The organism is Streptomyces sp. CNT372 (assembly GCF_000377145.1).
Genome location: NZ_KB897778.1, coordinates 1 through 57,671 on the forward strand (window position 1 = coordinate 1; position 57,671 = coordinate 57,671).

42 protein-coding genes, 1 rRNA gene and 1 other RNA gene (1 of these 44 running past the window's edge) are annotated in these 57,671 nt (G+C 73.2%); 26 read left to right on the plus strand and 18 right to left on the minus strand.

Annotation, left to right across the window (positions count from 1 at the left end):
- Positions 1-2 precede the first annotated feature (2 nt).
- Positions 3-119, plus strand: a 5S ribosomal RNA gene (gene rrf, locus C593_RS0105380).
- A gap of 99 nt (positions 120-218) precedes the next feature.
- Here rrf and C593_RS0105385 read toward each other — a convergent pair.
- The 5 genes from C593_RS0105385 to C593_RS0105405 are packed head-to-tail and all read right to left on the minus strand — an operon-like array spanning position 219 to position 5,660.
- On the minus strand, positions 219-1,529 hold the full coding sequence (locus tag C593_RS0105385) for a DUF58 domain-containing protein (RefSeq protein WP_018846274.1): 1,311 nt from the start codon (positions 1,527-1,529) through the stop codon (positions 219-221).
- Positions 1,530-1,536: 7 nt separating this feature from the next.
- Complete coding sequence (locus C593_RS0105390) at positions 1,537-2,520, minus strand: AAA family ATPase (RefSeq protein ID WP_018846275.1); 984 nt, start codon at positions 2,518-2,520, stop codon at positions 1,537-1,539.
- Complete coding sequence (locus tag C593_RS0105395; protein WP_018846276.1) at positions 2,517-3,749, minus strand: DUF4350 domain-containing protein; 1,233 nt, start codon at positions 3,747-3,749, stop codon at positions 2,517-2,519. The genes C593_RS0105390 and C593_RS0105395 overlap by 4 nt, the downstream gene beginning before the upstream one ends.
- Complete coding sequence (locus C593_RS0105400; protein ID WP_018846277.1) at positions 3,746-4,429, minus strand: DUF4129 domain-containing protein; 684 nt, start codon at positions 4,427-4,429, stop codon at positions 3,746-3,748. The genes C593_RS0105395 and C593_RS0105400 overlap by 4 nt, the downstream gene beginning before the upstream one ends.
- Before the next feature lie 4 nt (positions 4,430-4,433).
- Positions 4,434-5,660: a DUF7847 domain-containing protein gene (locus C593_RS0105405; RefSeq protein WP_018846278.1), complete on the minus strand. Its 1,227-nt coding sequence runs from the start codon at positions 5,658-5,660 to the stop codon at positions 4,434-4,436.
- A 182-nt stretch (positions 5,661-5,842) separates the two neighbouring features.
- Between C593_RS0105405 and mtnA the strand changes: the two genes are divergently transcribed.
- The 7 genes from mtnA to C593_RS0105440 all read left to right on the plus strand — a co-directional run bounded on the left by mtnA (position 5,843) and on the right by C593_RS0105440 (position 14,467).
- Positions 5,843-6,988, plus strand: a complete 1,146-nt coding sequence (gene mtnA, locus C593_RS0105410) for an S-methyl-5-thioribose-1-phosphate isomerase (protein WP_026277379.1) — start codon at positions 5,843-5,845, stop codon at positions 6,986-6,988.
- Between the two features lie 4 nt (positions 6,989-6,992).
- Positions 6,993-7,682, plus strand: coding sequence for a two-component system response regulator MtrA (gene mtrA, locus C593_RS0105415; RefSeq protein WP_199790000.1), 690 nt, complete (start codon positions 6,993-6,995; stop codon positions 7,680-7,682).
- A gap of 1 nt (position 7,683) precedes the next feature.
- Positions 7,684-9,672 (plus strand): MtrAB system histidine kinase MtrB, encoded by a 1,989-nt coding sequence (mtrB, locus tag C593_RS0105420; RefSeq protein ID WP_078521207.1) that lies wholly within the window; start codon positions 7,684-7,686, stop codon positions 9,670-9,672.
- Positions 9,673-9,694: 22 nt separating this feature from the next.
- Positions 9,695-11,503, plus strand: coding sequence for an LpqB family beta-propeller domain-containing protein (locus C593_RS0105425; protein WP_018846282.1), 1,809 nt, complete (start codon positions 9,695-9,697; stop codon positions 11,501-11,503).
- A 289-nt stretch (positions 11,504-11,792) separates the two neighbouring features.
- Complete coding sequence (locus tag C593_RS28905) at positions 11,793-12,368, plus strand: type I phosphoribosyltransferase (protein WP_158686799.1); 576 nt, start codon at positions 11,793-11,795, stop codon at positions 12,366-12,368.
- 359 nt (positions 12,369-12,727) lie between these two features.
- On the plus strand, positions 12,728-13,417 hold the full coding sequence (hpf, locus tag C593_RS0105435) for a ribosome hibernation-promoting factor, HPF/YfiA family (protein ID WP_018846284.1): 690 nt from the start codon (positions 12,728-12,730) through the stop codon (positions 13,415-13,417).
- A gap of 279 nt (positions 13,418-13,696) precedes the next feature.
- Positions 13,697-14,467 (plus strand): response regulator transcription factor, encoded by a 771-nt coding sequence (locus C593_RS0105440; RefSeq protein ID WP_018846285.1) that lies wholly within the window; start codon positions 13,697-13,699, stop codon positions 14,465-14,467.
- 36 nt (positions 14,468-14,503) lie between these two features.
- Here C593_RS0105440 and C593_RS0105445 read toward each other — a convergent pair whose 3' ends face one another.
- Together C593_RS0105445 and C593_RS0105450 are read right to left on the minus strand one after the other, a co-directional pair.
- Positions 14,504-15,667, minus strand: a complete 1,164-nt coding sequence (locus tag C593_RS0105445) for a DNA glycosylase AlkZ-like family protein (RefSeq protein ID WP_018846286.1) — start codon at positions 15,665-15,667, stop codon at positions 14,504-14,506.
- 100 nt (positions 15,668-15,767) lie between these two features.
- Positions 15,768-16,343, minus strand: coding sequence for a GNAT family N-acetyltransferase (locus tag C593_RS0105450; protein ID WP_018846287.1), 576 nt, complete (start codon positions 16,341-16,343; stop codon positions 15,768-15,770).
- A 239-nt stretch (positions 16,344-16,582) separates the two neighbouring features.
- On the opposite strand from C593_RS0105450, the gene secA reads away from it, so the two are divergent.
- Complete coding sequence (secA, locus tag C593_RS0105455) at positions 16,583-19,396, plus strand: preprotein translocase subunit SecA (protein ID WP_018846288.1); 2,814 nt, start codon at positions 16,583-16,585, stop codon at positions 19,394-19,396.
- A 1,910-nt stretch (positions 19,397-21,306) separates the two neighbouring features.
- Here the strand turns inward: secA and C593_RS0105460 are convergent.
- A complete protein-coding gene (locus C593_RS0105460) occupies positions 21,307-21,747 on the minus strand; it encodes an Rv3235 family protein (protein WP_018846289.1) in 441 nt (146 codons plus the stop codon).
- Positions 21,748-22,027: 280 nt separating this feature from the next.
- On the opposite strand from C593_RS0105460, the gene C593_RS0105465 reads away from it, so the two are divergent.
- The gene (locus C593_RS0105465; RefSeq protein WP_018846290.1) at positions 22,028-22,534 is read left to right on the plus strand and encodes a DUF6912 family protein; all 507 of its coding nucleotides are present in this window, start codon (positions 22,028-22,030) and stop codon (positions 22,532-22,534) included.
- Positions 22,535-22,617: 83 nt separating this feature from the next.
- Positions 22,618-23,289, plus strand: a complete 672-nt coding sequence (locus C593_RS0105470) for an HAD hydrolase-like protein (protein WP_018846291.1) — start codon at positions 22,618-22,620, stop codon at positions 23,287-23,289.
- 98 nt (positions 23,290-23,387) lie between these two features.
- Here C593_RS0105470 and C593_RS0105475 read toward each other — a convergent pair whose 3' ends face one another.
- Positions 23,388-23,954: a DJ-1/PfpI family protein gene (locus C593_RS0105475; RefSeq protein ID WP_018846292.1), complete on the minus strand. Its 567-nt coding sequence runs from the start codon at positions 23,952-23,954 to the stop codon at positions 23,388-23,390.
- A 397-nt stretch (positions 23,955-24,351) separates the two neighbouring features.
- Here C593_RS0105475 and C593_RS0105480 point away from each other — a divergent pair, with 397 nt between their 5' ends.
- Positions 24,352-29,298, plus strand: coding sequence for an NAD-glutamate dehydrogenase (locus tag C593_RS0105480; protein ID WP_018846293.1), 4,947 nt, complete (start codon positions 24,352-24,354; stop codon positions 29,296-29,298).
- Between the two features lie 338 nt (positions 29,299-29,636).
- Here the strand turns inward: C593_RS0105480 and C593_RS28910 are convergent, their stop codons facing one another.
- From C593_RS28910 to C593_RS0105495, 3 genes are read right to left on the minus strand one after another with little or no spacing between them, the layout of a single operon-like run.
- Positions 29,637-30,470, minus strand: coding sequence for a serine/threonine-protein kinase (locus C593_RS28910; protein WP_018846294.1), 834 nt, complete (start codon positions 30,468-30,470; stop codon positions 29,637-29,639).
- A 34-nt stretch (positions 30,471-30,504) separates the two neighbouring features.
- Entirely contained in the window at positions 30,505-31,269 is a 765-nt protein-coding gene (locus C593_RS0105490) for an ABC transporter ATP-binding protein (protein ID WP_051093632.1), read from the minus strand.
- A 46-nt stretch (positions 31,270-31,315) separates the two neighbouring features.
- A complete protein-coding gene (locus tag C593_RS0105495; protein WP_018846296.1) occupies positions 31,316-32,293 on the minus strand; it encodes an ABC transporter permease in 978 nt (325 codons plus the stop codon).
- A gap of 134 nt (positions 32,294-32,427) precedes the next feature.
- Between C593_RS0105495 and C593_RS0105500 the strand changes: the two genes are divergently transcribed.
- The 3 genes from C593_RS0105500 (at position 32,428) to C593_RS0105510 (ending at position 36,458) form a co-directional block, all read left to right on the plus strand.
- Entirely contained in the window at positions 32,428-33,072 is a 645-nt protein-coding gene (locus C593_RS0105500) for a TetR/AcrR family transcriptional regulator (protein ID WP_018846297.1), read from the plus strand.
- 321 nt (positions 33,073-33,393) lie between these two features.
- Complete coding sequence (locus C593_RS0105505; RefSeq protein WP_078521211.1) at positions 33,394-34,638, plus strand: glycosyltransferase family 39 protein; 1,245 nt, start codon at positions 33,394-33,396, stop codon at positions 34,636-34,638.
- 98 nt (positions 34,639-34,736) lie between these two features.
- Entirely contained in the window at positions 34,737-36,458 is a 1,722-nt protein-coding gene (locus C593_RS0105510; protein ID WP_018846299.1) for a methyltransferase domain-containing protein, read from the plus strand.
- Between the two features lie 110 nt (positions 36,459-36,568).
- On the opposite strand, the gene C593_RS0105515 is transcribed toward C593_RS0105510, so the two are convergent.
- The 4 genes from C593_RS0105515 to C593_RS0105530 all read right to left on the minus strand — a co-directional run bounded on the left by C593_RS0105515 (position 36,569) and on the right by C593_RS0105530 (position 43,885).
- Positions 36,569-37,507: a carbohydrate ABC transporter permease gene (locus C593_RS0105515; RefSeq protein ID WP_018846300.1), complete on the minus strand. Its 939-nt coding sequence runs from the start codon at positions 37,505-37,507 to the stop codon at positions 36,569-36,571.
- Positions 37,504-38,853 (minus strand): carbohydrate ABC transporter permease, encoded by a 1,350-nt coding sequence (locus C593_RS0105520; protein ID WP_018846301.1) that lies wholly within the window; start codon positions 38,851-38,853, stop codon positions 37,504-37,506. Before C593_RS0105520 ends, C593_RS0105515 begins: the two co-directional genes overlap by 4 nt.
- 4 nt (positions 38,854-38,857) lie before the next feature.
- Positions 38,858-40,219, minus strand: coding sequence for an ABC transporter substrate-binding protein (locus C593_RS0105525; protein WP_026277382.1), 1,362 nt, complete (start codon positions 40,217-40,219; stop codon positions 38,858-38,860).
- 189 nt (positions 40,220-40,408) lie between these two features.
- A complete protein-coding gene (locus tag C593_RS0105530; protein ID WP_018846303.1) occupies positions 40,409-43,885 on the minus strand; it encodes an FHA domain-containing protein in 3,477 nt (1,158 codons plus the stop codon).
- A gap of 523 nt (positions 43,886-44,408) precedes the next feature.
- On the opposite strand from C593_RS0105530, the gene C593_RS0105535 reads away from it, so the two are divergent.
- The 4 genes from C593_RS0105535 to C593_RS0105555 all read left to right on the plus strand — a co-directional run bounded on the left by C593_RS0105535 (position 44,409) and on the right by C593_RS0105555 (position 50,058).
- Positions 44,409-46,091, plus strand: a complete 1,683-nt coding sequence (locus C593_RS0105535) for a serine/threonine-protein kinase (protein WP_018846304.1) — start codon at positions 44,409-44,411, stop codon at positions 46,089-46,091.
- A gap of 317 nt (positions 46,092-46,408) precedes the next feature.
- Positions 46,409-47,677 (plus strand): serine/threonine-protein kinase, encoded by a 1,269-nt coding sequence (locus C593_RS0105545; RefSeq protein WP_026277383.1) that lies wholly within the window; start codon positions 46,409-46,411, stop codon positions 47,675-47,677.
- A 113-nt stretch (positions 47,678-47,790) separates the two neighbouring features.
- Positions 47,791-48,897, plus strand: a complete 1,107-nt coding sequence (gene prfB / locus C593_RS0105550; protein ID WP_018846306.1) for a peptide chain release factor 2 — start codon at positions 47,791-47,793, stop codon at positions 48,895-48,897.
- A gap of 267 nt (positions 48,898-49,164) precedes the next feature.
- Positions 49,165-50,058, plus strand: coding sequence for a hypothetical protein (locus tag C593_RS0105555; RefSeq protein WP_018846307.1), 894 nt, complete (start codon positions 49,165-49,167; stop codon positions 50,056-50,058).
- A 113-nt stretch (positions 50,059-50,171) separates the two neighbouring features.
- On the opposite strand, the gene C593_RS0105560 is transcribed toward C593_RS0105555, so the two are convergent.
- On the minus strand, positions 50,172-50,354 hold the full coding sequence (locus C593_RS0105560) for a hypothetical protein (RefSeq protein ID WP_018846308.1): 183 nt from the start codon (positions 50,352-50,354) through the stop codon (positions 50,172-50,174).
- A 283-nt stretch (positions 50,355-50,637) separates the two neighbouring features.
- Here C593_RS0105560 and ftsE point away from each other — a divergent pair, with 283 nt between their 5' ends.
- The 6 genes from ftsE (at position 50,638) to C593_RS0105585 (ending at position 55,889) form a co-directional block, all read left to right on the plus strand.
- Entirely contained in the window at positions 50,638-51,327 is a 690-nt protein-coding gene (gene ftsE, locus C593_RS0105565) for a cell division ATP-binding protein FtsE (protein WP_018846309.1), read from the plus strand.
- A gap of 32 nt (positions 51,328-51,359) precedes the next feature.
- Positions 51,360-52,277, plus strand: coding sequence for a permease-like cell division protein FtsX (gene ftsX, locus C593_RS0105570; protein WP_018846310.1), 918 nt, complete (start codon positions 51,360-51,362; stop codon positions 52,275-52,277).
- A 67-nt stretch (positions 52,278-52,344) separates the two neighbouring features.
- Positions 52,345-53,514: a S41 family peptidase gene (locus C593_RS0105575; RefSeq protein ID WP_026277384.1), complete on the plus strand. Its 1,170-nt coding sequence runs from the start codon at positions 52,345-52,347 to the stop codon at positions 53,512-53,514.
- A gap of 18 nt (positions 53,515-53,532) precedes the next feature.
- Complete coding sequence (gene smpB, locus C593_RS0105580; protein WP_018846312.1) at positions 53,533-54,012, plus strand: SsrA-binding protein SmpB; 480 nt, start codon at positions 53,533-53,535, stop codon at positions 54,010-54,012.
- Between the two features lie 129 nt (positions 54,013-54,141).
- Positions 54,142-54,536: a transfer-messenger RNA gene (gene ssrA / locus C593_RS31325) on the plus strand.
- Between the two features lie 267 nt (positions 54,537-54,803).
- Positions 54,804-55,889, plus strand: a complete 1,086-nt coding sequence (locus C593_RS0105585) for a class I SAM-dependent methyltransferase (protein WP_018846313.1) — start codon at positions 54,804-54,806, stop codon at positions 55,887-55,889.
- Between the two features lie 144 nt (positions 55,890-56,033).
- Here the strand turns inward: C593_RS0105585 and C593_RS0105590 are convergent, their stop codons facing one another.
- A complete protein-coding gene (locus C593_RS0105590) occupies positions 56,034-57,431 on the minus strand; it encodes an MFS transporter (protein ID WP_106434568.1) in 1,398 nt (465 codons plus the stop codon).
- 83 nt (positions 57,432-57,514) lie between these two features.
- Between C593_RS0105590 and C593_RS0105595 the strand changes: the two genes are divergently transcribed.
- On the plus strand, positions 57,515-57,671 hold the 5' end (the start) of the coding sequence (locus tag C593_RS0105595; protein ID WP_018846314.1) for a LysR family transcriptional regulator. Its footprint extends 806 nt past the window's final position; the window shows 157 of its 963 coding nt (coding positions 1-157); its start codon is at positions 57,515-57,517; its stop codon lies beyond the right edge, outside the window.

A 57,671-nucleotide genomic window follows, 5' to 3' on the forward strand; every position in this document is an offset into this window, starting at 1 on the left:
GTTTCGGTGGTCATAGCGTTAGGGAAACGCCCGGTTACATTCCGAACCCGGAAGCTAAGCCTTTCAGCGCCGATGGTACTGCAGGGGGGACCCTGTGGGAGAGTAGGACACCGCCGAACAATCATTGAAAAGGGCCCCGCCCCCCGGAGAAGGAATTCTCCGGAGGGCGGGGCCCTTTTGCGTTTCCAGGCACCCGACCGGGGGCCGCCAGGGGAATGTCAGAGCCGACCCGTCGCCTTGAGCGTCAGATACGCGTCGGCCAGGTCGGGCGCGAGCCGGTCCGGGACCGAGTCGACGACGACCACGCCGTGGCGCTGCAACTGCTCCGCGGTACGGCGGCGTTCCGCCTGGGCCCGGGTGCCGGCGGCCGCGTCGTATACGTTCTCGATACTGCCCCGCGCCTGTGCCATCTCGGATACGCGAGGATCCGCCACCGATGCCACGACGACCGTATGCCGGCGGGTGAGCTGCGGAAGAACCGGAAGCAGGCCCTCTTCGATCGGTGCCGTGTCCAGGCTTGTGAAGAGGACGATCAGGGACCCCTTCGGGGCGTTCTTGAGCGCCGAGGCGCTGAGCCCACGGGTGTCCGTCTCCACGAGCGCGGCCTCGAGGGGCGCCATCGCGTCGACCATGGCCGGGAGGGTCTCGCGGGCCGAGCGGGCCGGGACGTGAGCCCTGACCCGTCGGTCGTAGGCCAGCAGTCCCGAGCGGTCGCCCGCGCGGGCGGACAGCGATGCCAGGAGCAGCGCGGCGTCCATCGCCGCGTCCAGCCGGGGGACGTCGCCGACCCGTCCCGCCGCGGTGCGACCGGTGTCAAGGACCATGAGGATGTGCCGGTCCCGCTCCGGTCGCCAGGTGCGGACTGCGACCGTCGTCCGGCGCGCGGTGGCCCGCCAGTCGATGGATCGGGTGTCGTCCCCGGGGACGTAGTCGCGGAGACTGTCGAACTCGGTTCCCCGGCCCCGGGTCAGAACGCTGGTGCGGCCGTCCAGTTCACGCAGCCTGGCCAGCCGGGACGGCAGATGCTTGCGGCTGGTGAAGGGCGGCAGGACCCGGACGGTCCAGGGGACCCGGTGACGTCCCTGGCGGGCGGCGAGCCCGAGCGGACCGTAGGAGCGGACGGTGACCTGCTCGGCGTGCCGGTCCCCACGGCGGGTGGGCGTCAGCACGGTCGTCATCACGCGGCGCTCGCCCGAGGGGACGCGTACGCGCTGCCTCGACGCCGCGAGTTCGGTGCCGGTCGTCCAGCTGCTCGGCGGCCAGGCGTCCCGTACATCGGCGCGCAACGGGCGGGGGCAGGCGTTCGTGACGGTCAGCTGGACGGCGGCAACGTCACCGAGTCGAACTGATGTGTCACCGGATCGGGTGAAACGGAGCGCTCGCACTGGCGCGGCGAGGGCGTAGTCGCACAGGATGGCGATGGTGAGGGGCGCGTTGACCGCGAGCATCCCCGTCCAGCTGGGGGCGAGGAAGCCGACGGGCAGGGTGCCGATCGCGGCGAGGAGTGCGGTGCGTCCGGTGAGGGCCATCAAAGCCTCACCGGGGTACGGGGACGTGGGCGAGGATCGCGGTGATGACGGAGTCGGTCGTGACTCCTTCCATCTCCGCCTCGGGCCGGAGTTGGAGCCGGTGGCGCAGTGTGGGGAGGGCGAGGGCCTTCACATCGTCGGGGATGACGTAGTCCCTGCCGGTGAGCCAGGCCCAGGCCCGGGCGGTGGAGAGCAGAGCGGTGGCGCCGCGGGGAGACGCGCCCAGGGCGAGGGACGGGGATTCGCGGGTGGCGCGGCAGATGTCGACGACGTAGCCGGCGATCTCGGGTGACACCGAGGTCGCCGAGACGGCGGTGCGGGCGGCCTCCAGGTCGGACGGGCCGGCCACCGGGCGTATGCCCGCGGCGTCGAGGTCACGGGGGTTGAAGCCCTGCGCGTGACGGGTCAGGACGCTGATCTCGTCCTCGCGCGAGGGCAACGGGACGGTGAGCTTGAGAAGGAAGCGGTCGAGCTGCGCCTCGGGCAGAGGGTAGGTGCCCTCGTACTCCACGGGGTTCTGTGTCGCGGCGACGAGGAAGGGCTCGGGAAGCGGGCGGGCTGAGCCGTCGACGGTGACCTGTCGTTCCTCCATCGCCTCCAGCAGCGCCGACTGCGTCTTGGGAGGGGTGCGGTTGATCTCGTCGGCGAGCAGGAGGTTGGTGAAGACGGGTCCCTGCTGGAAGGAGAACTCGGAGGTGTGCGTGTCGTAGACAAGAGACCCGGTGACATCACTGGGCATCAGATCGGGGGTGAACTGGACGCGCTTGGTGTCGAGTTCCAGGGAGGCGGCGAGGGCGCGGACGAGGAGGGTCTTGGCGACACCCGGGACGCCTTCGAGCAGGACGTGGCCGCGGCAGAGCAGTGCGACGACGAGACCGGTGACGGCGGGGTCCTGGCCGACCACTGCCTTGGCGATCTCCGCGCGCAGGGCCTCCAGCGAGTCCCTGGCGCGGTCCGCCTGCTCGGTGGTCTCGGGGGTCGGGGCGCTCATGGCGTGCGTACCTCTCTTTCGAGGGCGTCGAGTCGGTCTGCCAGGTTGATCAGGGAGAGGTCGTCGTCCGGGGCGGGGCCGAAGAGCAGGGTGGAGAAGTCCCGTCCGGCATCGGGGATGCGGGCGGAGAGTGCGGGGAGCAGCTTCTCGGCGGAGTGGACGTCGGAGGGGGCGACGCCGAGCAGCGGGCCCAGCCGGGTCCGTGAGGCGGTGCGCAGCGAGGAGGCGGCCCGGTCCCGGGCATTGGCCTTCCGGTAGAGCCGGGAGCGCCCCTCGGTGGCCTCGGAGGCGCGGACGGCCACCGGCAGACGTTCCGTCACGAGGGGGCCGAGGCGACGGCCGCGCCAGACGGCGGCCAGCACGGCGGCGACGGTGAGTTGGAGGGTCCCCCAGACCCAGCCCTCGGGGACGAGGTCGAGGAAGGTGCTCTCACCGCTCGCGTCGTTGTCGTCGGCCGGGTCGCCGTCCCCGCCGTCGCCGCGGGGTTCCTCGCTCACGGAGGTGTCGCCGAGCGAGGGGATATACCAGATGAGTTCGTTTCGTGAACCGAGAAGTTGGAGAGCCAGGGAGGCGTTTCCGTGTTCGTCCAGTCTGTCGTTGTAGAGAATATTCGGCGCACCGAGCAGGACGGTGTCGCCACCGCCCGTGGTGTTGTCCAGCCGCAGGAGCGTCGGCAGTCCGCCGCTCGGGTAGCAGGCGTCGGCACCGGTCAGCCCGGTGCGGTAGCGCTCGCCGCCGAGATCGGCGTCGCCGGCCCGCCGGGCGACCGGGTAGGAGCACTGCGGATCCCTGGGCGCGACCCGTGCCGGGGCGTCGGTGTCCACGTCCGGGGCCAGGACGTCCAAGGCGATGGCGTCGGGGGACAGCAGGACGGTGCGTCCCGCGGTTGCCGACATCGTGGCGCGGAGCGCGCGGAGTTGGGGCTCGCTGAGGAGGTTCGGGTCGGTGACCAGAAGAGTCGCACCGGGTCCGGCGGCCGCCGCGGCCTGCGGCAGCGAGGTGACCGGGCGGACGGTGACGCCCTCCCGCTCCAGCAGCTCGGCCACCGCGCGGCTCCCGGTCGGGTCCACGGACCGGGGGTCGAGCCGGCCGTGCCGGCCGCCGGACTGCAGTGCGGCGATGGTGATGCCGGCGACGACCAGCAGGGCGAGGACGGCCAGCAGGCCGCGGGTCCGGGCCCACACCTGGCGTCCGGTGGGGGCCAGGGAAGTGGGGGAGGTGGTCGTCATACGGGCTCTCCCGGTGTCGTGGTCTCCAGGGAGGGCTTGGTCCGTTCGATCGCGAGGTCCACGTCGCGCAGGCGCTCGTACATCCCGCGGTCGGCACTGCGGCCGCCGTATGTGACGTCGTCGAAGGCCCGGGCAGCGGTGCGGAGCCCGTCGGCGTGCTGGGGCAGCGCGCGTCCCGCCTCGGCAGCGGCTTCGTCGGCGGTGCGACCGGGGCGGGGAGTGAGCAGGGCGCGCTCCTCAAGCGCGCGGACGACGGCGCGCAGGCGCTCCTGGACGGCCTGGCTCCACTGGCCGGCCGCCGCGTGGTCCTCGGCCGCTGCCCGGTGCTCGGCGGCGCTGCGGGGTCCGTCGGCGAACAGGGAGTCCGGGGCCGGCAGTGTCCGCTGGGGTCTGCCCAGGCGCCACCACAGTGCGGCGCCCAGGGCGACGACGACCAGCACGATGACGACGAGGCCGGCCGGGCCCCCGGGCCCGCCCGAGAAGCCGTCGAACAGGCCGGCCACCCAGTCCCAGAACGCGTCGATGGCACGCTGGAGCACATTGGGCTCGTGCTCCCGGTACATCGGGTCGGAGAGTTCCCGCTCCGCCGCCTCCCGTGCCGGGACACGCGGAGTGTCCACCGGCACATCACCCCGGGCGATCAGCTCGGCCGTCGCCCTCGGTCCCCCCGCGCGCAGCACCGCATCAGCCTCCGGTGGCGCGGTCGCCGCGGGAGTCGGTGCCGTACCCCGGGACGCCGGCGGCGCGGGCGAGTTCGAGGTCGAGTGCCTCGCGGCGGATGCGCTGGTCGACGTAGAGCAGCGCGGCGACCCCCGCCGAGATCGGGTAGGTCACCGAGGAGGCGATGACGGAGCCGATGCCGGTGATGATCTGGAAGCTCCAGCCGAACTCCGGGGACGAGTCGCCGAGGAAGTCGCTGAGGCTGATGCCGTCCACCGCGAAGGCGGTGATCGTGAACGGAATCGCGATGACCATGCTGACCAGCAGGGTCAGCAGCAGGGTCAGCGCCGTGATGCCGAAGACGCGCCACCAGGAGCCCTGCACCAGCTTGGCCGACCGGCGAAGGGAGGCGAAGACGCCCTGCCGCTCCAGCACCAGGGCGGGCGCGGCGAGTGCGAAGCGCACCAGCAGCCACAGCACGACGACGAAGGCCGCGACGGCGCCGAGCACGACGAGAAGCGCTCCGCCGACTCCGCCCAGGAGCAGGCCCGGCAGCATGCCGATCGTCATGATCGCAGCGGAACCGACGGGGAGGAGGAAGATCACGCCGAGGAGCAGCGGCAACCGGGGCCGGGCCTCGCGCCACGCCTCGGGCAGGGTGACCGGGCGGCCCAGCACCGAGCGGCTGATCACCACGGTGAGCAGCGCCGTGGTGAAGAGCGTGCCGATCATCGTGATCAGCATGGCCGGCCCCATGCCGATCAGGGTGGCCTGCAGGGAGTCGAAGGACTGGCGCAGCGCCTCCTCCGGGGCGGCGTCGGGGTCGATCTCCGGCGGGGCTGGCACCAGGTAGCGCTCGGCGAGGATCGCGGCGATCTGGGTGATCACCGAGACGGTGACGGTGACGGCCAGGATCGTGCGCCAGTGCAGCCGCAGTGTCGACACGGCGCCGTCGAGGATCTCGCCGACACCGAGGGGCCGCAGGGGGATCACTCCCGGCTTGGCGGCCGGCGGCGGGCCTCCCCAGCCGCCGCCCGGCGCCCCGCCCCACCCGTGCGCGGGGCGGCCGGGGGCCTGCCGGTGACCGGGCGCGGACCACTGCCCCGGGGGCGGCTGCTCCTGGGACCACTTCGGGGAGGGGCCGTCGACGGGGGCGGCGGGGTGCGGGACGCCAGGGTTCTGTCCGTCGGAGGGGTTCTGCCCGTCGGAGGGAGCCGACCCGGGCGAGGCCCAGCCCGGAGTGTCGTTCACGGTGGTCCACCTCATGGATCGGCCGCGGTACCGGTGCTCGCGCCCGGCACGTTCACGGTGTGCGTCCACCCGGAAGGGCGGCTGGTTGGCGCCCATCGTGCCACGAGGCCGGTGGAGGCGGGCGGGGGCCGGTCTCCCCACGGTCCCTTCATTGTCGGAGCCTCACCGGGCAGACTGGTCGAATGGCTGATCACGGCGTACAGATCACTACGGGGAAGGTGCCGCCGCGGCTCTCGGTCCTGCGCTGGGACGAGCCGCCGGAGGGCCCGGTCCTGGTGCTCCTCGACCAGACGCGGCTCCCGGCCGAGGAGGTGGAGCTGGTCTGCACGGATGTGCCGGCGCTGGTCGGGGCGATCCAGAGCCTTGCCGTCCGCGGGGCGCCGCTGCTGGGGATCGTGGGCGCCTACGGCGTCGCTCTCGCGGCGGCCCGGGGCTTCGACGTCGACGAGGCGGCCGCACTGCTGGGGCACGCGCGGCCCACCGCCGTGAACCTGGGGCACGGAGTCCGGCTGGCGGCCGGCGTCTACCGGCAGTCCCTGGCCGCGGGCGCGGGCCACGACCGGGCCGCCGAGGCAGCGCTGACCGCCGCGCGGGAACTGCACCGGGCGGACGCGGAGGCGAGCCGGCGGATGGCGGAGCACGGTCTGGCCCTGCTGGACGAGCTCCTTCCGGGCGGCGGGCACCGGATCCTGACCCACTGCAACAGCGGGGCACTGGTCTCCGGCGGCGACGGCACCGCCTTCGCCGTCGCGCTGGCCGCCCACCGGGCCGGTGAGCTGCGCCGCCTCTGGGTGGACGAGACACGGCCGCTGCTCCAGGGAGCCCGGCTCACCGCGTACGAGGCGGCCCGGCACGGGATGGCGTACAGCCTGCTGACCGACAACGCCGCCGGGTCCCTGTTCGCCGCGGGGGAGGTCGACGCGGTCCTCATCGGGGCCGACCGGATCGCCGCCGACGGTTCCGTGGCCAACAAGGTGGGCAGCTACCCGCTCGCGGTGCTCGCCCGCTACCACCATGTGCCGTTCGTCGTCGTGGCCCCGACGACGACCCTGGACGCGTCGACTCCGGACGGGGCCGCGATCGAGGTGGAGCAGCGCCCCGGCAGCGAAGTGACCGAGCTCACACCCCCTCGGGCGGGCACGGATGGCCAGGTCGGTGGTGGGGTGTCCGTGGCACCCCTGGGGACGCAGGCGTACAACCCCGCGTTCGACGTGACCCCTCCCGAACTCGTGACCGCGATCGTCACCGAGGAGGGGGTCCTCTCGCCGGTCACCGGAGACGGAATCGCGCAGCTGTGTGCCAGGTCACGACAGGTAACGATTAGCTAATGGGATGATGTCGAATATGAAGGGACGAGTCCTTGTCGTCGACGACGACACCGCACTGGCCGAGATGCTCGGCATTGTGCTGCGTGGTGAGGGTTTCGAGCCGTCGTTCGTGGCGGACGGCGACAAGGCGCTGGCCGCCTTCCGGGACACCAAGCCGGACCTGGTGCTCCTCGATCTGATGCTCCCCGGCCGGGACGGCATCGAGGTGTGCCGTCTGATCAGGGCCGAGTCCGGTGTGCCGATCGTGATGCTCACTGCCAAGAGCGACACCGTGGACGTGGTGGTCGGGCTCGAGTCCGGGGCCGACGACTACATCGTGAAGCCGTTCAAGCCGAAGGAGCTGGTCGCCCGGATCCGGGCCCGGCTGCGGAGGTCGGAGGAGCCCGCGCCCGAACAGCTGACCATCGGTGACCTGATCATCGACGTGGCCGGTCACTCGGTGAAGCGCGACGGCCAGTCCATCGCGCTGACGCCGCTGGAGTTCGACCTGCTGGTCGCGCTGGCGCGCAAGCCGTGGCAGGTCTTCACCCGTGAGGTTCTCCTGGAACAGGTGTGGGGCTACCGGCACGCGGCGGACACCCGGCTGGTCAACGTCCATGTGCAGCGGCTGCGCTCCAAGGTCGAGAAGGACCCCGAGCGCCCGGAGATCGTGGTGACCGTGCGGGGCGTCGGTTACAAGGCGGGACCGAGCTGATATGTCCGGTGGCAGCGTTGCTCCGAAGCCCGGCGAGCCGGGAGTCCGTACGGGGCGGGCTGCCGGACCGGGGCGGAAGCCCGCGCGATTCGGCCGTCTGCTCCAGGACGGTGCGCCCAGCGGGCCGATACCCAGGCTCTTCATGCGCTGGCTGCGGCGGCCCCTGCTGGCCGCGGTCCGTCTGTGGCGGCGCAACATCCAGCTCAGGGTGGTCGCGACCACCCTGCTGATGTCCCTCGGCGTGGTGCTGCTGCTGGGCTTCGTGGTGATCGGACAGGTCCGCAACGGCCTCCTCGACGCCAAGAGCAGGGCGGCGCAGAGCCAGGCGGCGGGCGGCTTCGCCGTGGCGCAGGAGCAGGCCAACGTGCCGGTCGGCCCCGCGGGCCAGGACGGCTCGCCGACGGGCGCCAGGAACGCCAACTCCTGGCGCTCCGACCTGGTGGTGCAGCTCGCCAGCGGCGGCCAGGGCTCGTACAACGTGGTCGCCCTCAGCGCCGACTCCGAGCGCGAGGGCACCGGCCGCGCCCCCCGCACCTCCGGCCTCGTGGACCCCGCGTCCATCCCCCAGGAACTGCGGGACGCGGTCGGCCAGGGCAGTGGCACCTACGAGACCTACGTCAGCATCCGGTACTGGAACGACGCCTCCGACGCGGAGCCGGGCCTCGTCGTCGGCACCCGGCTGAACGACATCGAGGGCAAGCCCTACGAGCTGTACTACCTGTTCCCGCTGGCCCAGGAGGAGGAGTCGCTCAACCTGGTCAGGGGCACCCTCGCCACCGCCGGCCTGTTCGTCGTCGCCCTGCTGGGCGCGATCGCCTGGCTGGTGGTCCGGCAGGTCGTCACCCCGGTGCGGATGGCCGCCGGCATCGCCGAGCGGCTCGCGGCGGGCCGCCTCCAGGAGCGGATGAAGGTCACCGGCGAGGACGACATCGCACGCCTCGGTGAGGCGTTCAACAAGATGGCGCAGAACCTCCAGCTGAAGATCCAGCAGCTGGAGGAGCTCTCGCGGATGCAGCGCCGCTTCGTCTCCGACGTCTCGCACGAGCTGCGTACCCCGCTCACGACGGTGCGGATGGCGGCCGATGTGATCCACGAGGCCCGCAGCGACTTCGACCCGGTGACGGCCCGGTCCGCGGAACTCCTCGGCGACCAGCTGGACCGCTTCGAGTCCCTGCTCGCGGACCTGCTGGAGATCAGCCGGTTCGACGCGGGCGCCGCCGCCCTGGAGGCCGAGCCGATAGACCTGCGCGAGGTCGTGCGGCGGGTCATCGGCGGCGCCGAGCCGCTCGCCGAGCGGAAGGGCTCGCGGATCCTGGTGAGGGGCGACGAGCAGCCCGTGGTCGCAGAGGCCGACGCCCGGCGGGTGGAGCGCGTCCTGCGGAACCTGGTGGTCAACGCCGTCGAGCACGGCGAGGGCAAGGACGTCGTGGTGCGGATGGCGGTCGCCGGCGGCGCCGTGGCCGTCGCGGTGCGCGACTACGGCGTGGGCCTGAAGCCCGGCGAGGCGACCCGGGTGTTCAGCCGCTTCTGGCGGGCGGACCCCGCGCGCGCCCGAACCACGGGCGGCACGGGCCTGGGCCTCTCCATCGCCGTGGAGGACGCCCGGCTGCACGGCGGCTGGCTGCAGGCGTGGGGCGAGCCGGGCGGCGGTTCCCAGTTCCGCCTGACGCTGCCGCGCACGGCGGACGAGCCGCTGCGTGGTTCGCCGATACCGCTGGAGCCCGAGGACTCGCGGCAGAACCGGGAGCGTGCCCGCTCGTCGGGTGAGCCACCGGCGAACGGGCAGCGGATGACGTCCGTGCCCGTTCAGCCGGCGGCGGAGTTCTCGCGGCTGCCCGCGCAGCAGCGCGGCGCGGCGCCCGTCGGGGTCGACCCGGCGGCGTTGCCCGGCAGCGGTGCGAGGGTCGTGGCACGGCCCGTGGGGGAGCGGGCCGACCGGCCCGCCGAGCAGGTTTCACCGGAACGGGAGGACACGGGTCGTGGGCGCTGACCGACGAAGGGGGCGGGCGCGGGTGCTGCGTGCCCCGGCGCTGCTCGGCTGCGTCGCCGTGGTCCTCGCCGGCTGCGCGTCCATGCCGGACAGCGGTGACGTGCACCCGGTGAAGGCCTCGCAGCGCGGCGACTCGCAGGTGCGGGTGTACGCCGTCCAGCCGCGCAAGGGGGCCACCCCGGACGAGATCGTCACCGGCTTCCTGGAGGCGATGACCAGCGACGACTCCAACTTCGCCACGGCCCGGTCCTATCTCGCGCCGGAGACCTCCAAGCGGTGGCGGCCCGAGGCGAGCACCACGGTCCTGGCGGCCGCGCCGGACCCGGGCGTGCCGAGTCTGGGCGGCCGGGACAAGCCGGGGATGAGCTATCCGCTGCTGGGCCGGCAGATAGCGGCGGTCGACGCCCAGCGCGCCTACCAGCCGGTCACACCGTCCGACTACCGCCGGACCATTCACCTCTCCCAGCAGGGCAAGGACGGGGAGTGGCGGATCGACAGCCTGCCGCCCGGCCTGCTGCTGGGGGCCTCGGACTTCGAACGCAACTACGTCTCGGTGAACAAGTACTACTTCGCCTCGGGGCGGAGTGTGATGGTCGCCGACCCCGTCTTCATCCGTCAGCGCCAGGACCCGGTGACCAGGCAGGATCCCGTCACCCAGGCCGTGTCCGCGCTGCTGGAGGGCCCCACGGACTGGTTGAGGCCCGTGGTGGAATCCCGCTTCCCGACCGGCACGGCGCTCAAGGCCGGCACCCGGATGCTGACCTTCGACGACCGGAACGTCCTCAAGGTGCCGCTGAACGAGCGGGCCTCCGGGGTGGGCCGCTCCCAGTGCACGCGGATGGCCGCCCAGATCCTGTTCACGCTCAAGGACCTCTCCTCCTCCCGTGTGGAGCAGGTGGAGCTCCAGCGGCGCGACGGCTCCCAGCTCTGTGTGCTGAGCAGCGGCCAGGCCAAGGAGTACGCGCCCGACCACGCGGTCGGCAGCCCGGACAACCAGTACTTCGTCGACAAGGAGCACCGCCTGGCGCTCCTGGAGAGCGGCGCCGCGGAGGACACCGAGCCGCGGAACGTGCCCGGTCCCTTCGGTGACGGTTCGCTGCCGATGGGCAGCGTCGCGGTCTCCCGTGACGAGCGGACCGCCGCCGCCGTGACCCGGAACGCCGCCGCGCTGTATGTGTCCTCGATCGTCAACGGCTCCGAGCTGAAGGGCGAGATCGTCCGCAGCCAGGGTGCGAGCGCCGCGAACCGGCTGTCCGCGCCGAGCTGGGACGGCCGGGGCGACCTGTGGGTGGCCGACCGCGACCCGGAGAACCCCGCGCTGATGCGGGTCCCGGACGGCGAGGACACACCCCAGGACGTCCGGATCGTGCCCGGTCTCGACGGCGCACGCATCGAGGCGCTGCGAGTCTCGGCGGACGGGGTGCGCATCGCCCTCCTGCTCACCAAGGACGACAGGACGACGCTGAAGATCGGACGGGTGGAGCGGCAGGGACCCGCCGACGACCCGGTGGTGACGGTCACCGAGCTGCGTCCGGCCGCGCCGCAGATGGAGACGGTCACCGCGGTCTCCTGGGCGGGGCCGAGCAGGCTGGTCCTCGTCGGCAAGGAGTCCGGCGGGGTGCAGCAGGTGCGCTACATCCAGACCGACGGTTCCACCTCCGCGAACGCACTGCTGCCGGGTCTCAACCAGGTCAGGGCCGTGGCCGCGTCGGACGACGAGAGCAAGCCCCTGGTGGCGTACTCGGAGGAGGACGGCATCGTGCGGCTGCCCGCCGGCGCGAACTGGCAGACGCTGGTCAAGGAGGGCTCCTCGCCCGTGTACCCGGGCTAGGACACCTCCTGGCACACACCTCCTGGCACACACCTCCTGGCAGCCGATCCGGGGCTTCGGTCGCGGGTTCGCCCCAAGGTTGTCCACAGGGGTTGGCGGGCCGGTGGCGGGCTGCCACCGTGGAGAGGTGCGTGGGTGGTGGCAGGAGCTCTCCGGTCTGGTCCTCCCGGTCGACTGCGCGGGCTGCGGCCGGTGGCGTACACGGTTGTGCCCTGCGTGCGAGGGCGTGCTGTCCGGCAAGGCGCCCCGGCGGGTGCGTCCCGAGCCCGCGCCGAGGGGGCTGCCGCCGGTGCACGCTGCGGCGGTCTACGGCGAGGCGGTGCGGGCCGTGCTGATCGCGCACAAGGAGCGTGGCGCGACGTTCCTGGCCGGCCCGCTCGGCCGGGCCCTGGCCGGAGCGGTGCGGGCCGGCCTTCCGCGACCTGATCCCGACAGGGGCACGGGACCGGGCGGGGACGCCGAGGGGCTGGTCCTGGTGCCGGTGCCGTCCGCGCGCCGGGCGGTCGCGGCTCGGGGGCACGATGCCACGCGCCGGATCGCCCTGGCGGCGGCCGCCGACCTGCGCCGGTCCGGGCTGTCCGCGCGGGTCCTGCCGGTGCTGCGCCAGACCCGCCCGGTGGCCGACCAGGCGGAGCTGACGGGCCCCGAGCGGCTCACCAACGTCTCCGGGGCCCTGGGGGTGCGCCGGGGAGCCGAGTCGCTGTGGGCGGGCGCGGCGGTCGTCCTGGTGGACGACCTGATGACGACCGGGGCCTCCCTTGCCGAGGCGGCGAGGGCACTGAGTGCCGCGGGCGCGGCTTGCGGATCGCCGCGGTCACCGGGCCCGGGACTCGCACGGCTGAGCGCGGCCGTCGTGGCCCATTGAGAGCCGTTCTCGGAATAAACCCGGAACTGACGCGGAACTCGCAACGTTGCAGGTGGTAGAAGGGCAAAAACCCCTGATCGGAGGTACCTTCGGGTAGCGGGTGCCGAGATCGGCCGCAGCGAGCTATGTTCGGTTGTAGGCACGGCTGATACCGGACCTCGCCGCACGGTTCCGATGTTTCCCGCACGGGATACGGGACAGAGGACATCTCGAAATCGGGTGGGTGGAGATCTTGCCGACTGGGGAGGAGGAGGTGAAAGTCGCCAAGTCCGAGGCCCCGTGACCGTCGGGGTCTGGTGCACAAAGGGAGATGCTCCGCGGCCGATGAGGGGCGGAGCGATCCGGGAACGGAGTTCTGCGTGGACATCGTCGTCAAGGGCCGCAAGACCGAGGTGCCCGAGCGGTTCCGCAAGCACGTGGCCGAGAAGCTGAAGCTGGACAAGATCCAGAGGCTCGACGGCAAGGTGATCAGCCTCGACGTCGAGGTGTCCAAGGAGCACAACCCGCGGCAGGCCGACCGTTCCGACCGGGTGGAGATCACGCTCCGCACGCGAGGGCCGGTCATCAGGGCCGAGGCATCCGCCGGCGACCCGTACGCAGCGCTCGACCTCGCCACCGGAAAGCTGGAGGCACGGCTCCGCAAGGAGCACGACAAGCGCCACGACCGGCGCGGCAACGGACGTCTGACGGCGGCCGAGGTGCCCGATGTGGTGCCCGGCGTCGCCGAGTTGAACGCCAACGGACAGCCCGTCCCCCGGGACGCGGACCAGTCCGTCCCGACCACCAGGATCGGCTCGCTCGAGGTGCAGGGCGAAGGACCGCTGGTGGTCCGCGAGAAGCTGCACACCGCGGCACCCATGACGCTCGACCAGGCGCTCTACGAGATGGAGCTGGTCGGGCACGACTTCTACCTCTTCGTCGACTCCGAGACGAAGCAGCCCAGTGTCGTCTACCGGCGGCACGCCTACGACTACGGCGTCATCCACCTGGAGACCGACCCGCTGGCCGGGACCGAAGCCGGTGGGGCCGGCGGCGCACTCGGCGGCTGACAGCCGTGGGACCGGGATCCTCCGCTGGTGAACAGGGCGGCCGTGCCGTCCGTATCCCCCGCGGGAAGGCCCGCGGTATGACCGGTTGACAGTGCGTCAGCCGGCTGTGGTGCCCCTGGAGCGCCCCGTGCGCCCCCAGGGGCACCACTGTGCGACCGCAGGATCCCCGCTCTGTCGTCCGGGCATGAAAGCATGACGTGGACAGCCAACGGACGCGCGGCGCAGTGATGTTGGCAGACCAGACATGATCTTCGGGCCACGGCCTCAGGGGGAGGAACGATGGCGGACAGCTTCGGGCCGATGCGGAGCGAGGCGGGCCACCCCGCAGTCGCCGACACCGACGCGGTCGCCGGTGCCGATCCGGCGGACGCCGCCGGGCCCGGCGAACCGGAGCCGATCAGGGTCCTCGTCGTCGACGACCACGCGCTCTTCCGGCGCGGACTGGAGATCGTCCTCAAGCACGAGGAGGGCATCCTGGTCGTCGGTGAGGCCGGGGACGGGTCCGAGGCGGTGGAGAAGGCGGCCAATCTGCTGCCCGACATCGTCCTCATGGACGTGCGGATGCCCAAGCGCGGCGGCATCGAGGCCTGCACCTCGATCAAGGAGGTGGCCCCCAGCGCGAAGATCATCATGCTGACGATCAGCGACGAGGAGGCCGACCTCTACGACGCCATCAAGGCGGGGGCCACCGGATACCTCCTCAAGGAGATCTCCACCGACGAGGTCGCGACCGCGATCCGCGCGGTCGCGGACGGCCAGTCCCAGATCAGCCCCTCGATGGCCTCCAAGCTGCTCACCGAGTTCAAGTCGATGATCCAGCGCACCGACGAGCGCCGGCTGGTGCCCGCGCCCCGGCTGACCGACCGGGAGCTGGAGGTCCTCAAGCTCGTCGCCACCGGGATGAACAACCGGGACATCGCCAAGGAACTGTTCATCTCCGAGAACACCGTGAAGAACCATGTGCGCAACATCCTGGAGAAGTTGCAGCTCCACTCCCGGATGGAGGCCGTGGTCTACGCGATGCGGGAGAAGATCCTGGAGATCCGCTGAGGCGGACCGGGCCCGCGGCCTCACCCGGGCACCGCGTCAGCCCAGGGCCTTGACGAGATCCACCGTGAGTTCGGGCCGGTCCATCCGCTCCACCCGGACCGTGTCGCAGCCGACCCAGGACGCGGCCTCGCGCAGGGCCCGCGCCATCGGCTCCACGGCTTTCGCAGACTCCAGCGACACCTGCCGCGCCACCAGGGTGGTGCCCTCCCGCGCCGGGTCAACCCGGCCGAGCAGCCGGCCGCCCGAGAGCAGCGGCATCGCGAAGTACCCGTGCACCCGCTTGGGCTTGGGGACGTACGCCTCCAGCCGGTGGGTGAAGCCGAAGATCCGCTCGGTGCGGGCGCGTTCCCACACCAGTGAGTCGAACGGCGAGAGCAGAGTGGTGCGGTGCCGGCCGCGCGGCGGCGCCTCCAGCGCCGCCGGGTCCGCCCAGGCCGGCTTGGCCCAGCCCGCCACCCGCACCGGCACCAGCCCCGTGTCGGCGACCACCGCGTCGAACTGCTCGCCCTTGAGGCGGTGGTAGTCCGCGATATCGGACCGGGTGCCCACACCGAGCGCCCGCCCGGCCTGTGCGACCAGACGGCGAAGGCACTCGGTGTCGTCGATCTCGTCGTGCAGCAGAGCCTCCGGAACGGCCCGCTCCGCGAGGTCGTACACCCGCTTCCAGCCGCGCCGTTCGGTGCAGACCACCTCGCCGTACATCAGGGCTCGTTCGACGGCGACCTTGGAGGCCGACCAGTCCCACCACTCGCCGCCGTTCTTCGCGCCGCCCAGCTCGGTGGCCGTGAGCGGCCCCTCGGCGCGCAGTTGCGCGACGACCGCCTCGTACGCCCCGTCGGGCAGGTCGTGGTGCCACTGCGGACGGCGGCGGTAGGCGCGGCGGCGGAAGGCGAAGTGCGGCCACTCCTCGACGGGGAGGATGCACGCGGCGTGGGACCAGTACTCGAAGCTGTGGCCCTCGGTCCAGTACGCGTCCTCGACGGTGCGGCGGCCGACGGCGCCCAGCCGTGCGTACGGGATCAGTTCGTGGGAGCGGGCCAGCACGGAGATCGTGTCCAACTGGACCGCGCCGAGAGCCCGGAGCACCCCTCTGACGCCGCCGCGCCGGTCCGGCGCGCCGAGGAACCCCTGGGCGCGCAGCGCGATACAGCGTGCCTCGTCGGCGGACAGTTCGAGGGCGGAGGGCGGCAGCGTGGTCATGACGGCACCCTACGGGCAGCCTCTGACAGTCCGGAGGGGCCCCGGGGGGACTGCCCGGCAGAGCCCTTGGACCGTCGCGGAGCCGTCGGCTCCGGGCCCCTCAGACGCGGGCGGGGAGGTAGGGGTGGGTGCTGGTGAGGTCCAGGTCGGAGGGGAGCAGCGAGCCGATCCAGACGTCCCGCAGGGTGTCCTTGTTCAGCAGGGCGGCCCGCAGTGAGCCCTCCATCCGGAAGCCGGCCTTCTCGGCCACCGCGCGGGAGCCCGCGTTGCCCACCTCGGCCCGCCACTCCAGCCGGGTCGCACCGAGCCGGACGAAGGCCCAGTGCGACACCGCTGCCAGCGCCTCCGTCATGATCCCCTGCCCGCGGTGCTCCTTCCCGGTCCAGAAGCCGATCTCCCAGGTGCCCGAGAAGGTGCGCAGTGTGACCGAGACCGAGGCCGCCAGCGAGCCCCCGTCCCGCGTCAGCACGGCGAAGGTGCACATCGTGCTGTTGCGCCAGCCGTCCGGGACCATGCGCTCGGTGTACTCGGCGGCGTGGTGCCATTCGTAGGGGGAGGGAACCGTCGTCCACCGCTGGATGTCCGGATCCTGGCAGGACCGGAAGACGGCCTCGGTGTCCCCGGCCGTGAACGTGCGCAGCAGCAGGCGTTCGGTGGTGAGTGTGGTCGGCTCCATGTCCGGGATTGTGGTCGGGGCGGCGGGGCGGCGCGAGCACTTTTGTCCGCTCCCCGGCACCTTCCACCGCTCCCGCGCGTTCACCTGGTGGCGGACAGCCGGCCTCCGTGGCCCCGGACCTCCCGACTCGGCGGGGTCCTCGCTTACGATGGCCGGTGCGGTGGGGCCCACCTGCCGTGCCCGCGCCAGTGTCCACACCGACCCAGTGCCAGGCCCGACCGGCAAGGAGACCAGCCTCAGTGTCCGTCTTCAACAAGCTCATGCGTGCAGGCGAAGGCAAGATCCTGCGCAAACTGCACCGCATCGCGGACCAGGTCAACTCCATCGAAGAGGACTTCGTCGACCTCTCCGACGCCGAGTTGCGGGCGCTCACGGAGGAGTACAAGCAGCGGTACGCCGACGGTGAGAGCCTGGACGACCTGATGCCCGAGGCGTTCGCGACCGTCCGCGAGGCCGCCAAGCGCGTCCTCGGCCAGCGTCACTACGACGTCCAGATCATGGGTGGTGCCGCGCTGCACCTCGGTTACGTCGCCGAGATGAAGACCGGTGAGGGCAAGACCCTCGTCGGTACCCTCCCCGCGTACCTGAACGCCCTGTCGGGCAAGGGCGTGCACCTGATCACGGTCAACGACTACCTGGCCGAGCGCGACTCCGAGATGATGGGCCGGGTCCACAAGTTCCTGGGCCTCCAGGTCGGCTGCATCCTCGCCAACATGACGCCGGCGCAGCGCCGTGAGCAGTACAACTGCGACATCACCTACGGCACGAACAACGAGTTCGGCTTCGACTACCTCCGCGACAACATGGCGTGGTCGAAGGACGAGCTCGTCCAGCGCGGCCACAACTTCGCCTGTGTCGACGAGGTCGACTCCATCCTCGTCGACGAGGCACGCACCCCGCTGATCATCTCCGGCCCCGCCGACCAGGCCACCAAGTGGTACGGCGACTTCGCCAAGCTGGTCACCCGGCTGACCAAGGGCGAGGCCGGCAACCAGCTCAAGGGCATCGAGGAGACCGGCGACTACGAGGTCGACGAGAAGAAGCGGACCGTCGCCATCCATGAGGCGGGTGTCGCCAAGGTCGAGGACTGGCTCGGCATCGACAACCTCTACGAGTCGGTGAACACCCCGCTCGTCGGTTACCTGAACAACGCCATCAAGGCGAAGGAACTGTTCAAGAAGGACAAGGACTACGTCGTCATCGACGGCGAGGTCATGATCGTCGACGAGCACACCGGCCGTATCCTCGCCGGCCGCCGTTACAACGAGGGCATGCACCAGGCGATCGAGGCGAAGGAAGGGGTGGACATCAAGGACGAGAACCAGACCCTCGCCACGATCACCCTGCAGAACTTCTTCCGCCTGTACGACAAGCTCTCCGGTATGACCGGTACGGCCATGACCGAGGCCGCCGAGTTCCACCAGATCTACAAGCTCGGCGTGGTGCCGATCCCGACGAACCGGCCCATGGTCCGCATGGACCAGTCGGACCTGATCTACCGCACCGAGGTCGCCAAGTTCGCCGCGGTCGTCGACGACATCGCGGAGAAGCACGAGAAGGGCCAGCCGATCCTGGTCGGCACCACCTCGGTCGAGAAGTCCGAGTACCTCTCGCAGCAGCTCAACAAGCGCGGTATCCAGCACGAGGTCCTCAACGCCAAGAACCACGAGCGCGAGGCCACGATCGTCGCCCAGGCCGGCCGCCGCGGCGCGGTCACGGTCGCCACGAACATGGCCGGCCGAGGCACCGACATCAAGCTCGGCGGCAACCCGGACGACCTCGCCGAGGCGGAGCTGCGCCAGCGCGGCCTGGACCCGGTGGAGCACGTCGAGGAGTGGGCCGCGGCCCTGCCGGGCGCGCTGGAGCGCGCCGAGGCGGCGGTCAAGGCCGAGCACGACGAGGTCAAGGACCTCGGGGGCCTGTATGTGCTGGGCACCGAGCGCCACGAGTCGCGCCGGATCGACAACCAGCTCCGCGGTCGTAGCGGCCGTCAGGGCGACCCGGGCGAGTCCCGGTTCTACCTGTCCCTCGGTGACGACCTGATGCGCCTGTTCAAGGCGCAGATGGTCGAGCGGGTCATGGCCATGGCGAACGTCCCGGACGATGTGCCGATCGAGAACAAGATGGTCACCCGGGCGATCGCTTCCGCGCAGTCCCAGGTCGAGCAGCAGAACTTCGAGACGCGCAAGAACGTCCTCAAGTACGACGAGGTGCTCAACCGGCAGCGCGAGGTCATCTACGGCGAGCGCCGCCGCGTCCTGGAGGGCGAGGACCTGCACGAGCAGGTGCGTCACTTCATGGACGACACGATCGACGCGTACATCCAGGCGGAGACCGTCGAGGGCTTCGCGGAGGAGTGGGACCTCGACCGGCTGTGGGGCGCGTTCAAGCAGCTCTACCCGGTGAAGACCACGATCGAGGACCTGGAGGACGAGGTCGGCGACCGTGCCGGGCTCACTGCGGAGTTCATCGCGGAGTCGATCAAGGACGACATCCACGCCCAGTACGAGGAGCGCGAGAAGCAGCTCGGCTCGGAGATCATGCGTGAGCTGGAGCGACGTGTGGTGCTGTCGGTACTGGACCGCAAGTGGCGCGAGCACCTCTACGAGATGGACTACCTCCAGGAGGGCATCGGCCTGCGCGCGATGGCCCAGAAGGACCCGCTGGTCGAGTACCAGCGCGAGGGCTTCGACATGTTCACCGCGATGATGGAGGGCATCAAGGAGGAGTCCGTCGGCTACCTGTTCAACCTGGAGGTCCAGGTCGAGCAGCAGGTCGAGGAGGTCCCGGTGCAGGACGCCGCCGAGAAGCCCTCCCTGGCGAAGGAGTCGGCGGGCACGGGCCGCCCGGAGATCCGCGCCAAGGGCCTGGAGGCCCCGCAGCGTCCGGACCGGCTGCACTTCTCCGCGCCGACGGTGGACGGCGAGGGCGGTGTCGTCGAGGGCGACTTCGCCAGCGACGGCGGCCAGGGTCGCTCCGACTCCTCGGACGGCATGACGCGTGCGGAGCGCCGCAAGGCGGCGAAGGGCGGCGGTCGCCGCCGCAAGAAGTAGCGCGCGCCTTCCGCGCGCAGCGCGGGCGCGGGGTGCAGGGCCGGACACGGGGACGTGTCCGGCCCTGCGGCGTCTGCGCGCCGGGCGAGGGGGCGCGGGTGGCTTCCGGGCCTGCGGCGTCTGTGGGCCGGGCGAGGGGGCGCGGGTGGCTTCCGGGCGGGCGGGGCGTGGGTGGTGTTGGCTGGCCCTGCGGCGTCTGCGCGCCGGGAGGGTGCTGGTGGCCGGCCGCCCGGGCCCTGGTCCGGCCCGGGCCCACGGGGTGGTCGTGGGTGGGGCGCGTGCGCGTGCCGGCCTGCGCGCCTGCTCGGCAGGGGCAGGCTCCACCCGGGCCCAGCAGCCCCGGGTGGAGCGTGGGTGTGCCTGCGGCTCGGGCTGCGGTTGCGCTCGGGTGCCGACCGGGCGCCGGGCCCGTCGGGGCCCGCGGACCGGACTGCTGGTGGGATGTGCCCGCCCCCGCCCCGGGGTGTGGGCGGGGCGGTTGTTGTGACCTGTCGGCGACGTGCCCGTGCGTGCCCGGCGCCGGGCGTATGGCGGTTCTGGGGGGCGTGCCGACCCGTGCGCCCCTGGGGCCTGCGGCCCACCCTCCGTCCCGCCGGGCCCGCCGGGACGGAGGGTGGGCGCGTCTCTGGACGCGCTGGTTGGAGTCGTGCGCCCCCGGCCCCCGCCCCCGCGTGCCCGGGCCGCGACGTGCCCGTGCTCGCCCGTCGTGCCGCCGTGCCCGGGGGCAGGTCGGTGGCAGGTCGGCGGAGGGCTCCGCCTGACCCGTCGCGCTGCTCGCGCCTGCGTGGCTTGAGCGGCCCTGAGCCGGGCCGGCCGGTCGGGAGGCGGTGACCCGAGGCTTTCCCGAGCCCGGGGCCCCTGGCCGGCAGGCGGGCCGCTGGGCGCGGGTGTCCGTCCGGCACGCACCCGTCCGGGGCCGGACGCGGAGGGTGGTCCCGGAGACCTGTCGTTTCGCGTCCTGGGCGTCGCAGGCCGCCCAGGACGCTCCTGGCGGGTACGCCCGCCGAGGCCGCTCAACCCGCGCCCTGCGGGTGCGGGCCTCTCAGGGCGCTTGAGGCCGGGTGGTGCGTTGGGTGCACCGCCCGGAGGGGCGTAGGCCGCTCGGGCCGCGCCCGGTGCCTGCCGTACGGAGCCGGGTCGGCCAGACCCGCTCAAGCCGTGCCCGGCGGGCCGGTGGTCTGCCCCTGGGAGCCTGGTCGGCCCGGCCCGTTCAGGCCGCGATCGGCGGGCCGGTGGCTGCTCCCGGGAGCCTGGACGGCCAGGCCCGTTCAGGCCGCGCGCGGCGGGGCAGTGCCTGCCCCTGGGAGTCGGGGCGGGCCAGGCAGGTGGCTCTCGTGCTCCCCGGAGGACCGGCCGAGCCGGGCGCTCTTGGGCTGCCCCGGCGCCGGGGCGCCCCACCCCGGAGGGCCCGGCGCCCTGCGGGGTGGGGCATCCGCGTCGGTCCGGGACGGACGCCACGGCCTTCGCGAAGGCGGGTGCCCCCGGACGAACGGCGTGCCCGTGCAGATCCCGCAGGGCCCCGCCGGGCCGCCGGGCGGACCGGCCCCCACGGGCCCGGTCCGGCCGAGGCCGCAGGGCCTGCCGGGCGGGCCGTGTGCGCGCCCGCACCCCCGGGGCGCCCGTCCCGGTCCGGCCAAGGGCGCGGAGCCCGCCGGGCGGGCCGTGCGCACCCCGCGCCCCGAGGCTGCGAGCGCGGGGCGCGCTTTCCGGGCGCCGGGAGCGCTCGGAGCCACAGTGCGTATCCGGCCGCACCCTTGCCGGCCGTGGGCCCCATGCTTGGCCCCAGCGCGCTGTATCGGGCCCCGGGACTCCCTGGCCGGCCGCTCGGGGCGCTTTCGGCCTGCCCCGGGCCGGCCGGGGCGGGTCTGACCCGCGCGCCGCGGGCCGCGGGCAGCCTCCCGCCCCGGGGATCATCCGCGTTGGTCCGGATCCCTCGGGGCGACGGGGTTGCCGCCGAGTTCGACCGCTGCGCAGCGCCAGCGCAGGTCGGGGCCCTGTTCGAGGCGGAACGCCATGGCCGTGACGCGTTCGCCCCAGCCGATGCGGGCGAAGGCCTCGATCACCCCCGGGCCGGGGTGGAACTCGCCGCAGTGGCGGACGACCGGGGAGAGGCGGTCCGCCGGGCACAGGGGTGTGCCCGGGGCGAGGCGGATCAGCTGCTCGTACGCCTCGCCGACCGTGTGCCCGAGCATCCAGTGCACGGGGCGCCGGCCGCTGAGGACCGCGAGGAGACGGTCCGCGAACCAGTAGTGGGGTTTGTGCTGCCGGGCGCGGGCACGGGTCAGTGCGGCCGCCGCTGCCGCGGCGGGTCGGCGCTGGTCGTGGCGTCCCGCCGGCCGGGTCCTGTTCATGCAGATCGCCCCCGTTGGCTGTGGTCCCGGCGCTGATACCGGGAAGTAGCTTCGACGGGGGAACTTCTATGGCGTGCCACCGGGCCCCGCAACGTGCCCCGGGCGGCCCGGGGGAGGTCCGCGGGATTCACCTATCAGGGTGGTCCTGACCTTGCGGGCCGGGCGCGACACGGGGACCGCGGGGGCGTCGGGTGGACGCCCGCGGAGCGGGGAGCGGCACCTCGATCGGGGACGCCGCACGTATCCTGAGGGCGCATTTCCGACTACGAAAGCGGCCACCATGCGCGTCTACGTCCCCCTGACCCTCCCCGGTCTCGCAGAGGCGCACCGGGCGGGTGAACTGGGCCCCGGCCCGCTGACCGCGTACGCGGTCACGCCGGGTCTGCGTGAGTGGTACGTCTCCGACGACATGGAGGAGCTGGAGTACGCCGCGCTGAACCGCGCGGCCGCCGCTTCCCTGCGTCTGCTGGCCGGTGTCCCGGACGCCCCCCGCCGCCGCGTGGTCGTCGCCGTGGACGTCCCCGACCGTGACGCCGTCGCCGACCCCGACCAGGTGCTGGACGCGCGCTCCCTCGGCGAGGTCCGGATCGCCTCGGCCGTCCCGCTGGCCAAGGCCGCGGCCGTGCACGTGGACGCGGACGACGCCGTGGCCGACGTCTCCGCCGCCGTGTCGGCGCTGGGGGCCGCGGACCACGGGGACGACGACGCGCGGTTCACCGTCGACGGCGCGGAGGACCACGAACTGCTCTGGTTCGGTGTGCAGGAGATCCCCAACCTCGTCGGCTGAGCGGGGCTGGGCGGGGCTGAGCGGGCCGAGTGCCACCAGCCGCCCTGCCGCGCTGTCCGACCCGGCCGGTAGCGTTGACGGCCATGAGGAAGACGGGGAACCACGAGGCCCATCTGGTCTGGGACTGGAACGGCACACTGCTCGACGACATCACCGCGGTCATCGGGGCGACCAACGCCGCCTTCGCGGAGATAGGCGTCGGGCCCGTCACACTGGAGCAGTACCGCGAGCTGTACTGCGTGCCTATACCCCGGTTCTACGAGCGGCTGATGGGCCGGCTGCCGTCCGAGAGCGAGTGGACGGCGATGGACGAGGTCTTCCACCGGCACTACCGCGAGCAGCGGTCCGCCTGCCTGCTCACCGAGGGGGTCGAGGAGCTGCTGCGGGAGTGGCAGCTCGCGGGCCGCAGCCAGTCGCTGCTCAGCATGTACGGCCACGAGGAGCTGGTCCCGGTGGTGCGCGGCTACGGCATTGAGGCGCGGTTCCTGCGGGTCGACGGGCGCACGGGCCCCTCCGGCGGCTCGAAGGCACTGCACATGGAGCGCCATCTCGCGGCCCTGGAGGGTCTGCACCCGGGCCGGACCGTCGTCATCGGGGACGCGGTCGACGACGCGGTGGCGGCCGCGCACGTCGGGGCGCGGGCGGTCCTCTACACCGGGGGCTCGCACAGCCGGGCGAGCCTGGAGCGGGCGGGGGTGCCCGTCGTGGACACCCTGAGGGACGCGGTCGCGGAGGCCCTGCGCCTCGCCTCCTGAGCGCGGAACCGCCCCAGCCGACCCCGCCCCGAACCGCCCGAACCGCCCGAGAGCCGACGCCGCCCCCGGGCCACGGCACGGACCCGCCCGCACAGGCGCTACGTCGCCGGCGCCGTCTCCCGGAGGATCTTCAGGAAGGCCCGCATCCAGGCCGCGTGATCCGGCCACGCCCGCGAGGACACCAGCACCCCGTCGACGACCGCCTCCGCGTCCTGGAAGGAGGCCCCGGCCGCCTGCATGTCCGGCTCCAGAGCCGGGTAGGCCGTCACCCGGCGGCCCTCCATCCCGCCCAGCGCCGCCGTGATCAGCGGACCGTGGCAGATCTGGGCCACGGGCTTGTCCGCGTCGAAGAACGCCTTGAGGATCTTGCGCAGCTCGCCGTCGTTGCGCAGGTACTCCGGCGCCCGCCCGCCGGGGATCACCACCGCCGCGTAGTCCCCGGGGTCCACCTCGGAGAAGGCCAGGTCGGCGGGCCAGGTGTAGCCGGGCTTCTCGGTGTACGTGTCGAAGCCGGGCTCGAAGTCGTGCACCACGAAACGGAGCTGCTTGCGGCTCGGGGCGGCGATATGGACTTCGTACCCCTCCTCGACCAGCCGCTGGTAGGGGTAGAGGACCTCCAGGGACTCGGCGGCGTCCCCGGTGACGATCAGGATCTTGGTGGTCATGGCTGCTCCCGGTGATTGGTTGCCATGAGGGCCTGTGTCGCTGTCCAGAGTGTCAAACTTGTGGGCACTCTTTTGTACACATACGGCTCATGACGTTCCGGGGGGAAGGGACGATAGCCTGGGGGCGTGATCAGCGCGATACGCCCGGGGGGCAGCGAAGCCCCCGCCGGGTACCGCCCGGCCGCTGCCGGGGGAGAGCGCCCGGAGAGCCACCGCGTCCGGGCGACGACTGATCATCTTCTCCGTCCGGCCCACCCGCCGTATCCGGCGCTCGGCACCCCGGACCTCACCCACGGCGGCATGACGTCGACACCGACCGGACACCCCGCGTCGTGGCGCCCGGCCGCAGCATCTTTCACCTACGTCACGCAACGGCGCGCGACAGGAGCCAGAGGACATGCAGACCAAGCTGGACGAAGCCAAGGCCGAGCTGCTCGCACGGGCCGCCCGGGTAGCTGAGCACAGCCCGGTCGGGGGGAACCTCCCGACCGTGGCCGAGCACGGGGAGCGTCCCGACCGGGACACCGTGCTCTCGTACCTCCAGCGCTACTACCTGCACACCGCTCCCGAGGACCTCGCCGACCGCGACCCGGTCGACGTCTTCGGTGCCGCCCTTTCCCACTACCGCCTCGCCGAGAACCGCCCCCAGGGCACGGCGAACGTCCGGGTGCACACCCCGACGGTCGAGGAGAACGGCTGGACCTGCAGCCACTCCGTCGTCGAGGTCGTCACGGACGACATGCCCTTCCTGGTCGACTCGGTCACCAACGAGCTCTCCCGGCAGGGCCGCGGCATCCATGTCGTGGTCCACCCGCAGGTCGTCGTCCGCCGTGACGTGACCGGCAGGCTGATCGAGGTGCTGCCGGGCGGCACCGGGCTGAAGAAGCTCCCGCACGACGCGCTCACCGAGTCCTGGATCCACGTCGAGATCGACCGCGAGACCGACCGCGCCGATCTGAAGCAGATCACCGCCGACCTGCTCCGCGTCCTGTCCGACGTCCGCGAGGCCGTGGAGGACTGGGAGAAGATGCGCCAGGCCGCGCTGAAGCTCGCGGACGGCCTGCCCGACGAGCCGACCGCGGGCGACGTCCCCGAGCACGAGGTGGAGGAGGCCCGCGAGCTGCTGCGCTGGCTCGCCGCCGACCACTTCACCTTCCTCGGCTACCGCGAGTACGAGCTGACCGACTCCGACGCGCTCGCCGCCGTGCCCGGCACCGGTCTCGGCATCCTGCGTTCCGACCCCCAGCACGGTGGCGACGACGAGAACCACGCCCACCCGGTCAGCCCGTCCTTCAGCCGGCTGACCGCCGACGCCCGCGCCAAGGCCCGCGAGCACAAGCTCCTCGTGCTGACCAAGGCCAACAGCCGCGCCACCGTGCACCGCCCCAGCTACCTCGACTACATCGGCGTGAAGAAGTTCGACGCCGAGGGCAACGTCATCGGCGAGCGCCGCTTCCTCGGCCTCTTCTCCTCCGCCGCGTACACCGAGTCGGTGCGCCGGGTGCCGGTCATCCGCCGCAAGGTCGCCGAGGTCCTCCAGGCCGCCGGCTTCTCGCCCAACAGCCACGACGGCCGCGACCTCCTCCAGATCCTGGAGACCTACCCGCGCGACGAGCTGTTCCAGACCCCCGTCGACCAGCTCCGCGCCATCGTCACCAGCGTCCTCTACCTCCAGGAGCGCCGCCGGCTGCGGCTGTACCTGCGCCAGGACGAGTACGGGCGCTACTACTCCGCCCTCGTCTACCTGCCGCGCGACCGCTACACCACGGGCGTCCGGCTGCGGCTGATCGACATCCTCAAGGAGGAACTCGGCGGCTCCAGCGTCGACTTCACCGCCTGGAACACCGAATCGATCCTCTCCCGGATCCACTTCGTCGTCCGGGTCCCGGTCGGTACCGAGCTGCCCGACCTCACCGACGCCGACACCGAGCGCATCGAGGCCCGGCTCGTCGAGGCGGCCCGCTCCTGGGCCGACGGCTTCGGGGAGGCGCTGAACGCCGAGTTCGGCGAGGAGCGCGCTGCGGAGCTGCTGCGCAGCTACGCGGGCGCCTTCACCGAGGGCTACAAGGCCGACCACTCCCCGCGCTCCGCCGTGGCCGACCTGGTGCGCATGGAGCAGCTCACCCACTCCGAGAAGGACTTCCAGCTCTCCCTGTACGAGCCGGTCGGCGCGGCCCCCGGAGAGCGGCGCTTCAAGATCTACCGGACCGGCGAGCAGGTGTCGCTCTCCGCGGTGCTGCCCATCCTCCAGCGCCTGGGCTGCGAGGTCGTCGACGAACGCCCCTACGAGCTGCGCTGCGCCGACCGCACCCAGGCGTGGATCTACGACTTCGGCCTGCGGATGCCGCTGCCGGCGGCCGGCGGCGGCGACTACCTCGCGGACGACGCCCGCGAGCGCTTCCAGGACGCCTTCGCCGCGGTGTGGCGGGGCGAGGCGGAGAACGACGGCTTCAACTCCCTGGTCCTCGGCGCCGGGCTCGACTGGCGCGAGGCGATGGTGCTGCGCGCGTACGCCAAGTACCTGCGTCAGGCCGGCTCCACCTTCAGCCAGGACTACATGGAGGACACCCTCCGCAACAACGTCCACACCACCCGGCTGCTGGTCTCCCTCTTCGAGGCCCGGATGTCGCCGGAGCGGCAGCGAGCGGGCACCGAGCTGATCGACGGTCTGCTGGAGGAGCTGGACGGCGCGCTGGACCAGGTCGCCTCCCTCGACGAGGACCGCATCCTGCGCTCCTTCCTCACCGTCATCAAGGCGACCCTGCGCACCAACTTCTTCCAGAAGGCGGGCGACGGGTCCAACCACTCCTACGTCTCGATGAAGTTCGACCCGCAGGCCATCCCGGACCTGCCGGCGCCCCGCCCGGCCTTCGAGATCTGGGTGTACTCGCCGCGTGTCGAGGGCGTCCACCTGCGCTTCGGCAAGGTCGCCCGCGGTGGTCTGCGCTGGTCCGACCGGCGCGAGGACTTCCGCACCGAGATCCTCGGCCTGGTCAAGGCGCAGATGGTGAAGAACACCGTCATCGTGCCGGTGGGCGCCAAGGGCGGCTTCGTCGCCAAGCACCTCCCGGACCCGTCCGTGGACCGGGACGCATGGCTCGCCGAGGGCATCGCCAGCTACCGCACCTTCATCTCGGCGCTGCTCGACATCACCGACAACATGGTCGCGGGCGAGGTCGTGCCCCCGGCCGGTGTCGTCCGGCACGACGAGGACGACACCTACCTGGTGGTCGCGGCCGACAAGGGCACCGCCTCCTTCTCGGACATCGCCAACGAGGTCGCCCTCTCCTACGACTTCTGGCTCGGCGACGCCTTCGCCTCCGGTGGTTCCGCGGGCTATGACCACAAGGGCATGGGCATCACCGCGCGCGGCGCCTGGGAGTCCGTGAAGCGGCACTTCCGCGAGCTGGGCCACGACACCCAGACCGAGGACTTCACCGTCGTCGGCGTCGGCGACATGTCCGGTGACGTGTTCGGCAACGGCATGCTGCTCAGCGAGCACATCCGGCTGGTGGCCGCCTTCGACCACCGGCACATCTTCATCGACCCGAACCCGGACGCGGCCACCTCCTACGCCGAGCGCCGCCGCCTCTTCGAGCTGCCGCGCTCCTCCTGGGCCGACTACGACACCTCGCTGCTCTCCCAGGGCGGCGGCATCCACCCGCGCAGTGCCAAGTCGATCCCGGTCAACGCGGCGATGCGGGCGGCCCTCGGCATCGAGGAGGGCGTCACCAAGACGACGCCCGGCGAGCTGATGAAGATCATCCTCCAGGCGCCCGTGGACCTGCTGTGGAACGGCGGCATCGGCACCTACGTCAAGGCGTCCTCGGAGTCCAACGCCGATGTCGGCGACAAGGCCAACGACCCGATCCGCGTCAACGGCGAGGACCTGCGCGTCCGCGTCGTCGGCGAGGGCGGCAACCTGGGCTGCACCCAGCTCGGGCGGATCGAGTTCGACCGCAAGGGCGGGCGGATCAACACCGACGCGATCGACAACAGCGCCGGCGTCGACACCTCCGACCACGAGGTCAACATCAAGATCCTGCTCAACGGCCTGGTCGCCGAGGGCGATCTGACCGTCAAGCAGCGCAACCAGCTCCTCGCGCAGATGACGGACGAGGTCGGCGCGCTGGTGCTGCGGAACAACTACGCGCAGAACACCGCCCTGGCCAACGCGGTGGTCCAGGCGCCCTCCCTGCTCCACGCCCACCAGCGCTTCATGCGCCGGCTGGGGCGGGACGGGCACCTCGACCGGGAGCTGGAGTTCCTGCCCAGCGACCGGCAGATCCGCGAACTGCTCAACACCGGCCGCGGTCTGAGCCAGCCGGAGCTGGCGGTCCTGCTGGCCTACACCAAGATCACGGCGGCGGAGGAACTGGTCGGGACCTCCCTGCCGGACGACCCGTACCTGCGCAAGCTGCTGCACGCGTACTTCCCCAAGCCGCTGCGCGAGCGGTTCCCCGAGGCGATCGACGCGCATGCGCTGCGCCGGGAGATCGTCACGACGGTCCTGGTCAACGACACGGTGAACACCGGTGGTTCGACCTTCCTGCACCGGCTGCGGGAGGAGACCGGCGCGTCGATCGAGGAGATCGTGCGGGCGCAGACCGCGGCCCGGGAGATCTTCGGGCTCGCCGCGGTGTGGGACGCGGTCGAGGCGCTGGACAACAAGGTCGCGGCCGACGTCCAGACCCGCGTGCGGCTGCACTCCCGACGGCTGGTGGAGCGCGGTACGCGGTGGCTGCTGGGCAACCGGCCGCAGCCGCTCGAACTCGCCGGGACGGTCGCCTTCTTCGCCGAGCGGGTGGCGGAGGTCTGGGACTCGCTGCCGAAGATGCTGCGCGGCGCGGACCTGGAGTGGTACGAGGGCATCGTCGGCGAGCTGACCTCGGCCGGGGTGCCGGAGGAGCTGGCACTGCGGGTGGCCGGGTTCTCCTCGGCCTTCCCGATCCTGGACATCGTCGCGATCGCGGACCGCACGGGCCAGGCGCCGCTGGACGTGGCGGAGGTCTACTACGACCTCGCGGACCGGCTCTCCATCACCCAGCTCATGGACCGGATCATCGAGCTGCCGCGCTCCGACCGCTGGCAGTCGATGGCCCGCGCCTCCATCCGTGAGGACCTCTACGCGGCGCATGCGGCCCTGACCTCGGACGTCCTGTCCGTGGGCAACGGCACGGCGACGCCGGAGGAGCGCTTCAGGGCGTGGGAGCAGAAGAACGCGGCGATCCTCGGCCGCGCCCGCTCGACCCTGGACGAGATCCAGGGGTCGGACGCGTTCGACCTGGCGAACCTGTCGGTGGCCATGCGGACGATGCGGCAGCTGCTGCGGGCGCACAGCTAGCGCGGGCGCCCGCGTGGGGCGCTCATGACGGTGGGGGCCGGTCCCGGGCGGCCGGGCGGGACCGGCCCCCACGTGTGCGGTGCGACGGCGGGGCTTCGGGCGCGCGGTTCGGGCGCGCGGACGGTTCCGCCACGCCTTGGGCGCGCGCACGGTTGGGCCGCACGGTTTCGGAGCGCGCACGGTTCGGCCGCCACGCTTCGGGCACGCGCACGGTTCGGCCGGGCCGGCGCCTGACTGCGTGCCGCCGCGTCGCCGCCGCGTCGCCGCCACGTCGCCGGCGCACGGTCAGGCGGGCGTGCGTCGTGAGGCGTCCGGGTACGCCCAGGCGCGGCGCCGGGTCACGCGTCGGCGCAGCGGGCCGCGATCTCCGGGGCCGTGGGGCGGTCCTCGGGGCGGGGTGCGAGGGCCGCGGCGAGGACCGGGCGGATGCGGGGCGGGTGGACGCTCAGGTCGGGCGGCTCATGGGCGGTGCCCGCGATACGGGTGGCGATCACGAAGCCGCTGCCCTCCCCGAAGGGGTGCCGGGCGGTCAGGGCCTCCGCCGCGACCAGTCCCAGGGTGAACACGTCGGACGCCGGAGTGAGTTCGCGCCCGAGCGCGTGCTCGGGCGACATGTACTTGGGGGTACCGACCATCCGGCCCGCCGTGGTCAGCGCGGAGGCGCAGTCCGCCGCCCGCGCGACGCCGAAGTCCAGCAGCCACGGGCCCTCGGCCGCCAGCAGCAGGTTGGCGGGCTTCACGTCCCGGTGGATCAGGCCGGCCGCGTGCACCGCCGCGAGGGCCAGCGCCGTCCCGGCCGTCAGCCGCAGCACCCGGTCGAGGGAGAGCGGGCCGAGACGGCGCAGGGTGGCGTCGAGGGGCACGCCGGGGATGTAGCGGGTGGCGAGCCAGGGGCGTTCCGCCGTGGCGTCGTGGTCCACGACCGGGACCAGATGCGGGCCGTGCACCGAGCGTGCGGCCTCGACCTCCCGGGCGAAACGTGCCCGGAACTTGTCGTTCCGGGCGTGCTCGCGGCGGATCAGCTTCAGTGCGACGGGCAGCCGGCCGTCCCGGCTGCGGGTGAGGTAGACGGTGCCCATACCGCCCTCGCCGATCCTGCCCTGGAGCCGGTAGCCCGCGATCTCGCGCGGGTCCTCGTCACGCAGGGGCTCCGGGCCCCGTGGGTCGCCCATCGCGGTCCCCCCTCGCCGACGGCAACAGGGGAGCCTACCCGCGCGGTGCCCGTTGTGTGCCTCGGGCGGACGCCTCGTACGCGGCGACCACCTCGGCGGCCGGGCCGTCCGCGCGCAGCACGCCCGCCTCCAGCCAGAGGGCGCGGTCGCAGCTCTCGGCGACGGTCGTGGGGTCGTGGCTGACCAGGAAGACGGTGCCCGCGCGGGCGCGCAGTTCCTCGATGCGCCGGCGGCTGCGCCGCCGGAACCGGGCGTCGCCCGTTGCCAGGGCCTCGTCGATGAGGAGGACGTCATGGGTCCGGGCGGCGGCGATGGAGAAGCGGAGCCGGGCGCTCATGCCGGAGGAGTAGGTGCGCATCGGCAGGGAGATGAAGTCGCCCTTGTCGTTGATCCCGGAGAAGTCCACGATCGCGTCGTAGCGTTCGCGGATCTCCCGGCGGGTCATGCCCATCGCCAGACCGCCGAGGACCACGTTCCGCTCCCCGGTAAGGTCGGACATCAGGGCCGCGTTGACACCGAGGAGAGTCGGCTGCCCCCGGGTCCAGATCCGGCCCCGCGCGGTGGGCAGCAGGCCCGCGACCGCCTTGAGCAGGGTGGACTTGCCCGAACCGTTGGATCCGACCAGACCGATGGACTCACCCTGCCACGCGGCGAAGCTCACGCCCCGGACCGCGTGGATCTCCCGGCCGCCGGGCGCCCGGTAGGTGAGGTGGACGCCGTCGGCGACCACGGTGGGGACGCGCTCGCCGACGACGCCTCCTGCGCCGTCCGCCGGCCGCTGTGCGCCGGTGCCGTCCACGGGTGGGTGTGCGCGGGTGCCGTCCACAGGTGTGCGCCGGTCGTCGTCAGCCACGGCCGTACCTCTCCTCCGCCTGCCAGAAGTACAGGAACCCGCCCACCCCGGCGGTCAGCGCCCAGCCGGCGGCCGCCGCCCAGACGTGCGGGGGCAGCCGTTCGGCGGTGAACGACTCGATGAAGGCGAAGCGCATCAGGTCGATGTAGACGGCCGCCGGGTTGTAGCGGATCAGCGACCCCAGCACCTCCGGCACCCGGCCGCTCGCCAGCACCTTGTCCACGGACCACATGACCCCGGAGGCGTACATCCAGGTGCGCAGCAGGAACGGCATCAGCTGGGCCACGTCCGGGGTGCGGGCGCAGACCCGGGCGAGGACCATCGACAGGCCGGTGCTGAAGACGGCCTGGAGCGCCAGGGCGGGTACCGCCAGCAGCCAGATCCACCGGGGGAACTCGCCGAAGAGCGCCAGGATCACCACCAGCGCGCCCAGGGAGAAAAGGAGTTGCTGGAGTTGCTGGAGCGCCAGCGCGATCGGCAGCGAGGCGCGCGGGAAGTGGAGCGCGCGGACCAGGCCGAGGTTGCCGGAGATCGACCGGGTGCCCGCCATCAGGCAGTTGGCGGTGAAGGTCCAGACGAAGACGCCCGTCACCAGGAAGGGCACGAAGTCGGGAACGTCGTCTCCCGTGCCGAGCAGTACGCCGAAGATCAGGTAGTAGACGGCCGCGTTGAGCAGCGGGGTGGCGAGCTGCCAGATCTGGCCCAGCCGGGCCCGGCTGTACTGCGCGGTGAGCTTGGCGGTGGCGAAGGCGCCGATGAAATGCCGTCTGGCCCAGAGGCCGCGCAGGTACGCGCCGAGGGGCGGGCGGGCGCCGCTCACGGTGAGTCCGTGGCGGGCCGCGAGGGCGGCGAGATCGGACCCGGCGGTTCCGGCGGTGGCATCGGACCCGGCGGTTCCGGCGGTGCTGTCGGTGCGGTCCGGTCCCGGGAGCGGCGGTGCCGGGGAAGGGGCTGAGAGGGCTGTGGTCACGCGGATCGGCTTTCGGTGCGGTCGGCCGGGTGGACGCTTACGTCAGGACGGTACCGTTTCGTCGCTACGAAAACAGTAGGACTCCTTGACGTCGGAACGCAACCGTTCCGTCCCGGCCCGGTATGCTTCCGGCCATGCCCGCACACCCCGGAACGCCCCCCGGTACCCCCCGCGAGACGCCCGGCGACGCCCCCCGGCGCGCCCCGGCCGGGGCGGCCGTGCTCCGTGAGGACGTGACCGACGCGATCCGCACGGCCGTCTTCGAGGAACTCGCCGCGGTCGGGTTCGCCCGGATGTCGATCGAGGGCGTCGCGCGCCGGGCCGGGGTGGGCAAGACCGCGGTCTACCGGCGCTGGAAGTCGAAGCCGGCGCTTGTGCTCGACCTGGTCTCGGCCGTCGCCGCCGAGGGGCTGCCCGCGCCCGCGACCGGCTCCCTGCACGGGGATGTGCGCGCCCTGCTGGAGGTGGCCGCGCACGCCCTGCGCCACCCGGTGGCCTCCCGGGTCATCCCGGACCTGCTGGTGGAGTCCGCGCGCAACCCGGAGATCGCGGACGCGATCAAGGCCGTGCTCCTCGACAGCCGCCAGGGGGTGGCCGCGGCCGTGGTCCGCGAGGCGGTGGCGCGCGGCGAACTGCCTGCGGGGACCGACCCCGACCGCGCGCTCGACCTGATCCTGGGCCCGCTCTACTGGCGGCTGGCCGTCGTCCGGGGTGAGCTGCCCGCCGGCTACCTGGACGGCCTCGCCGGCTCCGCGGTGGCCGCCCTCCGCACCGGCTGACGCCCGGCCCCCGGAGCGCCCGCCGCCCGGGCCCCCGGGGCCCGCCCGTCCCCCGTACGCCCACGGCCCCGTGGCGGGCCCGGCACCGCCCGGCCCCGGAGCCCCGCCCGGCCCTCGCAGGCAGACGGCCCCGCGGTCGTGCCCGGCCCCCGCCCGGCCTCCGGAGCCCCGCCCGGCCGGGCTACGTGACACGCGGTGCGCCTTACGGGTGATTCCCGTGACGTCCCGCGGCCCGAGAACGCAGCTCTGTCAACTCCCCGCCGGGTAAGTGTGTTCATCGGTGCACGTCATCGGCGTCGCAGGTTGCTACGTTCGGCCGCCATGGGTCTGCGCATGCGTACGGGAACCGCGCCGCTCGACGTACGACGGGCGAGAGCCGTCGTGGTCGTCGTGTCGGTGGCCGCCTTCGCCGCCAAGACGGTCCTCGCCGCCACGACCCGCGGTCCCGCCGACGTCCGGATCTTCGACGCCTTCGCCGCCGTGATCGCCCGCGTCGGCCCGGTGGACGTCTACGCGACCCCGATCCCCGGCCAGCCCGTCTACAACCACCCGCCGCTCACGGGCCTGATGCTCCTCGGCTTCGACGGGCTGGAACGTCTCGGGATCCCCTTCGGCAGTCTGATCCGCGCCCCCGCCTGCCTCGCGGATCTGGTCTCCGCACTCCTCGTCCTGGAGATCGTCCGCCGGCGCCGGAGTCCGGGCACGGCGCTGGCCTGCGCCCTCGGCTGCGCCCTGAGCCCCGTGCTCGTCGCCACCTCCGGCTACCACGGCAACACCGACTCCGTCGCGATCATGTTCATGGTCCTCGCCGCGTATCTGCTGGCCGACCGCGGCCGGCCGGGAGCGGCGGGGACGGCCGCGGCGGTGGCGATCAGTGTGAAGCTCGTCCCGGTCGTCGCCGTACCGGCGCTGGCCGTCGCCGCGCTGCGGGCGGGCCGGCCGGTCGCCGCGCGCTTCGGCGCGGGGTTCCTCGCCGTCCTCGCCGTGCTGTGGGGTCCGGCGCTGGCGGCCGTCCCCGAGGGACTGGCGGAGAAGGTGCTCGGCTACGAGGGCGGTCCGTGGCGGCTGTGGGGTCTGCTGCGGATCGCCGATCTGGCCGGGGCCTCCGACGGGTTCGTGGCGGGGCTGCGCGGGGACTTCCATCTGCTGTTCGTGCTGGCCTGCGCGGGGGCGGGCGCCTGGCTCGCGTGGCGCAGACCGGCGGACCCGGCGTACGCGGTCGCGCTGGCGAGCACCCTGCTCCTGCTGCTCAGCACCGGCTCGGCCGTGCAGTATCTGGCCTGGCCCGTGGTCGGCCTCTTCCTGTTCGGCTTCTGGCAGGGCGCGCTCTACAGCGTGGCGGCGGGGGCGGCGGCCGTCGTGGTCTACGCGGGCCCGAGCGCGGTCCGGTGGAGCGACCCCGCGCTCCATCTCGCCGAGGCCGCCTGGCTGCTGCTCTCCCTCGGCATCGCGACCGGGCTGCGCCGGGCCCTGGACCGGCCGCCGGCCCCGCGGGAGGACGGGCCGGTGCCGGTCGTCGCCCCGCGGGGCCGCACCCCGGCCGCGCCCGCCTCTCCCGTCAACTGACCCCCGCCCGAACGCCCCTCGCCCCGCCCGTGGTTCCCCGCCGTTCCCGGTCCCCTTGCCGCCGTTCCGCCCGACGCAGAGTGGAGTACGTCCCCGTGATGGAGAGCCCGCCCGAGAGCCCGTACGGGAGCCCCGGCCCGACCACCGCCGGCGCCGAAGGCCCGGGCACGCACGGGGACCACGCCCCCGCCGGGGCCGCCCGTCCCGCCGGTGCGGAGCCCGCCGTGCCCTGGCCCGCGCGGCGGCCCGTCGCCGCCGCCGCGCCCGCTCCCGCCGCCGCGCCCGCGCGGCCCCGGATCGGCGTTCTCGTCGTCGCGTACAACGCCGAGGCCACCTTGGAGAAGACCCTCGACCGCATCCCCCGGGACTTCCTGTCCCGCGTCGCCGAGATCCTGGTACTCGACGACGCGAGCGCCGACGAGACCTTCACGGCGGGCTGCCGCTGGTCCCGGCGTGAGGGTGTGCCGCCCACCGTGGTGATGCGCCACACCAAGAACCTCGGCTACGGAGGCAACCAGAAGGCCGGCTACGCCATCGCCGCCGCTCGCGGCCTGGACATCGTCGTCCTGCTGCACGGCGACGGGCAGTACGCCCCCGAACTGCTGCCCCAGATGGTCGCGCCGATCGAACGCGGCGAGTGCGAGGCCGTGTTCGGCTCCCGGATGAAGCAGCCGGGCGGCGCGCTGCGCGGTGGGATGCCCCTCTACAAATGGCTCGGCAACCGCGTCCTCACCCGCTTCGAGAACGCCCTTCTCGGCTCCCGGCTGAGCGAGTTCCACTCCGGCTACCGCGCCTACAGCGTCGCCGCCCTGCGCCGGCTGCCGCTGGACCGCAACAGCGACGCCTTCGACTTCGACACCCAGATCATCGTCCAGCTCCTCCACGCGGGCCTGCGCATCGAGGAGATCCCCGTCCCCACGCACTACGGCGACGAGATCTGCCACGTCAACGGGCTGCGCTACGCCAAGGACGTGGTCAAGGACGTCCTGGAGTACCGCCTCGCGCTCAAGGGCTTCGGCACCTGCCCCTGGATCCCCAAGCCCGTCGAGTACGCCTTCAAGGACGGCGACGGGTCCTCGCACGCGGCGATCCTGCGGATCATGCGCACCCTGCCCCCGGGCCGGGTCCTGGACGTCGGCTGCTCCGGCGGGCAGTTCGCGGCCCGGCTGGAGGCGCTCGGGCACACGGTCACCGGCCTGGACTGCGTGGAGGTGCCGGGGGTGCGCGAGCGCTGCTCCCGGTTCGTCCTTGCCGACCTGGAGCGCGGGCTGCCCGCGGAGGCCGGCACCGGCTTCGACTACGTCGTCGCCGCGGACGTCATCGAGCACCTGTCCCGGCCGGAGGCCCTGCTCGCGCAGCTCCGGGACGCCCTGGTCCCCGACGGCCGGATGCTGCTGTCGGTGCCGAACTTCGGCCACTGGTACGCGCGGCTGCGGGTCGCCGCCGGCGCCTTCGGCTACGACCGGCGCGGCATCCTGGACGAGACGCATCTGCGCTTCTTCACCCGCGCCGGGCTGCGGCGCACCGTGCGCGCGGCGGGCTTCGACGAACTGCGACTCACCTCCACGGGCGCACCCTTCTGGTCCGTGCTGGGCGCCGGGGCGGCGGCCCGCGCGCTGAGCGCGACCTCCCGGCTGCTGACCCGTGCCCGGCCCACCCTCTTCGGCTACCAGTACGTGGCCGTCCTCACCCCGCACGCGGCGCAGACGATCGTGGCGGGGGAGCACGTCGACGTGCAGGCCGTCCTCAACCGGCGGTACATCCCGGCGGACGGCCGGGGCGCGGTGACGGAGCGGCCCCGGGCGGGCGTCGCCCGCTGACCCGGCCCTGATCCGCCGGGCGGGCGGGCGTCGCCCGCCGTCCCTCCCCGATCCGCCGGACACCTCCTCGCCGAAGGGCCCCCGGACCGGCGGCCCTTCGGCCACGCGCGCTACTTCACGGCACCGGCCATCACACCGGAGACGAACTGCCGCTGAAACGCGAAGAACACCGCCAGCGGAATGATCATCGAGACGAAGGCGCCCGGTGCCAGCACATCGATGTTGTTGCCGAACTGCCGTACCTGCTGCTGGAGGGTGACCGTGATCGGCGCGGACTCGGAGTCCGCGAAGATCAGCGCCACCAGCATGTCGTTCCACACCCACAGGAACTGGAAGATCCCCAGGGACGCGATGGCCGGCCCGCCCAGCGGCATCACCACCCGGGTGAAGAGCCGCACCTCGCCCGCCCCGTCGAGCCGGGCCGCCTCCAGCAGCTCGCGGGGGATCTCCGCGAAGAAGTTCCGCAGCAGGAAGATGGCGAACGGCAGCCCGAACGCCACATGGAAGAGGACCACCCCGAGGGTCGTCTCGAAGATGCCGACCGCGCCGAAGAGTTCGGACACCGGCACCAGCGCCACCTGCACCGGCACCACCAGCAGCCCCACGACCACCATGAACCACCAGTCGCGGCCCGGGAAGTCCATCCACGCGAAGGCGTAGCCCGCGAGGGCGCCGATGACGACCACCAGCACCGTGGACGGAACGGTGATCATCAGGGTGGAGCCGAGCGAGTCGGTGATCGCCTCGTTCTCCAGCAGCCGGCTGTAGTTCTCCGTCGTGAGCTGGGCCGGGGCGGTCAGCACCTCCCACCAGCCGCTCTCCGCGATGTCCCCGGGGCTGCGCAGCGAGGAGAGCAGCAGACCGACCGTGGGCATCAGCCAGAACAGCGCGGCGAGCACCAGGAAGACCCGCAGCGCGCCCCCGGCGGTGCGGGTGGCGATCCGGGCCGCGAGGGAGGGCCGCTTCCGGCCGGTCCCGGCCGCCCCTTCCGGCGCGGTCGCGGTCCGGGTGGTGGTCCCGGTCGTGACCGTGGTCCCCTCGGCGCTCATCGCCGTGCCTCCCTTCGCATCCGCCGGATGTTGAAGAACATCACCGGCAGCACCAGCAGGAGCAGCAGCACGGCGATGGCGCTGCCGAGCCCCAGGTCCGCGTCCGTGCCGAAGGAGGACCGGTACAGCTGGAGCGCCAGCACGTTGGCGTCGTCCTGGGAGGAGCCCGGCGCGATGATGAAGACCAGGTCGAAGATCTTCAGGACGTTGATCATCAGGGTCACCAGGACCACCGCGAGGACCGGCGCCAGCAGCGGGACGGTCACCTTGCGGAAGACCTGCCACTCGTTGGCGCCGTCCACCCGCGCGGCCTCCATCAGTTCCCGCGGCACGCTCGCGAGCCCCGCCGCGATCAGGACCATCGCGAAGCCCGCCCACATCCACACGTAGCTGCCGATGATCGCGGGGGTGACCAGGGTCGGGCCCAGCCAGCTGACGCCGTTGTAGGGCTCCCGGAAGTTCTCCGCGGGCAGTCTCAGCAGGGCGCCCTCCGCCGCGGCGGGCAGGGTGAAGGTGCCGTCGGCGGCCGCCGTGGTCTCGGCGACCACCTCGCCGTCCTTCACCGCCTGCACCGTGATCCCGGCCAGGCCCAGTTCCTTCGGGTCGACGGCATTGGGCTGCCCGCCGCCGCCCCGGGTGAAGTCCAGCCAGGCGGTGCCGCCGATCCCGTCGCCGGCGTCCGCCGCCGGGGCCTCGCGGGCGGGTCGCGCGTCGGACGGCATCTTCGCGGGGGCGACGCCGACCAGCGGCAGCAGAACCTCGGTGCCCGCGGTGACGGGCTCCTTGGTGACGTACGCGCCGCCGCCGGCCGCCTCCAGCGGGTGCACGGGCAGCGGCCGGGCGCCGGGGTAGCCGCCCGACTCGTTGAAGGTGTCGTGGACTCCCACCCAGACCGCGTTGGCGACCCCGCGCTCCGGGTCCTGCTCGTAGACGAGCCGGAAGATGATCCCGGCGGCCAGCATGGAGATCGCCATCGGCATGAAGACCAGCAGCTTGAACGCCGTTCCCCAGCGCACCCGTTCGGTCAGCACCGCGAAGACCAGGCCGAGGGCGGTGGCGACCGTGGGGGCGACGACCACCCAGATCGCGTTGTTTTGTACCGCCGTCAGGATGGTGTCGTCGGTGAAGATCTCGACGTAGTTGGCGAACCCGGCGAAGTCGCCGGACCGGTCGAAGAAGGACCGCTGGAGCGAGTACCCGATCGGGTAGACCACGAGCGCGCCCAGCAGCACCAGCGCGGGCAGCAGGAAGGCCACCGCCACCGCTTTACGTGTGCCCGTCACGCTCTTGCGCTTGCCCTCGGGGGGCACCGGCGCCGCCGGGCCCCCCTTCGTCACGGCACCCATGCCGTCAGCTCTTGTACGCCTTGGCCGCGTCCGCCTCCAGGCGCTGCTGGGTGCCGGCGATGTCCTTCGGGTTCTTCAGGAAGTCCTGGAGCGCCTTCCACTCGCCCTTGCCGGGCGTCCCGCCGAAGGACTGCGGCATCTGGTCCGACATGTCGAAGCGGAAGTCGTCACCCGCGGCGATCAGCGCCTCGGCGATGCCCCGCTGCACGTCGTCCGGGTAGGCGGCGGTGTCCAGGGCCTTGTTGGGGGAGACGAAGCCGCCCGCGGAGGCCGAGATGGCCGCCGCGTCGGGGGAGGCGAGGAAGGTCAGCAGGGCCTGCGCGCCCTTGCTGTCCTTGAGGGCCACGGCCGCGTCGCCGCCGGTGACCACCGGGGCCTCGCCGCCGCCGACCGCCGGGAACGGGAAGACCTTGGCGTCCTTGCCGATCTCCGCGTCAGTCTGCGCGATGTTGACGGCCACGAAGTCGCCCTCGAAGACCATCGCGCCCTTGGGGGTGTCCCCGCCGCTGAAGGTCTGGGTGACGGAGGCCGGGAACTCGGTCTGCAGGGCGCCGTCCGCGCCGCCCGCGATCAGGGACGGCTTGCCGAACAGCTGGGCCAGGGTGGTCAGCGCGTCCTTGACGGACGGGTCGGTCCACGGGATCTCGTGCCTGGCGAGCCGGTCGTACTTCTCCGGACCCGCCTGCGAGAGGTAGACGTTCTCGAACCAGTCGGTGAGGGTCCAGCCGTCCGCGCCGGCGACCGACACGGGTGTCACGCCGGATGCGGAGATCGTCTCGGCGGTGGACAGGAACTCCTCCCAGCTCTTCGGCTCGCTCGCGCCCGCGTTCTCGAAGACCGTGGTGTTGTACCAGACCAGGGACTTGTTGGCGGCCTTGTAGTAGACGCCGTAGGGCGTGCCGTCGACCGCGCCGAGGTCCTGCCAGCCCTGTGAGTAGTTCTTCGCCAGCTGGGCCTTCGCCTCCGGGCCCACGGGCTTGGCCCACTTGCGCTCCACCACCTGCCGGATCGCGCCGACCTGCGGGAGCATCGCCACGTCCGGCGGGCTGCCGCCCGCGATCTTGGTGCCGAGGAAGTTGACGATCGGGTCCTGCGCGGGCACGAAGGTGACCGTGGCGCCGGTCCGCTTCTCGAACTCCTTCAGGACCTTGGTGAAGTTCTCCTGCTCGGGGCCGCTCCAGACGGCGGCCACCTGCACGGTCTCGCCCTTCAGGGACGGCAGCCGGACCGTCGCCCCGGTCTCCTTGCCGGGCCCGTCCTCCGGCGTCCCGGCACCGTCCCCGTCCGATCCGCATCCGGTCAGGGCCAGGGCGCCGATGGCTGCGAACACCACTGCGGCCCTGCCCGTACGAAGAGTTCTGCGCATTGCTGCCCCGTCTCTCCCGTGCGCTGCTGTCCCCTGCGCTGATGTCCCGTGACAGCAGGTCTACGCCCGTCGCCTGGGCCCCGCAATACCGCGATCGCGGGCAACACGCCTTTCGTGATCGCCTTGTGACGTCGCGTCAGCTCGCGCCGGCGGGTGTGCGCCCCCGGTGCGGGCCGGGGGCGCACACGGTCAGGGACGCGCCGGGGTGAGCGGGGGCGGCGACTCGGCCGCCACCGAACGGGCGGCCCGTTCCAGGGCGCTGGCCAGCAGCGCCAGGTCGGTCGGGCCGTTGCCCAGTTCGCGCACCGGGCGGCGGGCCGGCGGGTCGCCCATCCGCTCCCACTCCAGCGGGACGACGGTCGGGCGCAGGGTCGCCGTACGGGGGATGCGACCGGTCACCCGGCCGCCCTGGAAGGCGGTCACCCGGCCGTCCGGGTGCCCGAGCCGGCCCCGGCCGGGCGCCGGGTCGTCCGGGCCCGGCGCGACCGGGGCGGCCTGGAGGACCACCCGCAGCCGGGCCCCCTCGGCGAGGTGGGTGTCCGCCGTGCGGTCGGGCCGGGAGGAGGTCGCCACCAGATGCACGCCGAGCCGTTCGCCGTCCCGGGCCACGGCCTCCAGGGCGCGGACCACGGACCCGGCCGCGGGCCGCCCCGGGCTGCCGAGCGCGGGTGCCACCAGGGCGTCGAAGTCGTCGACCAGGACGACCAGGCGGGGCAGCGGGCCGGGCCCCTGCGGCCGGGTCCGGCCGCCGGGGCGCAGACGGAGGGTGCGCGAGGCGGGTGCGTCGAGCTCGCCGCCTTCGTCGGCGCCGTCCGGGGCCGGCGCCGGGCGGGTGGCGGCCCCGGGGGCGGTGCGGGGGGAGACCAGGTGCTCCGCGACCGTGCCGGGCTGCCCGGCGGGGGCGCCCGGGAGCCGCGCGGGCACGGCGTGGCGCTCGCCCGCCGTGCCGCGGGCGTGCCAGTCGGCGAAGTCGGTGCCCTCCAGCAGTTCGGCGCGGCGCTTCAGTTCGCCGCCCAGCGCCTGGGCGAAGGCCCGCATCCGCACCGGGTCGCTCGCCACCAGGTGCTCGGTGACGTGCGGGAGGTCGGTGCAGGCGGACAGGCCGTCGCCGCGTTCGCCGCCCGCGCCGTCCACCAGCAGCAGGCCCAGCCGGTCCGGCCGGGCGCCCGCGGCGAGGGACGCGGCCACCGACCGCAGCAGCTCGGTGCGCCCGCTGCCGGGCGGCCCCTCGATCAGCAGATGCGGGCCCTCCGCCGTCAGGTCCACGGTCAGCGGGCCGTGCGGGCCCGCGCCCAGCACGACCGTGCCGTCACCGGCCGAGGCCCAGCGCGCCATCAGGGACGCGGGCGTGGCCCGGGCGAGCCCGAGTTCGTCCAGCAGCCGGGCGGTACGCGGCAGGGCGGACGCGCGACCGGGGTGGGCGGCGGCCGGCCCCTCCGTACGCAGCGGGGCGAGCGCGCGCCCGAAGCGCTCGGCCCAGGCCGGCGACACGGCGTCCACCGCGCCGACGGTGCCGTGCCCGGCGGTGCGCCCGCCGGCGACGCGCAGCACGCGCAGGGCGGTCGCGACGTCACCGCTCAGCAGGGCGACCGCCCCGCACTCGCGGAACGGCAGCGACGCCCGGCAGGCGGACTCGTAGGTCGCGGCGACGGGAGAGAGGGGAGAGGCGGCGGCGGTCTCGGCGAGGCACACCACATGGACACCGGCGGACGGGCCGGCCCCGGCGAGCCGGGCGGTCGTCTCGCGCAGGGCGGCGGAGCCGGGGTCGCCGTCCACGACGACGACCGTCCGGGGGCCGGTGTGCCGGGCGGCCGCCTCGGCGACGGCGGCCTGGTCCGCGCCGGGCCAGGCCAGGCCGAGGGGCCCCTCGTCCAGCCGGCGGGTCAGCTCGGCGGTGCGGGCCTCGGCCTGGTCGCGGTCGAACGCGAGCAGCAGCCGGCAGTCCTGGCCGTGGGCCGGACGCACATGCGGCAGCCAGCCGAGCCAGGCCCATTCGGCGCGCCGCTCCTCGGTGGTGCGGGCGCGGTCCGTGCTGATGAGCACGATCTCCAGCTCGGCGGGCGAGTGCAGCGCGGCGAGCTGGGCGACGACGGCCCGCGCGAGCCCGGCCAGCCGGGCCCGCGGCCCGGCGAGCCCCAGCGAACCGGCCTCGCGCAGGGCGACGGTCACGGGCACGGAGGGCAGCTCGGCGCGGTCGGCGGTGCCGAGGCGCAGTACCAGGGACTCGGGGTGGCCCCCGTCCCGCTCCCACAGCCTCGGGCCCGGCCCGAGCGCGGTGAGCAGCACGGCGGCGGGATCGGGCCACCGCTCGTTGGACGGCCCGCCCCCGCCGGGTACGACGGGCACGGCCAGAGCCTCACTCTCGCCGCGCTCCTCCCGCCCCCCGGCGAGCCGTCGCGCCCACGCGCCTATGCCACGCCGGCGGCGGGCGGAGGGCGGCGGGGTGGTGTCTCCCTCGCCGGGGACGAAGTCGCCGGCGGCGCGGTTCACCCGGGGTGCGCCGGCTTCCGCGCCGGGGGCGGCGCCCGCCTGGCGGTCGGGGGGCGCGAGCCCTGCGTCCGGGGTGGTGCCGGCGGGGCTGCCGGGGCTGCGCCCCGCGCTGGGCGCGCCTGCTGCGGCGCCGGCGGCGCTGCCGCCTGCGGGGTGGGCCCGGCCGGGGGTGTCGTCGGCGCTTTCCGGGCGCGCCTGGCCCGGGATGCCGCCCGTCGGGTGGTCCGGGGTGCCGGAGGCCGCGGACCCTGGGCCGGGCAGTGTGCCGGCGGGCCCGCCGCCCTCCTCGGGCGCGCCTGCCGGGTGGGCCCGGCGCGGGAGCTCCTGCCCGGGCGGCCCGGTCCGGGCGGCGGGAGACGCGAAGCCCCCGGGGGCCTCGGCACCGGGACCCTGCCCGTGGGCGAGGCCGCCGCCGTCAGGGGCAGGGCGCGCGGCCCCCCGGGCGGACGCGTCCCCGCCCGGCCCCGCCGCCCCCGGTGCGTACTGGGCCGGAACGCGGGCCCCGGGAGTGCCCGGGTCCGGCACGGCGGGGGCGCGCAGGACGCGCAGGTGGCCCTCGCCGTCCGCCGCCGTCGGGAGGGGCGTCCCGCGGCCGGAGGCCGTCAGGCGGAGCGTGGACTCGCCGACGCGCAGCAGCGCCCCCACGCCGAGGCGGACCGGGCGGGTCCCCACGGGGGCGCCGTCCAGGGTCGTGCCGTTGGTGGAGCCCAGGTCCGCGACGGTGACCCGGCCGTCGTCCGTGACGGTCACCTCGCAGTGCAGCCGGGAGACGTCCGGGTCGTCCAGCGGCACATCGGCCTCGGCCGAGCGGCCCACGCTGATCCGGCCGCCGTGCAGCAGATGCACCCCGCCCGCGTCGGGACCGGCGACGACATGCAGCTCCGCCGGGATCTCCAGGGCGTGCGGCTCGTCCTCGGCCGGCGCGTTCAGGCAGAGGACCGCGCCGTCGAGCAGCGGCGGCTCACCGAGGGTGCTGCGCTGGAGGTCGAGCCGTTCCCGGCCCGCGTAGAGGACGACGGCGCCCGAGGCGTCCGGCCCGGCGACGGCGGAGGCGAGACCCGAGGCCACCGCCGCCAGCGCGGTACCCGCGGGGGCGGTGACCAGCACGTCGCAGGCCCGCCCCGCCGGGGCGGACTGCCCGCCGCGCGGCGCGAGCACCGTGAGCCGGATCTGCATCGCCGTCAGCAATCCCTTCTGCGCGCGGTGCCCGGCAGAGGGAGCGGCTGCCCCGATCGCCCCCACCCGGCAGGTGTCGCACGAGCCCCGCCACCGCCCCGGACCGCCCGCATGCGCGTGCGCGCCCGGAAGACACCCCCCGTGCGGCTCTGTGCTGAGGGCATCCTTGCACCTGCCGCCGACAACACGCCCGGCCCCCACGCATAAGTGATCTTGAATGGTCGGCTCTGGGCGCAAAAGTGCCTGCTGGGAAACGAACGGGGGACGACCCGGACACCGGTACGGCCCGGACGTGGCCCGAATCACGAACTTCGTCGGCTTTGGGTGCGGCAACCGCGCGTACGGCCCTCGCGTCTCTCTCCGCGCAGGGACGACCGGGAAACTGGTCCCGCCGGGGCCGCCGGTGATCCCGTCCCCGGCATTACAGTGGGCCGGACACCGGGCGGCCGTCAGGATCAAAGGATCATCGGCGGGCCCGGTCCAGTGAGATCCATGTGAGACCCCGATCAGCAGGGAGCGCGACGTGCGGCCGGTAGGCAGCAAGTACCTGCTCGAGACGCCGCTCGGCCGCGGCGCCACGGGCACCGTCTGGCGAGCGCGCCAGCGGGAGACGGCGGGCGCCGAGGCGGCAGTCCCCGGCCAGCCCGGCGAGACCGTCGCGATCAAGGTCCTCAAGGAGGAGCTGGCCAACGACGCGGACGTCGTGATGCGCTTCCTGCGCGAGCGCTCCGTCCTGCTGCGGCTCACCCACGAGAACATCGTCCGCACCCGGGACCTCGTCGTCGAGGGCGATCTGCTCGCCCTCGTGATGGACCTGGTCGACGGCCCCGACCTGCACCACTACCTGCGCGACAACGGCCCGCTCTCGCCGGTCGCCGCCTCCCTGATGACCGCGCAGATCGCCGACGCACTGGCGGCGAGCCACGCGGACGGCGTCGTCCACCGCGACCTGAAGCCCGCGAACGTCCTGCTCAAGACGGACGCCGAGGGCCGGATGCACCCGATGCTGACCGACTTCGGCATCGCCCGCCTCGCCGACTCCCCGGGCCTGACCCGCACCCACGAGTTCGTCGGCACCCCGGCGTACGTCGCACCGGAGTCCGCCGAGGGCCGGCCGCAGACCTCCGCGGTCGACATCTACGGCGCGGGCATCCTGCTGTACGAGCTGGTCACCGGCCGCCCCCCGTTCTCCGGCGGCAGCGCCCTGGAGGTGCTGCACCGGCACCTCAGCGAGGAGCCCCGGCGGCCCACCACCGTCCCCGAGCCCCTGTGGACCGTCATCGAACGCTGTCTGCGCAAGGAGCCGGGGGAGCGGCCCAGCGCCGAGAACCTGGCCCGCGGGCTGCGTACGGTGGCCGCGGGCATCGGCGTCCACGCCAACGCCGCCCAGGTGGACGCGGCACTCGCCGTCGGCGCCCTGCTCGCGCCCGACCCGGCGCCCGCGCCCGTCCCGGACACCCCCGGCGCGGCCGACCCCACCCAGGTGCTGCCGAACACCGGCCCCGGCGCGGGCCGGGGCCCGGGCGACGGCCCGCCCGCGTACGACCCTTCCGCTGCGACGAGCGTCATGCCGCAGACCGGCCCGGGCGGCGGCGGGGCCGACCCCACCTCCGTCATGCCGCCGGTTCCGCCCGGTGCCGGGCCCGACGACCCGCACCCCTGGCAGTCGCAGCTGCGCGCCGTGCGGGACCGCAACGAGCAGACGCAGATGCAGTACCTGGACCCGGTCCAGGACCCGCTGCGCCGCCGTCCGCAGCGCCGGCCCCAGCAGGCCCCGCAGCAGCCGCCCCAGCGGCAGCAGCAGCACGCGCCGGCTCCCCAGCCCCAGCCGTACCAGCAGCCGCGGCAGCCCCAGCGGCGTCAGCAGCCGCCCCAGCCGCAGCCGTACGCCCCGGCTCCGCAGCCCTACAACCCGCCGCAGCAGCCCCAGCCGCCCGCGCCCCGGCCGCCGCGCGAGCCGCGCCGCCGGAGCGCCAACCCGGTGCGCATCCCGGGCCTGGGCTGCCTCAAGGGCTGCCTGGTCATGATCGTGCTCTTCGTCATCGGCGGCTGGCTCATCTGGGAGCTGACCCCGCTCCAGGGCTGGATCGCCGAGGGCAAGAGCTACTGGGACGCCATCGGCGACGGCATCGGCACGGTCAGCGACTGGTTCTCGCAGCTCGGCGAGGCCCAGAAGACCGCGGACGAGGTTCCCACCCCGCAGTAGCCCGCGGCGGGACGGTTTTCCGCCCCGAGCCCCTAGCCCCGGCCTCCGGCGACCACCGTCGCCGGGGGCCGCTCCCTGTGCGCCCCGCCCCGGCCTCCGGGTGCCGCCGTGGACGACCGGGTGGACGAGCGGGTGGACCTGGTGGTGGACGGCTCTGTGGACGACTTGGTGGATTTGTCGACTTATCCGGGCTGATTTATCCCGCAGAAGTGAAGGTCGGCGACATCCGGGGCACACAGCTCCCCGATGCCCGCGTAGGTTGTGGGGGTGTTTCTCAGGGCAACGCCCGCCGCTGAGGGAGCAGTCAGGGAGCAGTCTTGGCACGGAATATCGGCAGCCGGTACACGGCCCACCAGATCCTGGGACGGGGAAGCGCCGGCACGGTGTGGCTCGGGGAAGGGCCGGAGGGGCCCGTGGCCGTCAAGCTGCTGCGCGAGGACCTGGCCTGCGACCAGGACCTCGTCGGCCGCTTCGTCCAGGAGCGCACGGCCCTGCTCGGACTCGACCACCCCCGGGTCGTCGGCGTCCGCGATCTCGTCGTCGACGGCAACGACCTGGCGCTGGTCATGGACCTGGTCCGCGGCACCGATCTGCGCACCCGGCTGGACCGCGAGCGCCGGCTCGCCCCCGAGGCGGCCGTCGCCATCGCCGCCGACGTGGCCGAGGGGCTGGCCGCGGCCCACGCCGCCGGGGTCGTCCACCGCGACGTCAAGCCGGAGAACATCCTGCTCGACATGGAGGGCCCGCTCGGCCCCGGCGGCGCGCACCCGGCCCTGCTGACCGACTTCGGCGTGGCCAAGCTGATCGACACCCCGCGCCGTACCAAGGCCACCCGCACCGCCGCCGGCGCCCCGAACGCCTCCGGGATCATCGGCACCCCCGACTACATCGCGCCCGAGATCGTCGAGGGCCTGCCCCCGCGCGCCGCGGTGGACATCTACGCCCTGGCGACCGTCCTCTACGAGCTGCTGGCCGGTTTCACGCCCTTCGGCGGCGGCCACCCCGGCGCGGTGCTGCGCCGCCATGTCACCGAGACGGTCGTCCCGCTGCCGGGTATCCCGGAGGAGCTGTGGCAGCTCATCGTCCAGTGCCTGGCCAAGGCCCCCGCGTCCCGGCTGCGCGCCTCGGAGCTGGCGCACCGCCTGCGGGAGCTGCAGCCGCTGCTCAAGGGCATCCCGCCGCTGGACGTCGACGAGCCGGACGCCGGGCCGGCCGAGGAGCCGTACGAGGACGTGGCCGCGGACGCTCCCGCCCCGCAGCGCCGCCGGGGCTCGGTCCCCCTGGTGCCGGGGGGCGCGCCCGCGGACGCCAACCGCGACACCCACACCTCGATGCGCGTCCCGGCCCCGGACGAGCTGGCCGGCGGGGCGCACGGCACGGCCCGCGCACCCCGGACCCCGGGCCAGCGCCGCCCGGGCTCGGCCCGCAACCGCCCGGCGTCCGTGCGCCGGCGCCGGATCACCCTGGGCGTCGCGGCGATCGCCGTGGCGGCGGCGGTCGGGGTCGGCGGCTGGTTCGCGGTGAGCGGCGACGAGGACGGCCCGGCGCCGGGGGACACCCGGCAGTCCGCCCCCGCCGAGCCGTAGGAGGCGTCCGGCGGAGCAGGGCCGGACACCTCCCGCGCCCGGGCCGGGCCCCGTGCGGGGCGGATGCTGCGGGGCCAGCACGGGACACTCCGTGCAGCCGTTACGCTGGACCCGTGGCAGTCGTCGATGTTTCCGAAGAGCTGAAGTCCCTCTCCTCGACCATGGGGTCGATCGAGGCCGTCCTGGACCTCGACAAGCTGAGGGCAGACATCGCCGTGCTCGAGGAGCAGGCGGCGGCACCGTCCCTGTGGGACGACCCCGAGGCGGCGCAGAAGATCACCAGCAGGCTTTCGCACCTGCAGGCCGAGGTGCGCAAGGCCGAGGCCCTGCGCGGCCGGATCGACGACCTCGAAGTCCTCTTCGAGCTCGCCGAGGCCGAGGACGACCCGGACACCCGTGCCGAGGCCGAGGCCGAGCTGGAGTCCGTGCGCAAGGCGCTCGACGAGATGGAGGTCCGCACCCTCCTCTCCGGCGAGTACGACGAGCGCGAGGCCCTGGTCAACATCCGCGCCGAGGCCGGCGGCGTCGACGCCGCCGACTTCGCCGAGCAGCTCCAGCGGATGTACCTGCGCTGGGCCGAGCGGCACGGCTACGGCACCGAGGTCTACGAGACCTCGTACGCGGAGGAGGCCGGCATCAAGTCGACCACCTTCGTGGTCAAGGCCCCGTACGCGTACGGCACCCTCTCCGTGGAGCAGGGCACCCACCGACTGGTGCGCATCTCCCCGTTCGACAACCAGGGCCGCCGCCAGACCTCCTTCGCGGGCGTCGAGGTGCTGCCGGTCGTCGAGCAGTCCGACCACGTCGAGATCGACGAGTCCGAACTGCGTGTCGACGTGTACCGGGCCTCCGGCCCCGGCGGCCAGGGCGTCAACACCACCGACTCGGCGGTGCGCATCACCCACATCCCGACCGGCATCGTGGTCTCCTGCCAGAACGAGCGCTCCCAGATCCAGAACAAGGCGAGCGCCATGAACGTCCTCCAGGCGAAGCTCCTCGAGCGCCGCCGGCAGGAGGAGCAGGCCAAGATGGACGCCCTCAAGGGCGACGGCGGCAACTCCTGGGGCAACCAGATGCGTTCGTACGTCCTGCACCCGTACCAGATGGTGAAGGACCTCCGCACCGAGTTCGAGGTCGGCAACCCGCAGTCGGTCCTGGACGGCGAGATCGACGGCTTCCTGGAAGCGGGAATTCGCTGGCGCAAGCAGCAGGAGAAGTAGCAACTCGCTTTGTCGACAAGGGAACTGCCGCCCCCGGGGCGGCAGTTCCCTTTTATGTCACAGTTGCATCCGGCAGGTCAGTCAACTGACTTCATATCGGACATCGCGCCTGCTAACGACCTTGACGCCCCCTCGGATTCTGGGAAAGCTGGCGTGCGGCATGCGTGTTCGCGGGGCGCGTGTGAAACGGGGGCGGAGTTGACACCCCTGGGTCTGCTGCCCCGGGCGATGCCCTGATGACGATGAGCTACTGGGGGTAGCAAACACATGACGAAGAAGACGCGGATCCGTGTCGCGCGCATAACCGCCGGCGCCGTGATCGCCGCGGGTGCGTCGCTGACGGCCGCCGGTGCCGCGCAGGCCTTCGGCCTGAACGACTCGCCGGACTCCGGCCTCCAGATCGAGGCGGGCCTGGGCGTCAACGACACCGAAGGCGCCACCACGGTGTCCGGCGGCGTCGGCGGCGTGGACGAGGGGGCCACGGAGGGCACGGTCGGTGGTGACCCGACGACCGGTGGCACGACCGGTGGCGACCCCACGACGGGCGGCACGACCGGCGGTGACCCGACCACCGGTGGCACGACGGGTGGTGACCCGACGACGGGCGGCACGACGGGTGGCGACCCCACGACCGGTGGCACGACCGGCGGTGACCCGACCACCGGTGGCACGACGGGTGGTGACCCGACGACCGGTGGCACGACCGGCGGTGACCCGACCACGGGCGGTACGACGGGTGGTGACCCGACGACCGGTGGTTCCACGGGCGGCGACCCGACGACGGGTGGCACGACCGGTGGTGACCCGACGACCGGTGGCACGACCGGTGGCGACCCGACCACCGGTGGTACGTCCGGTAGCGCGACCGGCGGTGGCGACAACGGCGGCACCGCCACCGGTGGCGGCGACAACGGCGGCACCAGCACCGGCGGCAACGGCACCGACCCGAACGGCGGCGTGATCGACGGTGACGCCACCGCCGGTACCGACACCGACAACGCCGGCTCCCAGCCGGTCGAGCAGGGCGAGGCCAAGGAGGAGCTGGCCGAGACCGGCGCCGCCGAGACCACGTTCCTGCTGCTCGGCGCCGCGACGATGATCGCCGGTGGCGTCGGCTTCCGGATGCTGCCGCGCCTCGTCGGCGGACGCACCGTCGCCTGAGAGCTACGCGCGGTCATCGCGGGGGCGGCGAGGGCTGACAGCAGCGAGTGACGGCGAGGAAGGGCCCGGAGTGCCGAGCACTCCGGGCCCTTCCCGGTGGTCGGTAAGGACGGTCAGGCGGCCAGCAGCGCCACCGCCGCGACCAGGATCACCAGCAGGACCAGCAGCGCCGCCGGGTTCAGCCCGGCGAAAGGGGCGTCCTGCTGGAGGCGCTCACGGTTGGCGCGGCAGACCGGGCAGCGGCCCTGGGCCACCGGGGCGGCGCAGTTCCCGCACACCAGTCGGTCGTACGTCATGCGCCTTCCTCCTCCCGCACGCCGGAGCCGCAGGCGCGGACCGTCGGCGCATTCCTCTCCCCACAACGTGCAGGGAAACGCGACTGTTCCCCTACCACTGTGCCAGCTCACGCGCTTTTCGGCGCGCCCCGCCCGTTTCGTCCCCCTCCCGTGACAGAGCGCGGAGGCGGCCAGGGCAGGCCCAAGAAGGGATATAAGGGTCAAGCCGGGACCGTGACTGCGCGGCCGACGCGGGTTCGCGTATGGTCACGCTCACCTACTCCCGGCGACCCGTGGTGCACCCGTGATCCGATTCGACAACGTCTCGAAGACCTATCCCAAGCAGAACCGACCTGCCCTGCGTGACGTCTCCCTCGAAGTCGAGAAGGGCGAGTTCGTCTTCCTCGTGGGGTCGTCGGGTTCCGGCAAGTCGACCTTCCTGCGGCTGCTGCTCCGCGAGGAGCGCGCCAGCCAGGGCATGGTCCACGTCCTCGGCAAGGACCTCGCGCGGCTCTCCAACTGGAAGGTGCCGCACATGCGCCGCCAGCTGGGCACCGTCTTCCAGGACTTCCGGCTGCTGCCGAACAAGACCGTCGCGGAGAACGTGGCCTTCGCGCAGGAGGTCATCGGCAAGCCGCGCGGCGAGATCCGCAAGGCCGTGCCCCAGGTCCTCGACCTCGTCGGCCTCGGCGGCAAGGAGGACCGGATGCCCGGCGAGCTGTCCGGTGGTGAGCAGCAGCGCGTGGCCATCGCCCGCGCCTTCGTGAACCGCCCGATGCTGCTCATCGCCGACGAGCCGACCGGCAACCTCGACCCGCAGACCTCGGTCGGCATCATGAAACTGCTCGACCGGATCAACCGCACCGGGACGACGGTCGTGATGGCGACCCACGACCAGAACATCGTCGACCAGATGCGCAAGCGCGTCATCGAGCTGGAGAAGGGCCGACTCGTGCGTGACCAGGCCCGCGGCGTCTACGGCTACCAGCACTGAGCCCGGACAGACTGAAAGGCTGAAAGCACGCCATGCGCGCCCAGTTCGTCATGTCGGAGATCGGTGTCGGTCTCCGTCGCAACCTCACGATGACCTTCGCCGTCATCATCTCCGTCGCCCTGTCGCTGGCCCTCTTCGGCGGTGCCCTGCTCATGCGTGAGCAGGTCAACACGATGAAGGACTTCTGGTACGACAAGGTCAACGTCTCCATCTTCCTCTGCAACAAGAACGACGCGGCCACCTCGGCCCAGTGCGCCAAGGGCGCCGTCACCACCGCGCAGAAGGAGCAGATCAAGTCCGATCTGGAGGAGATGAACCTCGTCGAGACCGTCCAGCACGAGTCGGCGGAGCAGGCGTACAAGCACTACAAGGAGCAGTACGGGGACACCCCGATCGCCTCGACGATCACCCCGGACCAGATGCAGGAGTCGTTCCGGGTCAAGCTGAAGGACCCCGAGAAGTACAGCGTGGTCGCCACCGCGTTCGCCGGCCGGGACGGCGTGCACTCGGTCCAGGACCAACGGGACATCCTGCAGAACCTGTTCGGGCTGATGAACGGCATGCGGATCGCCGCCCTGTGCGTGATGGGCCTGATGCTGGTCATCGCGATGATGCTGATCGTCAACACCGTGCGTGTGTCGGCGTTCAGCAGGCGGCGGGAGACGGGGATCATGCGGCTGGTGGGCGCGTCCAGCTTCTACATCCAGACGCCGTTCATCGCGGAGGCCGCCGTCGCGGGCCTGCTGGGCGGCGCGGTCGCCTGTGTGATGCTGCTGGTCGGGCGGTACTTCCTGATCGACAACGGGCTGGCCCTCGCGGACAAGATGCAGCTGGTCGACTTCATCGGCTGGGACGCGGTCCTCACGAAGCTGCCGCTGGTCCTCGCGATCGGTCTGCTGATGCCCGCCGTTGCTGCTTTCGTCGCATTGCGCAAGTACCTGAAGGTGTGACATGCGCCCCGGGCGCCGTACGGTCAACGTCCGTACGGCGCCCTTCGCTTGTCCTAGACTCATCGCCATGTCAGGTCCTGATCGTCCCGATCCGTGCCCCCGGCCCCACGGCATCCGCCGCGGGGCGGCCCTGACCCTGGTCTTCGCGACCGTGCTCGCCACCGCGGCGGCCACCGGGGCCCTGCCCCGGGACGAGACGGAGGACCCCCCGCGCCCGCTGGAGGCGCGCGCCGCGGCGGCCACGGTCGACCGCGAGGACGTGGCCCGGGCCGCTGCCGAGGCGATGGCGGACGGGAAGTCCGGGACCGCCGCGGCCGAGCAGTTCGTCAGCCGCAGCGGCGACCGCTGGGGTGCCGTCTACGACCGCCGGGAGTACGAGGAGTTCGAGAGCGCCCTCGACGGCGAGTACTCCGGCGTCGGCCTGGGCGCCCGCCGCGCCGGCGACGGACGCCTGGAGGTCTCCGAGGTGCGGGACGGCGGCCCCGCGGACCGGGCGGGCATCCGCCCCGGCGACCGGCTGCGGACGGTCGACGGCGTGGATGTCGCCCGCCGGCCGGTCACCGAGGTCGTGGCCCTGCTGCGCGGCGCCAGAGGCACCGCGGTGGAGCTGGGGCTCCAGCGGGACGGCCGGCGGTGGACCGAGCGGCTCACCCGGACCCTGGTGACCACCGAGTCGGTGCGGGTGAGCCGGCTCGACGGGGACACCGTGCTGATCAGGGTCGAGGCCTTCACCAAGGGCTCCGGCGAGCGGGTCCGCCGGGCCGTGCGCGGCGCCCCGGAAGGCGCGGGCGTCCTCCTCGACCTGCGGGGCAACGCGGGCGGCCTGGTCTCGGAGGCCGTGAGCGCCGCCTCCGCCTTCCTGGACGGCGGCCTGGTCGCCACCTACGACGTCCGGGGCGAGCAGCGGGCGCTGTACGCCGAGCCCGGCGGCGACACCGGCCGGCCCCTGGTCGCCCTGGTCGACGGCGGCACCATGAGCGCGGCGGAGCTGGTCGCGGGCGCCCTGAAGGACCGGGGCCGGGCGGTCACCGTCGGTACCCGCACCTTCGGCAAGGGCTCGGTCCAGATGCCCAGCGAGCTGCCGGGCGGCTCGGTGGCCGAGCTGACCGTCGGCCACTACCGCACCCCCGCCGGGCACCATGTCGACGGCCGGGGCATCACTCCGGACCTTCCCGCCTCCGAGGGCGCCGAGCGGCGGGCCCGGTCGGTATTGGGTGGCCTCAGGGGTGCCTCATAGTGCGAAAATGACCGCACTATGGCAAAGGAAAAAGGGCGCAAGCTGATCGCGCAGAACAAGAAGGCGCGGCACGACTACCTCATCATCGACACCTACGAGTGCGGTCTCGTGCTGACCGGCACCGAGGTGAAGTCGCTGCGCCAGGGACGGGCGTCGCTGGCGGACGGCTTCGTGCAGATCGACGGCGGCGAGGCGTGGCTGCACAACGTCCACGTCCCCGAGTACAGCCAGGGCACCTGGACCAACCACAGCGCGCGGCGCCGGCGGAAGCTGCTGCTGCACCGCGAGGAGATCGACAAGCTGGAGTCGAAGTCCCAGGAGACCGGTCACACGATCGTGCCCCTGGCGCTGTACTTCAAGGACGGCCGCGCCAAGGTCGAGATCGCGCTGGCCAAGGGCAAGAAGGAGTACGACAAGCGGCAGACCCTGCGGGAGAAGCAGGACCGCCGTGAGACGGACCGGGCGATCTCGGCGGCCCGCCGCAAGCAGCGCGCCTAGTCTCCCGACCCGGGAGACCGGGCCCGCCACGGGCTTCCGCCCGGGCCGGGCGGAATACGCTGGCATCGTCGTGCGTTGGTCACGTACGATGGCATCGCTCCTGGCGACAGGGGTTTGTCAACTCAACATGGGGATGATCGGTTTCGACAGCGGCTGTCGAAGCAGGGGAAGCGTGTCGAGGAAGCGGCAATGATCTCGTTAACCATATGTCGCAACCAATAATCGCCAACACCAAGCGCGATAACTCCGAAGCCTTCGCCCTCGCTGCCTGATAAGCAGTAGAGACGAACCTTCACTCATGGAGCGTCAGCCCGGGGGTGTTCCCGACCCGGATCCTGGCGTCAGCTAGGGAACTAAACCTCTAGGCCCGGTCACGGGGTCGAGAGGGAAACCAAACAGTGACTGAGCCCGTCGGAGACTTGTCCGCGTGATCTCCGGGGCTGAGAAAATCGCAGCGGACTGCACACGGAGAAGCCCTGTTTCCGCACCGTTGGACGCGGGTTCGATTCCCGCCATCTCCACCGATGGGGTCCGGGGGCGCAAGCGCCCGGCCGCCCCGTATCCCATGTGGGCGAAGGCCCGCCGGTTCCCACCGGCGGGCCTTCGTCATGTCCGGAGAGCCGGGGCGTCTCGGTGCTTCCGTCGTCCCGGAGCGCTCCCGGCTCCGGGACGACGGAAGCCGTCACGGCCGTTCTTTGCGGCCTGTTTGTTCTTGCTCCGATATCGGGTGGATAGCATGGATTCTGCCTCGGGGACCACGATCACCCCAGCCTCACGAGGAGGCGATTCCTGTGACGGCGACAGCGCACGGCCACCGGTCCGTTGTCGACGAACAGCGGTTGAACGAGCTTCTCGGGCAGGCCGTCACCGATATCGGCGCCGCGATGAACGGCGTACTCGTCCAGCTCGGGGCGGACCTCGGGCTGTGGTCCGCCCTCGCCGGCGCGGGCCCGATGACGGCGGACGGCCTCGCGGAGCGCACGGAGCTGCCCGCGCCCTGTGTCGGACAGTGGCTCGCAGCACAGGCGGCGAGCGGCTACGTCGAGTACGACGCTGCGGACGGCACCTTCACGCTGACGCCCGAGCAGGCGTTCGTCTTCGCGGACGAGAACAGCCCCGCCTACGTGGTCGGCGGCTACCACATCGTCTCGTCGCTCTACCGCGACCGGGAACGGCTCGCCCGGGCCCTGCGGGAAGGGCACGGGTTCGGATGGGACGAGCACGATCCGGAACTCTTCCTCGGCACCGAGCAGTTCTTCCGGCCGGGATACCGGGCCGGCCTCGTCGCCGAGTGGATTCCCGCCCTCGACGGTGTCCAGGAGAAGCTGACCGCCGGTGCCACGGCTGCGGACATCGGCTGCGGCCACGGGGTCTCCACCGTCCTGATGGCGGCGGCCTACCCGGCGTCCACCTTCCACGGCTTCGACTACCACCAGGCGTCGGTGGACCGGGCGACCGCGCTCGCGGCCGACGAAGGGGTGGCGGGCAACACCTCCTTCGCCAGGGCGTCGGCGGCGGACTTCCCGGGGCAGGGGTACGACCTCGTGTGCTTCTTCGACTGCCTGCACGACATGGGCGACCCCGTGGGAGCCATGCGGCACACCCGCGAGACGCTCGCCGAGGACGGGACGGTCATGCTGGTGGAGCCGTTCGCGAACGACGACCTCGCGGACAACCTCAACCCGGTGGGCCGGGTCTACTACGCGGCGTCCACGGTGATCTGCACCCCGTCGTCGATGGCCCAGGACGTGGCCGCCTGCCTCGGCGCCCAGGCCGGGGAGAAGCGGCTGCGCGAGGTCGCCGAGGAGGCGGGATTCAGCCGCTTCCGCCGCGCCGTGGAGACACCGTTCAACCTGGTCTTCGAGGCCCGCGTCTGAGCGGGCCCCAGCCAGAGCCTCAGCCCGGGGGCCGCTCAGCCCGGGCGCCGCTCAGCCTTCCCGCCGCGCAGCCCTTGCGCCGCCCGGAGACGGCCGCTCAGCCTTCCCGCCGCGCAGCCCTTGCGCCGCCCGGCGACGGGCCGCTCAGCCCGCCCGCCGGGTCCCGGCCGTGCCCGCGGCCGCCGTCAGGGCCAGGGCCGCCGTCAGGGCCAGGGCCGCCGCCGTGACCGGGACGGTGTAGCCGGTCGCGGCGCCCAGGTGCTCCACCACCCAGCCCCCGGAGGCCGAGCCCGCCGCGATGCCGCCCAGCAGGGCGGTCACCGCCAGGGTCATCCCCTCGTTGGCACGGCCCGCCGGGGTCAGGCGCTGGATCTCCGTCATGCCCGTCACCATCGTCGGGGCCGTCGCCGTACCCGCCAGCAGCAGGGCCGCGGCGAGGGCCCACACCGTGCCCGTCCCGGCCGCGGCCAGCAGCGGCAGGGCCATCAGGGCGGTCATCGCGGCCAGGCAGCCGGTCAGCCCGGCGACGCGTCGCACCCGCCCGTACACCAGGCCCGCCGCACAGGAGCCGGCCGCCTGGAGGGCGAGGACCGCGCCGCCCGCCGGGCCGTCCACATACGCGAGGGTGACCACCTCCATCGACCCGAAGACCGCCCCGGTCGACAGGAACACCACCAGCAGCGGCCGCATCCCCGGCGCCCGCAGCGGCGCGGGACCGGGCGCGGTGCGCGAGACCGGCGGCTGTGTGGAGCGCTGGGCCGTGAACAGCAGCACGCCCGTCAGCAGCAGGAACGCGGCGGCCAGCGTGCCCGCCTCCGGGAAGAGGGCCGAGCACAGCAGTGCGGCGAGGACCGGGCCGAGCATGAAGCACAGCTCGTCGACGGCCTGCTCGAAGGCGTTCGCCGTGTGCCTGGCCGCCGGGTCGTCGCGCAGCAGATGCGCCCAGCGGGCCCGGGACATACCGCCGGTGTTGGGGCAGGTCGCGGTCGCGGCGTACGCGGCGAACAGGGTCCAGGCCGGGGCGTCCGCGCGCACGCAGAGCACCAGGGCGAGGTGCCCCAGGACCGCCAGTACGGTCGCGGGCACGGCGACCCGCGCCTGCCCGTACCGGTCGACCAGCCGGGCCGTCCACGGCGCGACCACCGCGGTGGCCGCCAGACCGGTCGCGGTGACCGCCCCGGCCAGCGCGTACGACCCCCGGGTGCCTGCGATCATCAGGATCGCCCCGACGCCGAACATGCCCATCGGCAGACGGGCCATCAGGTTCCCCGCGGTGAAGGCGCGGGTCCCCGGGATCGTGAAGAGACGGGCGTACGGGCCGGGCGGCCGGGTGCGGCGGCCGCCACCCCGCCGCGCGAGGGCCAGGGCACGGCGCGGTGGCCGCCGGGGCGGCCTGCGGGGCGGCCCGTGCAGAGGGCCGCGCAGCGTGCCGCCCCGGGACGGCGGGCCGTCGGGGGTGTGGCGGGGGACGAAGGCGGGGTGGCCGGGGGTGATCGCGGGCAGGACGGAGCGGGCCCCTGCGGGCCGGGTGGTCTGCGGCATGACCCCTACCCTGGCCGCACCCGGCCGGGACGGTCCAACACCTGGTCGGTGGTCATTCACGCACCTGTGTTGTTGAATGCACCGTGCCCCGAGACCTGGACCCCCGGCTGCTGCGCGCCTTCACCGCCGTCGCGGACGAACTCCACTTCACCCGCGCCGCCGCGCGGCTCTTCGTCGCCCAGCAGGCGCTGAGCCGGGACATCCGCAGGCTGGAACGGGAGCTGGGCACGGAACTCTTCG

Coding starts and splice junctions, on each gene's coding strand:
- C593_RS0105515 (WP_018846300.1), bottom strand. CDS start 37,507: ATGAGCGCCGAGGGGACCACGGTCACGACCGGGACCACCACCCGGACC.
- mtrA (WP_199790000.1), top strand. CDS start 6,993: ATGATGTCGAATATGAAGGGACGAGTCCTTGTCGTCGACGACGACACC.
- smpB (WP_018846312.1), top strand. CDS start 53,533: ATGGCAAAGGAAAAAGGGCGCAAGCTGATCGCGCAGAACAAGAAGGCG.
- C593_RS0105505 (WP_078521211.1), top strand. CDS start 33,394: ATGGGTCTGCGCATGCGTACGGGAACCGCGCCGCTCGACGTACGACGG.
- C593_RS0105465 (WP_018846290.1), top strand. CDS start 22,028: ATGCGCGTCTACGTCCCCCTGACCCTCCCCGGTCTCGCAGAGGCGCAC.
- C593_RS0105440 (WP_018846285.1), top strand. CDS start 13,697: ATGGCGGACAGCTTCGGGCCGATGCGGAGCGAGGCGGGCCACCCCGCA.
- C593_RS0105470 (WP_018846291.1), top strand. CDS start 22,618: ATGAGGAAGACGGGGAACCACGAGGCCCATCTGGTCTGGGACTGGAAC.
- C593_RS0105500 (WP_018846297.1), top strand. CDS start 32,428: ATGCCCGCACACCCCGGAACGCCCCCCGGTACCCCCCGCGAGACGCCC.
- mtnA (WP_026277379.1), top strand. CDS start 5,843: ATGGCTGATCACGGCGTACAGATCACTACGGGGAAGGTGCCGCCGCGG.
- C593_RS0105395 (WP_018846276.1), bottom strand. CDS start 3,749: ATGACGACCACCTCCCCCACTTCCCTGGCCCCCACCGGACGCCAGGTG.
- C593_RS0105520 (WP_018846301.1), bottom strand. CDS start 38,853: ATGGGTGCCGTGACGAAGGGGGGCCCGGCGGCGCCGGTGCCCCCCGAG.
- C593_RS0105530 (WP_018846303.1), bottom strand. CDS start 43,885: ATGCAGATCCGGCTCACGGTGCTCGCGCCGCGCGGCGGGCAGTCCGCC.
- mtrB (WP_078521207.1), top strand. CDS start 7,684: ATGTCCGGTGGCAGCGTTGCTCCGAAGCCCGGCGAGCCGGGAGTCCGT.
- C593_RS0105560 (WP_018846308.1), bottom strand. CDS start 50,354: ATGACGTACGACCGACTGGTGTGCGGGAACTGCGCCGCCCCGGTGGCC.
- C593_RS0105575 (WP_026277384.1), top strand. CDS start 52,345: ATGTCAGGTCCTGATCGTCCCGATCCGTGCCCCCGGCCCCACGGCATC.
- C593_RS0105475 (WP_018846292.1), bottom strand. CDS start 23,954: ATGACCACCAAGATCCTGATCGTCACCGGGGACGCCGCCGAGTCCCTG.
- C593_RS28910 (WP_018846294.1), bottom strand. CDS start 30,470: ATGGGCGACCCACGGGGCCCGGAGCCCCTGCGTGACGAGGACCCGCGC.
- C593_RS0105390 (WP_018846275.1), bottom strand. CDS start 2,520: ATGAGCGCCCCGACCCCCGAGACCACCGAGCAGGCGGACCGCGCCAGG.
- C593_RS0105590 (WP_106434568.1), bottom strand. CDS start 57,431: ATGCCGCAGACCACCCGGCCCGCAGGGGCCCGCTCCGTCCTGCCCGCG.
- C593_RS0105445 (WP_018846286.1), bottom strand. CDS start 15,667: ATGACCACGCTGCCGCCCTCCGCCCTCGAACTGTCCGCCGACGAGGCA.
- C593_RS0105510 (WP_018846299.1), top strand. CDS start 34,737: ATGGAGAGCCCGCCCGAGAGCCCGTACGGGAGCCCCGGCCCGACCACC.
- ftsX (WP_018846310.1), top strand. CDS start 51,360: ATGCGCGCCCAGTTCGTCATGTCGGAGATCGGTGTCGGTCTCCGTCGC.
- C593_RS0105450 (WP_018846287.1), bottom strand. CDS start 16,343: ATGGAGCCGACCACACTCACCACCGAACGCCTGCTGCTGCGCACGTTC.
- C593_RS0105480 (WP_018846293.1), top strand. CDS start 24,352: ATGCAGACCAAGCTGGACGAAGCCAAGGCCGAGCTGCTCGCACGGGCC.
- C593_RS0105460 (WP_018846289.1), bottom strand. CDS start 21,747: ATGAACAGGACCCGGCCGGCGGGACGCCACGACCAGCGCCGACCCGCC.
- C593_RS0105385 (WP_018846274.1), bottom strand. CDS start 1,529: ATGGCCCTCACCGGACGCACCGCACTCCTCGCCGCGATCGGCACCCTG.
- C593_RS0105525 (WP_026277382.1), bottom strand. CDS start 40,219: ATGCGCAGAACTCTTCGTACGGGCAGGGCCGCAGTGGTGTTCGCAGCC.
- C593_RS0105555 (WP_018846307.1), top strand. CDS start 49,165: ATGACGAAGAAGACGCGGATCCGTGTCGCGCGCATAACCGCCGGCGCC.